This is a genomic window from Sorangium sp. So ce327 (assembly GCF_051530205.1).
GTDB lineage: Bacteria > Myxococcota_A > Polyangia > Polyangiales > Polyangiaceae > Sorangium > Sorangium cellulosum_B.
The window spans coordinates 2,362,847-2,420,517 of sequence record NZ_CP150330.1 but is presented as its reverse complement, the minus strand read 5'-3'; the positions used below and the strand labels follow the sequence as shown (position 1 = coordinate 2,420,517).

Below are 57,671 nucleotides of genomic sequence, written 5' to 3'. Positions count from 1 at the left end.
ATGCGCGCTAATCGCGCGCGTGAAAATCCTCCTTTGTTCTCCAGCGTTCCGGATCCTGCTCGCCGCCCTGTTCGCTCTGTCGAGCGTGGCGTGCGGCGGCGGGCTGCGGGTGACCCGGATCAACTCCGCCCAGAAGAAGCCGAACAACGTCTGGGTGTTCTTCAGCGTCGATGCCGGCGAGGACGAGCCGGTGGGCGGCCTCACGGCCGAGGACTTCGAGATCTACGAGGACGGCGAGATCGTCTCGAAGTTCGAGAGCAAGCAGACCATCCAGAACCCCGAGGTCGCGGCGGTCATGTACACGATGCTGCTCGTCGACATGAGCGGCAGCATCACCGAGTCGGGTCAGGCCGACGCCCTCGTCGACGCCGCGCAGTCGTTCAGCGACCGGGTGGGCAAGAGCCAGAAGGTCGGCGTCTATGCGTTCGACGGCGAGGTAAAAATCCACTCGGTGGTGCCGTTCACCGAGGCGCAGGGCTCGGTCGAGGGCGGGCTCGAGGGGCTCCGGAGCTACAAGCCGAAGGACACGTCGACGAACCTCCACGGCGGCGTGGTGGAGGGCATCCGGGAGCTCAAGAAGCAGCTCGACAAGGACCGGCGCCCCCTCAAGTTCGGCACGCTCGTCGTCTTCTCGGACGGCACCGATCGCGCGAACCGCGTGAGCCGCGAGGACATGCTGAACGAGCTCAAGAAGGAAGACTACGAGAACTACCAGATCTTCGTCGTCGGCGTCGGCGCCGAGATCGAGAAGGCGCGCCTCGACGAGATCGGGCGCGACGGGACCGAGCTCGCGGCGGACCAGGCGAAGGTCAAGGAGTCGTTCGACAAGATCGCGGCGAAGATCGAGGCGCACATGAAGCGCTTCTACCTGCTCTCGTACTGCACGCCGGCGCGCGCGGGGGAGCACGAGGTGGAGATCAAGGCGATCCGGAAGGATCCGTCGGCCTCGGGGTCGCTCGCGTGGAAGTTCAACGCCGACGGGTTCGGGCCGCCGCCGGAGTGCGATCCCAACACCCCGCCGTCGTTCGAGCTGAAGGCGACCGTGCCCGCGGACGACGACAGCGGCGGCGGCGCGGGCGGGAAGGCGAGCTTCAAGGCGAACGCCAACGTGAAGGTCGAGGCGAAGTGAGGCGCGCCGCGGCCGCGCGAGGCGGCCGCGACGCCGTCCCAGCGGCTCGCCGCGCCCCGCGGCGGGCCTGATCCAGCCAGGATCGAGCCTCCTCTCTCCCGTCGACGTTCACGCGTCGGCGTTCACGCCTCGACGTTCATCCTCCTCTGCTCGGCGCCGGCGCTCGCTGCGGCGTGGCGCGCGCTGCCATCAGGACCCGCCAGGCGGTGGCGCCGAGGAGGACAGCGCCGCCCACCGTCGACCAGATCCCGGGGCGCTCCCCGACGAGGAGGAGCGCCCAGACCGGGTTGAGCACCGGCTCCAGGAGCACCAGCAGCGAGGCCTCGACGGCCGGCGTGTGGCGCATGCCGCGGCTGAACAGGGCGGTCGCCACGCCGATCTGCACCGCGCCGAGGAACACGAGGAGCCCGAGGTCGACGAGCCCCGGGCGGGCCGCGCCGCCCAGGCCCATCGGCAGCGCGCCGAGCCACGCGAGGACGTTGCCCCAGACGAGCACCGCGGGGTTGTCGTCCGGAGCGGCGCGGAACCTCATGATGCACAGCGCGAACGCGAGCCCGGAGAGGAGCGCCAGGGCGTTGCCGAGGAGCTGCCCCGCGGAGAGCTGATCCAGAAAGAAGAGCGCGAGTCCCAGGATGAAGATGGGGGCCGCGATCCTCTCGCAGCGCGAGGGCCGCTCGCCCAGCAGCCAGGGGCTGAGCAAGAGGACGTACACGGGCGAGGTCGACTGAAGGAAGATCGCGTTCGCCGCCGTCGTCAGCTTGGTGGCCTGCACGAACAGCACCATGACGGCGGCGTAGATCGCCGCGACGCCGAGCGTGCGCCACGAGGGGAGGCGGCGCGCGCCCGGCATGGCCAGGCCCAGCGCGAGCGCCGCGATGAACGCGCGGGCCGAGGCGACCTGCCACCCGTCGAGGGAGATCAGCTTGATGGCCGCCCCTCCGGTGGACCAGAGGACCGCGGCGGCGAGGATCATCAGTCGAGAGCGGAGCATGGGAGACGAGGGCGGCGAGCCTAGCCGAACGGTCGACGAGGCGCGCAGGGGCAGATTACGCTGCTCCGCGATGCCACCCCGCCGCCCCGAGCGCGCCGACCGCGACATCGATCCTCGCCCCCGCCGCTCGGCAGAACGCGCCTCGCCCGGGTCGCCGACGTCGCGCGGCGCACGCCGCCGCGGGCGGCTCCTCTCGCTCGCCGTGGCGGCGCTCGTCTCGGCGGCCCGGCCCGCGCCGATCGCCGCGCAGCCGAGCCCCGCCGAGCCGGCGAGCGAGGATGTCGCCGCGGCCCACGGGCGCTGGAGAGCGGCCGTGGAGAGAGACGATCTGGCCGAGGGCGCCGCCCTCGCCGACAGGTACTTCGCGCTGCTGGAGGGCACCTCCGGGGTCGATAGCGAGCTCGCGCATTTCTACCTCGGCTACGGCGACTACGCGCGCGCCGAGGCGCTGCTGGTGCGGGGGCTGACGCGCGAGCAGCCCTCCTTCAACGACGAAGGGATGCTCTATGCCCGGCTCGGCAACGTCTACCTGGACCTCGGGGACCTCCAGAGCGCCGAGGAGCTCCTGAAGCGAGCCCAGCCGCTCCTCCAGGGCTGGGGTGAGTTCTATGCCGTCGATTCGCTCGCGCGGCTGTACCTGGAGCGGCGCGCGCTGCGCTCCTTCGCGGAGGCGCTCGACAGGATGCGCGTGATCCTCAGGGAGGCCACCGGCGGCTCGGGGTGGGCCTACGCGATCCCGGATCTGCGCGCGGCGCAGCTCTCCTTGCGGCGCGGGCAGGTCGAGGAGGCCGAGCGGCGCCTCCTCGACCTGCGCCCGCGGCTCGATCCCGCGCTCCCGGCGCAGAGCGCGGTGCGCGCCGATCTGCTGGAGGAGCTCGGCGTGCTCTTCACCCGCAAAGGCGATCCCGGGGCGGAGGCGCTGCTCCTCCAGGCGCTTGTGATCCGCGAGCGGCTCTTCGCGCCGGATCACCCGGCCATCGTCCGCGCGCTGGGGCACCTCGCGAACCTGCACGTCGCGCAGGGCCGGACCGCCGTCGCCGTGCGGACGCGCGAGCGGGCCGCCGGCCTCCAGGACCGGAGCGCCCGGGCCAACCTGGCGAGGGGCTCCGAGCGGCAGAAGCGCCTGTACATGGGCCTCGTCCAGCGCGACACCGACGCGACCCTCTCGCTGCACCTCCAGGGTGCCCCGCGCGACCAGGCCGCGGCGCGGCTCGCCCTGCGGTCGATCCTCCGGCGCAAGGGGCTCGCGCTCGACGCCATCGCCGAGAGCTTCGCGTCGCTGCGGCGGAGCCTCGACGCCGAGGGCCGGGCGCTCCTCGGCGCCCTCACGCAGCTCGACGCGAAGCTGTCCACCGCGATCACGCGCGGCCCGATCGACCTCCCCGCCGAGGAGCACCAGCGCGAGGTGGAGCAGCTCGAGGCCGAGCGCCAGCGGCTCGAGTTCCAGCTCGCCGCGCGGACGCGCGCCGCGCGCCCGGCGGACGCGAAGGAGCCGCCGATCACCGTCGAGGGCGTGCAGGCGGCGATCCCGGACGGGGCGGCGCTCGTCGAGATCGTCCAGTACCGGCCCCACGACCCGTTCGGGCCGCCGGTGCGGCCCACGTGGGGCAAGCCTCGCTACGCGGCGTATGTCGTCGGGCGGCGCGGGGACGTCACGGGGGTGGATCTCGGCGACGCCGCCGCCATCGACGCGGCGGCCGCGGAGCTCTCGCGGGACCTCTCGAACCCGGAGCGAGACCCCCGGGAGCGCGCGCGCCGCCTCGACGCGCTCGTGATGCAGCCGATCCGGGGCGCCCTGGGCCCCGCGCGCTGGCTGCTCCTCAGCCCGGACGGCGCGCTGAACCTCGTGCCGTTCGCCGCGCTCGTCGACGAGGAGGGCGGCTATCTCATCGAGCGCGCCTCGTTCACCTACCTGACCAGCGGGCGAGATCTGCTGCGCGCCGCGGGCGCCGCGGCGCCGCAGGCCGGAGCGCCGCGTGGAGGCGTGCTGGTCATCGCCGATCCCGCGTTCGGCAGCCCGTCGGAGCTCGCGCCGGACGACGACGCCACGCGCGGGCTGCGCTCCGCCGAGCTGGCCGGGGCGCGCTTCCCGCCCCTGCCGGGCACGGAGCGCGAGGCGGAGGCGGTGCGGAGCGCGCTGGCCAGCGCGACGGTCCTGACAGGCCCGTCAGCCACCGAGGAGGCCCTCAAGCGGGCGCAGCGGCCGCGCGTGCTGCACATCGCGACGCACGGCTTCTTCCTCCCGGACCAGGGCTCCCCGGCCGATCCGCCGGGCACCCGCGGCGCCGCGATCGAGGGCCCCGCCTTTCGCGAGAACCCGCTCCTGCGCTCGGGCCTGGCGCTGGCCGGCGCGAACGCGCGGCGGAGCAGCTCGGACGAGGACGACGGCATCCTGACGGCGCTCGAGATCTCCTCGCTGGACCTCCACGGGACCCAGCTCGTTGTGCTCTCGGCCTGCGAGACCGGCCTCGGCGAGGTGCCGCGCGGCGACGGGGTCTACGGGCTCCGCCGCGCGCTGCTCCTCGCCGGGGCGGAGACGCAGGTGATGAGCCTGTGGAAGGTCGGCGACATGGCGACGCGGGATCTCATGACGTCGTACTACGCGGCGCTCGCGCGCGGCGGAGGGCGCAGCGAGGCGCTGCGGTCGGCGCAGCTCGAGATCCGGCGTGAGCGCCCGCACCCGCACGCGTGGGCCGGCTTCATCACCTCCGGCGAGGGCGCCGCGCTCGACGGCAGGCAGGTCGCGCCGGCCTTCGCGCGCGTGGCCACGAGCCCGCGCGGGTGCGCCTGCGCGGCCGGCGAGGAGGGCCCGGGCGCTCCGCCCGCGCTCGCCGCGCTCGCCGCGGCGCTCGTCCTGGCCGCGCGGAAGCGCTGGCCCCGCAGGCCCGGGAATTGGTAGACGTCGACGCCGGAGCCCACGCATCGCGGGCTCGTGGAGGTCTGCATGCGTCGATCGGCGATCGTTCTGGTGCTCCCCGTCCTGACCTGGATGCTCTCTGCCTGCGGAGGCGCGCAGGCGCCCGAGCAGCCCGCCGCCAAGGAAGGCGAGGCCGAGGTCTGCCCCACGGGCGATCCCAGCGTGCAGCCGTGCCCGGAGGGCTGCGTGTGGGACGAGAAGGTCCAGAAGTGCAACAAGGACCGCGGCATCATCGTGCACTACAACCCGGGCACGACGGCCCCCAAGCCGTGAAGTGATCACCCCCCGTCGAGCCACGCCGCCATCTCCGGCAGGAGGCCTCGCAGGAGGCCGATGACGCGCGGGCTCGACCGCGCACGTCCCCGCCGGAGAGCGCTGCGGAGCAAGCGCCCCTTGGCGCGCCCTTCGCCACGTTCGAACCGCTCTCTCGACCCGTGAACGAGGCGTCGCGACGCGAGCGGCCCCGCCGAGCCGCCCCGCGCTCTTGCGCGGATCTGTGAAACCACGCTCGCCGACCCTCCGTAGTAGCTGTTCGAACGTCACGACGCGAAGGAGGGAATCGCATGAAAGACGGCCGCATTTTCGCGGAGCCGAGGAGCCTCGGCCACGCCACGTGGGCGAAGAAGATCGTGGTGGGCGACTTCACGGGGGACGGGAAGCCCGATTTCGCCGTGCTCCACTGGGAGACCGGCGGCCGGTGCGAGGTCGAGGGGACCAAGTACCTCAAGGGCTATCTTGTCCGACCCTTTCTCAACAACACCCCTCCAGCCGGTGGAGACGCGGTGTTCGCCGCGATGCCGAAGATCGAATTCATCAACGACGACTACCGCCTCTACAACCTCTATTTCAGCGACATCGCCGTAGGCGACGTCGACGGCGACGGCCGCGACGACATCCTGGTGGTGAGCGCCCACGCCGACCGCATCGACGTCTATCTGAGCAACGGCGACGGCACCTTCCAGCCCCGCATGGAGGTCCGGCCCAAAGGCGTGAACGACGCCTCGTACATCACGCTCGGGAACTTCAGCGGCAGCGGCCACCTCGACATGGCCGTCCTGCACGTGTCGCTGGTGTTCCCCGGCAACAGGTTCGACCTCAAGCTCAGCTTCCTTTTCGGAAATGGCGACGGCACCTTCCAGGATCCGGTGACGATCGACGAGGGCTCGTTCAGCAACGGCGACGCCGACGACGGCGGCGGCTATTACAAGGGCCCTTCCTTCCAGGTGCTGACCTTGAAGCAGAACGTCCTCGTCGGCGCCGACCGGCGCGACGTCGTCTCCCTCAACGGCGTCCTGCGCTGGTGGGACGGGACTGCCGTCCAGAGCGACGGAAAGAGAGCCTTCCAGGAGATCAGCGCTCCTCTCGGCACCGCCAGGACCACCCATGGCCTCCTGGGCCCGGATCGCTCGGTGCTGGCGTCCTCCGGAGGGCGCGTCCTGCGCGGTTCGCAGTACCTGCCCGCCGATTTTCCCGTGGGCTTCGACGCCGACACCGAGAACCTCGACAAGGCGTGGATCGGCTACGGGGGCGGGCCCGTCACCAAGGTCTTCTCGGGCGCCCATTTCCTGATGGACGATCTCGACGGGGACGGGTTCGTCGACATCCTGGTCTTCTCCGACAAGCTCGACGCGAGCGCCGGTGACCACCCCATCGACGATTACTCGCCGGATCACCTGGGCAATCGCATTCTGGCGATCTTCGGCGACTCGCACGCGCGGGGGCCGCTCCAGCTCGACATGCCGCGGTTCGATCCCGACCGCATCAAGCTGCTCGAGAATGCCCCGTTCTTCGGCGGCGGACACCGCGCCTGGCACGCGGCGCTGGGCGACTTCGACGGCGACGGCTTTCGCGATCTGCTCACGCTCACCAACGCCGGCATCCTGCTCCACCAGAACCTCGGCAAGCGGCCGCTCCAGAGCCTGCCGCCGCGGGTCCTGCAACCTACCGTGGAGCCGCCTCACGCGGCCGGCAACGAGGCCTGGTACGGTGACACGGTCCGGATCCCGTTCGAGACCTTCGACTCCAGGAAGGTGATCGCCGCGATCTTCCGGCCGCGCGGCCGCCCGACCGAGGGCTCCGGCGTGCTCATGTACCATGTCGAGGCCGACCAGGGTCTGGTGCTGATCCCGCCGGAGGAGCGGCTGGCCCCGGGCGACTATGATCTCAGCGTGTTCAACGGAGCGGTGGAGTCGTCCAACGCGGTTCCGATCAAGCTGCTGCTGCGCACGCTGAGCTTCGAGTCGGTCGCCCGGCGCCCGGTCGAGAAGAGGGCGTCCCACGCCGTCGTGCGGGCCAAGGGCTTCTTCGGCTCGCCGGGCGACTTCCGAAAGTGCCAGTTCTCCTGCGCTCCCCAGGGGAGGCCCGGGCCCGAGACTTCCCTGGAGGTGCTGCGCTTCATCGACGCCGGCACCGCCGAGCTGCGCCTGCCATTGAACCTGCCGCCCGGGCCCTACGATCTGATCGCGACCAACGGGGCCCGCGGAAAGGCCACGACGTTCCTCGACCTGCCGGCGTACTCGCCCATCCTCCAGCGGGTCTCGTGGGTGAACCAGGACGGCGGGAGCGCCGCTGGAAGGAAGGAACCCGGGAAGCCCCAGACCGGCGCCACGATGCGACCGGGCGCTTACCTGGAGATCCTGGCCTCCCATCTCTACGCGCCGGACACCACGCGATGGGAGCTGCTCGACTCGGCCGGAACCGTGGTGAAGTCCGGCGCGGGGAGGACCATTGACCTGCCCATCGCCAATGACAACCTCAAGGGCACCTTCGTGGTCCAGGCGTTGCCCGACCTCCCGACAGGCACCTTTGAGGTGCGCCTCGTCACGGCGCTGGGCCTGCGCTCGGACCTCTCCGGGCCGATCCAGACCGCGGCCAAGGTCGAGCCGCCGAAGCCACCCGACGACAAGAGCACGACGTTCTACATCGGGGTCGAGAGCATCACCGAGGCGACCCCTTGCCATATCGACGAGGTGAAGGCGGAGACGTACGACAACGACGTCGCGGACCCTGCGAACTGGGGCGCCCTGCAGAAGCTGAAGAACACCTACGTGAACCCCGGAGACTTCGTGTTCACGAAGGTCGACCCGTACATCCCCGACCTTTGCACGAAGCGCCACTGGATGTTCGAGCTCACCGACGACGACGGGATGGACTACTCGGGCGAGGTCGCCGCGATTTCGAAGGAGCGGGCCACGTTCGACCTCCAGACTCGCTACAAGCTCGACAGGGGAGGTGTCATCCACAAGCTCGAAAAGACAACGACGAGCCCCTGAACTGGGCGCAGGGCGCCTTAGGCGACCCGGAGCCCCGAGCGTGGGGGTTCGGGGCGCAGGGCGCCATAGGCGACCCGGAGCCCCGAGCGTGGGGGTTCGGGGCGCAGGGCGCCATAGGCGACCCGGAGCCCCGAGCGTTGAAAACCACCGTCCTCCGCCGCAAGGGACTCGGAGACGCCGCGTAGCGCATCGCAACAACATCCCGGGCCAGACCAACGCCCGGAGGGCGACGTCTGCCGGCAGCTCACCGATGCGCCCCTTGTCTCACCCTGCGCCGCCCGGGGCCGGCTCTCTCGACCCACGAACGAGGCGTCACGACGCTCGCGGGCCCGCCGCTTCGGTTTGCCGCGCCACACTTCCTCGCGATGCGATCCGGCTTCCTTTACCTGCGCGCTCAAGCCGCCTTGACGGAAGCGACCCTTTGATCTCTTCTTCTGCCGTGTCAGCGAGATCTTCCACGAGAATGCATGTATGCAAGAACCGATGACCCGTGGCTCTCTGATACTCAATGCAGCAGCCTACTCGGACGTGCTGTGTGACGAGGCTGGGGTCCGCCGGGTTCGTCAGGCGCTCTCTCAGGAGCTCAGGAGGGCGCTGGCCACCATGTCCAGCACGGCGTGGTACCCTCGCGCCTACTACGTCGAGGTGCTGCGCGGCATCGTCCAGGTCCACAACGAGCCATCGCAGAGCTACCTGGACGTCGTGATGTGCGGCCGGACGGTCTTCGAGAACGAAGCGAACACCTTGATGAAGCTGCTTCTCAGGGTGATGAGCGCTCGGCTCTTCCTCCGGAAGTTTCCCGACTTCTGGGCGCAGGATATGGTCGGCGGGACGCTGCGGGTGGATTGCTCGCAGATCGAGCGGAACAAGGTGACGCTGCTCTTTACCGGGGTCGCAGGGTTCGAGCACCTCGGACCGCTGTGCGTCGGTTTCGCCGGCCGTGCGCTGGAGCAGGTGACCGGCAAGCAGGTCGACGCGACCCAGACGGGCTGGTCGTTCGACGAGCCAGATGCGGATGAGGTCACGTTGCGCCTCTCGTGGTGAGCGCGCCGATGCGCCGGTGTGAGCGCGAGCGGTGACTGCCAGGCTGAGGATGCGGCAACATCCCTGAGACACAGGGCGGGCCGGTTCGGGTAAGATGCTCGGCCATGTGGATGATCCGGGCTGGGCGTGGCGGCGAGAACGTGGACGAGTTCCTTAAGGACGGCGTGGCCGCCTTCGCTGACGATCGGGACCTGGGCCAGATCCCCGCAGAGGTGACCAAGGACGACCTTCGCGGCCGCTTCGCGAAGGTCTACCCGGACGAGAAGGAGGGCAGCCGAGAGTCCTGGGCGAGCCAGATCCTGCGCTTCATCTCCGAGATCAAGGTCGGCGACGACGTAGTCACCGGCGACCGCGACCGGCGCCGATACGTCCTCGGGAAGGTGAAGTCTGACTACCAGTGGAACTCGAACAACGCGGCCGAGCGGCACTACCGCCGCGTCGACTGGACGCACGAGGTCGCGCGGGACGCGCTGTCGACGGCGTCCAAGAACACGCTTGGGTCCGTGCTCACGGTGTTCAAGGTCAACGCCGATGCGGCGAAGGACCTGCTCGAACGCGCGGTGCCGCTCGGCAAGCTCGAACCGCCGCCGATCGCGAAGCCCACGCCCTCGGAGAACGAGACCGAGGACGAGGCCCTTGAGATGCTCTCGGCGGAGACGTTCGAGAAGGCCGACCAGTTCATCGAAGACCAGATCGATAAACTCGACTGGAAGGAGATGCAGGAGCTGGTGGCGGGCATCCTGCGAGCGATGGGCTACCGCACGACCGTCTCGGAGCCCGGGCCCGATCGAGGCGTCGACGTCTTCGCATCCCGTGATGGTCTCGGTCTGGAGGAGCCGAGGATCTTCGTCGAGGTCAAGCACCGCACACAGGCGATCGGCTCGAAGGAGATCCGGGCGTTCGTGGGCGGCCGGAAGGCCGGAGATAAGTGCCTCTACGTGAGCACGGGCGGCTTCTCGAAGGACGCGATGTACGAGGCCGAGCGTGCTTCGGTCGCCGTCACGCTCATCAATCTCCCGAAGCTGCGGCAGATCCTCGTCGACTTCTACGAGAAGCTCGACCCGCAAACGCGTGCCCTCGTCCCGCTCAAGCAGCTCTACTGGCCGATCGTCAACGTCGGGTGACGTGGCCCGCCCAGGCCGCCCCCTCGCTCCGCTGACCCACTTCGTCCTGGGGGGGCTCCGCTTAGCGCGAATCTGATGCGGCGCGCAGTCGGTGCGGTCCTTCTCGTCGCCACAAGCAAGACGTTCAGCTGAGAGCACCGGCCCTCGGGCCCTCCGCGCTCTTCACCGAACGCGGCGAGCTCCTGCAGGCGGCCGGATCGACGCCGGACACGAAGAGCGACATCACGACGTCGAGCCGGAGCTCCGGGCCGTCCGCGTGGACCGCGACGGCGGCGAGCGCCGCAGGGGGGCCCCCTGTCGCACGGGCATGACACCCGGCGTCGCGCCTGCGTGACAGCGTCACGACGTTGTTCCACGTTGCCCACGTCGCTCGCTCCTGACGGGCTGAAATCCGGGCGATCCGCGCCGTGCGCGCACAGGTACGGCCAATGCACTGCTCGAAATGCGCAGGAGACCTCACCAGAAATGGAGGCGAGTATGTCGAACGTTAGGCGCATTCCGGGTGTTTTCGTCGCAGCTACGCTGCTCGCGGCAGGCTGCGCGGTCGAGGCGGGCGATACGGGGCAGGTCTCGGGGGAGGCGTCCGCGAGCCAGGCCTCGCACGGTTTCGGGCGGGAAACGCCCCAGGAGAGCGCCGGCGACCCGCCCGCTCGGGCCGTCGAGAGGATCGAGGGCAAGGTGCTGAATCGATTCGTGGTGCCGCGTGTCGGGACGGTATCGCTGATCGACGAGGATCCGAGCAGCGCTGCGCCCCGGATCGGCGTCCTGGTCGTCTCTTCGCCCGAGGACGACAAGCTCATGCCGCTCGTCCACGAAGACGGGACCGAGATCACGCCGCTCGAGTACCTGCTGAGCGCCGACGCCTCGGCCGACGTCGCGCCGCGGCTCTTCGAACAGCACGTCTCGATCGCCGGCGGGACACGGATGCTCTCCGTCGTCTACGACGCGGGTCCGGAGGTGACCGCCGGGAGCTGCGCAGCGGCGTCGTGGCAGAGCTACTTCGACAATGAGGCGCTCTCGTTCGGCGGCGTGGACGATCCCGAGCACCTCCCGAGCATGACCACGTCGTTGCCGAGCTGGACGGCGAGCGGCTACCTGGGCAAATACTCGCGCATCGTCGCCGGGGCGTGCTTCGTCAGCCAGGGCGACGGCAACGACGACCTGACGGTGAAGATGGAAAGGCGCGTCGGCGGAAGCTGGCAGACCGTGAGTGGAACGCAGGTCACGCTCAATACGACGATCAACGGCGGCAAGGATCGCTATCTTTATTTGAGCGGCTCGTCTTGTTATGACCACGAACGCCGCATCACCGTCGCGGGGCGCCCCCCGGGTGGCATCTACCCGCCGGACAAGTTCCACCTCTCGGGCGCGTGGGGAGGGCAGGCGAACGGCTGCTGGATCGAGTCGGGCGGCTGACGCGCGCCCGCCCCTGCGCCTCCCGCGCGAAGAACCGCCGCGCGCCCCCCTCCAGAACGCGCCCCCGTGGAGCACAGAACGCTATTTCATTGGATGGGTGGTTGCCATTCCGGAATTCGATCACGCTCGGCGCTTCCACTCGCGAGGATGTCGGCGGCCGTGAATCACTCCAACAACCACGATGGCGGCGGGCAGGATCCGGTAGAAGACCGCGTACGGGAAACGCTCGACGAGTACGCGCCGGAGGTCTCGGTACAGCGGCGGGTACGAGAGCGGTGCGCTCCAAATGCGTTGGATGGCGTCATCCAGCTCTCGCCGGAAGACGGCGCCGAGCCCAGACCGCTGCTCCTCGTACCAGCGGAAGGTCTCGAGGGCTTCGGCGCGAGCTTCGGCGAGGAAGACAACGCGGCTCACGGCTCGTCGGTGGTCATCTCGGCACGGACGTCCTCCCAGGGGACACCGATGGGGCCTTCGAGATCGAGGCGATCGAGTCGGCGGTCAAGCTCATCGCGGAGCTCGGAGCTCAGAGACAGGTCCTCCGAAGAAAGGCTTCGCCAGAGGTCATCGATCAGAGCCAGCTTCTCGTCTGCGGTGAGCTTGGAGAGGTCGAGCGCGGGCTTGCCCATGGGCGTATCCTGCACCAGAGGGGCCGGCAACGCCAGCGCACGGGAGCCTGCGGTTCATGCCGCATCAACCATCCGCCGGGCGATGGATTCCCAGCTCCGTGACGGACGAGGGGCTCCCTTAGCTCGCCCAGAGCACCGAGAGATCGAGCTCGACGGCGTCGAATGGCTCGACGCGAACGCGGGCGGCGTCGCGGTGGACCACCGCAGGTCCAAAGCGGCGATCCGCGCCGAGCACGTACACCTCCAGCGTCCGCTGGATCGGGTCGACCAGCCACGCGTGCCGCACACCCTCGCGCGCGTAGATCGGCATCTTCTCGTCGCGGTCGACGTCCTCGGTCGAGGCGCTCAGGACCTCGCAGATCCAGTCCGGGGCGAGCGCGAAGTACGCCGTCTCGGGCAGCTCGGGCATGCGCTCGCGGCGCCAGCCGGCGATGTCCGGCACGAGCGCGTCGATCTCACCAGGCGCGTGCGGGTCGGCGAAGTGCAGCTCGGGCTCTACCAGGATGCGCCAGCCGCCAGGGCCCCCGCGCCCGCGCCCGAACGCGCCGACGAGCTCGGTCGCCAGCTCTGTCTCTGCCTGTGCATGCCGCGGCGCCGGCCGGGGCATGACGTGGAGCACGCCCCGGATGAGCTCTGCGACCTTGTTCGGCGGGACGGCCTCGAGGTCGGCGTACGTCGCGCGGCGCGGCTTCTCGGCGGGCTGACCCATGACGGAAGCCTGCCCGTGAGCGGGCGGCGGGGCAAGGCGTCCAGGTGCGCCCGTCGCTCACCCTCGCCGCGGCCGCAGCGCCCTGATCAGCGCATCGATCCCGCGGGAGCGCCACCTGTAAGCCGTGCTGACCGGCGCGTCTTGCTGCTCGGCCACGTCCTCGATCGACATCTCGAAGATGTCGTGGGCAATGATCACGTCGCCCTCGTGCACGGGTAGCTGGTGCAGCGCCTCGAGGAGGGCAAGACGCCGCTCCTCGCGCTCGATGGCCTGATCAGGCGTCGGTGCCTCGTGCTCGGCGTGGGGCGGGGTCGCGACGATCTCCTCGCGTTGCACCCGGGCACTTTCGAGGTGATGGCGGACGCGATGATAGGCCAGCGCCCGTATCCAGACACGAAGCGCTTCTGCGGGCTGTACGTCCGGGTCGGGGCGGAAGCGGCCCTCTTCGCTGGCCTCCCACGCGGCGAGGAGCACGTCTTGCGCGAGGTCTTTGACATCCTCGCGTGTCGCCCGGCGACCTCGGAGGTAGCGCGCGACGAGGGCGCTGACGACGCCAGCTTGCGCGACAAGCTCGGCAGACGTGAGGCGCCTTGGTGCAAAGCGCCGGTTGTGAACGACGATTGCGAGAAGGAAAACGACGAGCTGAGCGAGGGTAAACGCTACTGCGTCCGTCGCCATGCCGCTACCCCCTGAACAGGAACGATCGTGACGTACAGCGCGATCAGCATCGACTGCGCGAGATCCCAAGCAGTGAAGACGCCGAAGCGGTAGGGGCCCGCGAGCATCGACATCTCGGTGATGATGATCAGGCCTGTCGCGACGTGGTGAACCTTCGCCCGCTCCCTCCCGGCGAACCACAGCAGCAGACAGCCGACGGACGTGCAAAGCGCCGCGAGCTGCAAGGCGAGGTAGGCCTTGCCGAGGAGCTCACCTCGGAAGGTGGGGTATCCGGCAGCGAGGCCCGCGACCGCCACGACGTACACCGCGAGCACACCCCACGGGCGCCGCCGGCCGAAGATCCACACCGCGAGCGCCGCCACCCCGGCCATCCAGCCGACGAACAAGGCGCTCTCGACGTGCCCGGCGACGCGAACCCAACCCGTGAATGGGGCTCCCCCGAGCTCGGCCCGCACTGGCTGCAAGACGTAGAGCCGAATGACCCGGCGCACGACGTCGGAGACAACCCCGTATCCGAGGAGCCATGTGATGGGGCGGTGCTCGGGGCGATACCGCGCGACGACCAAGGCCAGGGCCGCCGACAAGACGGCGAGCCCGTACAGCGAGGGGATCACCCCACCGACGGTACGCGGGGCTTCGTTTCGGGCCAAAAACCGCGCTCCTCCGGTGCAGGAGCACGGGAGGTGTCCGGGGCGAGCTCGCGCCTCCTACGGCTTCCGGTGGCGCCGGCGCGGCCGCTGGAGGGCTCGGGGGAGCACGGCGGTCCCGAGGCCGATGAAGACGAGGAAGTGCTGGAAGAAGCGGGCGAGGTTCAGCGGGTCGGGCGGCTCGATCGGCATGACCGGGAGGCTACCAGCGCCGGCCCGTGGACGTCGTCCGGTTTCTTGGCCCGGCGGGGCGATCTGTGGCGCGCGCGTGCGCGCGAGGAGCCCGTGCAGGGTCAAGAGGAAAGGCGCGCCCGAGCGACGACCTTCGCTGCGCGAGCGCCTCGAGGTCGCTGCAGGACGAGCAGCGCGTGGGAGGCTACCAGGGCTTCCGGCCGGTGGATGTCGATTTCGTGAGAGAAGATCCGTGGCATCCGTAAGTAGCATCGGCGCGTCACGCGGCGAGGCGGAGTGCTCGCGCCCTGGCAGACGCTGCGTGCCAGCAGGAGATTCCAGCTCCGGCGGACGCTCACCGCCAGACCGCAGCCGGGGAGGCTTCCGATTTTTTCTGTAACTCCGGGGCGGGTCCGGCCACATGGGGCTCGTGGCATCGCTCTCGGAGGTCTGGATGGCGGCCCCGGCGCTCGCGGTCCAGGAGGGGGAGGATCCGGTGAGCACGCCGGTGGAGGGGGCGGAGCCCGCCGCGCGGAGGCGCGCGCTCGAGGCGCTGTACGCGGCGCACGCGCGGGCCATCCACCGCTTCCTCTGCGATCTGCTCGGGGACACGGCGGCGGCGGCCGACGCGACGCAGGAGACGTTCGTGCGGGCCATGCGCCGGCTGCACACGCTGGAGACGCCAGAGCGGCCCGCGCCGTGGCTGTTCGGCATCGCCCGGCACGTGTCGCTGGAGCACCGGAGGGCGCGGCGGCGGCGGCGGCAGGTGCTCGACGACGGGCCGCTCGACGCCTGGGAGGAGCGCCCGGCCGCGTGCGCGGCGCGGGCGCCGGGGGCGCCGCGCACGCCGGAGGACGAGCTGATGGGGCGCGAGGCGCTCACGGTGCTGGCCGGGGCGCTGGATCAGCTCGGCGAGGACCGGCGCGCGGCGCTCTTGCTCCGGCTGGATCACGGCCTCAGCTACGAGGAGATCGCGCGGCTCATGGAGTGGAGCCTGCCCAAGGTGAAGGTGGAGATCCACCGCGCGCGGCAGGAGCTGCGCGCGGAGCTCGTGCGGTACGACGGAGGTGGGCGATGAGCGGGTGCCGTCCCGAGGCGGTGGAGGCCTACGCGCTCGGCGAGCTTTCGGCGGCGGAGGCGGCCGAGGTGGAGGCGCACCTCGCCGGCTGCAGCGCGTGCGCCGAGGAGCTCGCGTGGGTGCGCCGCGAGCAGGCGCTGTTCGCGGCCCGCGCGGCGGAGATCCCGGAGCCGCCGCCCTTCGAATCCGTCCTGATGCGCATGCTCGACGAGGGGCGCGAGGCCCGCGCCGAGGAGGCCGCGCCCGCGCGCGCGGCCGCGCCGGCGGTCGACCACGCAGCAGCCCCGGCGCCAGCGCGCCGGCGCGCGGCGGGGCCCTCGGGGAGGCGGGACAGCCGAGCGCACGCCATGGGCGCGCCGAGCCCCCTGAAGAGGTGGCTCCCGCGCGCCGCGGCCGCCGTCGCGCTGGCGCTCGGGGCCGCGCTGCTCGGGCTGCCGCGCGACGCCGCGACGCCGCTCGCGCCGGAGTCGCGCGCGGCCGCGCCGAGCATCGCCCCGAGCGCGCCGCCTGCCCCGCCGGAGATCGTCTTCGAGGAAGAGCACGGCGCGGCCTGCGGGGAGGTCTGCGATGACACGCCCGGGGGGCACGACGTCGATCCGTCCGAGCGCCCGCGCGGTGACAGCCCGAGCGCCGGGCAGGCCTGCGACGACGAAATGGCGTGCGCTGATATGTCGTGTGTAACTCCCGAGCCGTAGCGGCCACAGGGGGAGTGAGGCCCGACGAAACGGCGACGCCACCATGGCGACGCGAATGCCGCGCGCCGCGGGCCGAGGAGGAACAGACCATGCGCCCTTCGACCCGCTCCCCGCTCGCCTGCCCTCTCCGCGCTGCCGCCACAGCCCTCGCCCTCGTGCTCACCGCCGCGTGCAGCAATGCGCCGGACGGCACGGCCCCGATCGAGGAGGTCGCGCCGCCGGCCGCCGCGCCCCGCGCCGCGGCCCAGAAGCCCGCGACTGCAAATGCGGCGGCCCAGAAGCCCGCGACGGCAAATGCGGCGGAGGTGCCCGCGATCCACGGGCCCGGGGGGGCCTGCAATCCCGAGCCGGGCGGCGACTGCGGCTCGTGCGACGGGGCCGGAGATCACGGGCCGGAGCACAGGATCGGCGAGGAGGTCGAGCAGGTCGACATCCGCAATGCGCCGACCCGCGGCCCGGCCAATGCGCCGGTGACGCTGGTGGTCTTCTCCGATTTCCAGTGCCCGTTCTCCAGCAAGTTCGCGGGCGTGCTCGACCAGGTCGAGCACGAGTACCCCGGCAAGCTCCGCCTCACCTTCAAGCACCGTCCCCTGCCCATCCACAAGCAGGCGCGCGTCGCGGCGCGGGCGTCCCTGGCGGCGCACGCGCAGGGCAGGTTCTGGGAGTACCAGGCGGCGCTGTTCGACAAGGCGCAGGGCGCGCTCGACGAGGCGGGCCTGGAGGAGCGCGCGGCGGATCTCGGGCTGGACGTGGCGCGGTTCGCGCGGGACATGGAGTCCCCCGCGCTGGAGGCCCAGGTGGCCGCCGACTTCGAGGAGGGCGACCGGCTCGCGATCAGAGGCACTCCGACGCTGTTCGTGAATGGCCGCCGCGTCATGGGGGCGCAGCCCATCGGCGTGCTGCGCGCCGCCATCGACCGCGCCCTGGCGGGGAAGTAACTTTTCAGGACCAGTCGCTGGAAGCTGCCGAATGCTTGCAACGAGGCCACAGCGGCGCGCGTGAGCAGCGAGCCGGAGACCAAGCGTTCAAAGATGCACTCCGTCTAATTCGGCCCTGCGATGCCGAACAGAAAGCTCTCGCCATTCTCTGCCGCGACAAAGTTCGCCTCCGGCACGCGCGCTCTCCGCAGCGCCATCATCAGCTCCCCCGCGGGCTGGAACCTACCCTCGTCGGAGAGATCGAATGTCCCCCAGTGGATGCCGACCGAGCGCTCCGCGCGGAGCGCCTGGTGGGCGCGCACGGCGTCGGCCGGATCCAGGTGGACGTTCTGCATGAACCAGCGCGGCCGGTAGGCGCCGATCGGAAGGAGCGCGACCGTGGGGGCGCCGAGTCTTCGCCTGATCTCGGCGAAGTGCGGGGCGAACGCGGTGTCGCCCGCGAAGAACACCGACCCGGACGGGCCCTTCAGCACGAAGCCGCCCCAGAGCACGACATTTCGGTCGCCGAGGCCACGCTGCGACCCGTGGCGCGCCGGCGTCATGGTCACGGTCACGCCGCTCTCGCCCACGGGCGCCGATTGCCACCAGTCGAGGTCCTCGCCGCCGCCGACGTCGTGCGCTGCGAGCATGGCCGCAGAGCCGAGGCCGGCGAAGACGGGCATGCCGAACCGCTCCTCGAGCGCGTCCAACGTCGCGACGTCGCAATGGTCGTAGTGCGAGTGGCTGAGCACCACGGCGTCGATCCTCGGAAGATCGTCGAAGCGGACCCCAGGGGCGGCCTGGCGCGATTGGCCGACGAACGAGGCGGGGCCGACGCGCTCCGACCAGACCGGATCGGTGAGGACCGAGATGCCGTCCATCTGCACGAGGACCGTCGCATGGTTGACGAAGGTGACACGGATGCCCTCGTCGACCCGGGCGGGCGGCTGGGTGGGCACGACCGGGGGCGCCTCACACCAGCGAACCTCCTCGCTCGAGGACATCCAGCGGAAGACGTCCCCCACGCCTGGCTGCGACACCCTGGGATCGTTGTGGAACTCGTGACCGTCGAAATGCCCCGTTCGCGGACCGCTATAGCCCGGCGCCCCGAAGCAGCCGGTGAGCGCCGCGGTGACGCAAAGCGCGACGGTTGAAGCAAGCCGGCACATCCCCATGGCGTCAGCGACCTCCTCGACACTCGTGTTCGCGACGGATCATCCTGCGCTCCTTCATGAGCAGCCGCGCTCGGTTCGCCTCCAGGAGCGCGGATCGCCTCGGCAACAGGCAGTTTTCACTCGATGCCCGCCATGGCCGCGCTCTCGCGCCACAGCCGATCCTGTGCTTCCCGGTCTCGCGCCAGCTCGAGCGACCTGGGCGCGATCCGCTGGATGGGCGGATTGTGCAAAGCGCTAGATCACCCCCTCGTCGAGCCACGCCGCCATCTCCGGCAGCAGGCCCCGCAGGAGGCCGATGACGCGCGGGCTCGACGCGCGCACCTCCCCGACGAGCCGCCGGCGCTCCGCCTCGATCTTGCCGAGCTGCGCGCGGCGCAGCGCCGCCCACAGGCGCGCGCCGGCGGCGATGCTGTCGTCGCCGTGCTCCTCGGCCACGCGCCGGGCCTCCACCGCGTCCTCGAGGGCCTCCCCCACCCGCTCCAGCTCCCAGTGAATCTCGGCGCGCCGGAGCAGCGTCAGCGCGTGGTATCGGTCCCCCCGCGCCCGCTGGAGCTGCTCGGCCTGATCTGCGCTCTCCAGCGCGGCGGCGGGCCGGCCCGCCCGCGTGAGCGCCGCCGCCAGGAGCGAGAGCGCCGCCGCGCGGAGCGCGGGGTCGCCGTCCTGCGCCGCGAGCTCCGCGGTCCGCCGCGCGACCTCCGCCGCCTCGGCGGCGCGCCCCTCGCGCATCAGGAAGGCCGAGAGGTTCTGCAGGAGCAGCCGGAGCTGGCCCCGCATCCCCTGCTGCTCGGCCTCGGCGACGAGCCTGCGCAGCCGGTCGATCGCCACGCCGGTCCGCCCGAGCTCGGCCTCGAGCACCGCGAGATCGCCGCCGATGTGGACCCTGTGCCACGCCGAGGCCAGCGGCGCCGCGATGGCGAGCGCGCGCTGGAGATCGCGCTCCAGCAGCTCGTGATCGCGGCGGTTCTGCGCGTAGTTCAGCTCGCACCGGAGCACGCGGGCCGCGAGCTCGGCCGCGGGTCCCGCGCCCGCCGCGAGCTCCACCGCCTCGCCCGCGAGCTCCATCGCGCGATCCCCGGCGGCCACCCCGGCGAGCGCCATCCGCGCCTCGCAGCGGAGCGCGGCCTCGCCGAGCGCGTCCGCGTCGGCGAGCAGCCCCGGATCGTCGGCCCCCGCCTCGCTGAGCCCGCGCGCCACCTCGAGCCGGTGGATGCGCCGGCGCACGTCGAGCGGCCCGCCGCGCGCCACGACGGCGTGCTCCGAGAGGCGCGCGAGCCGCCGGCTCGCCTCCTCGAGCTTCCGCCCCTGGATGAGCGCCCGGACCGCGTCGATCTCGAGGCCGGCGCGCGCCTCGGGATCCGCCGCGAGCGCGGCCAGCCGATCCGCGAACGCCGCCGCCTCCTCGAAGAGCCCCGCGGCGGCCGCCTCGGCCATCGCGCGGCCGAGCCAGCGGCGCGCCTCGGCCACCGCGCCGAGCCGCTCGTAGCCCGCGCCGAGCAGCCCCGCGTCCACGCGCCCCTGCGCGCCCTCCGCGAGCGCGTCGAGCAGCGCCCGGTGCAGCCGCTGGAACCACGGCCGCCGCTGCGTCAGGTGGAGCGCCGCCTGCCGCAGCATCTCCTGCGGGAAGCTGTACTCCTGCGCGTCGCCGGAGGCCGTCAGGACGCCCGACCCGCCGAGCGCCTCGAGCGCCGCCTCGGCGCGCTCGTCGTCCCCCACGACGCGCAGGAGCACGTCGACGCCGAGCCCGCCGCCGCAGAGCGCCACCGCGGCGAGGGTCCGCAGGGCGCTGCGCTCGGCGGCGCTGTCGTCGGCGAACGAGGCCACCCGGGCCTCGAGCAGATCGGCCACGCCGGGGACCTCTCCCCGCAGGGCCCGGTCGTCGGCGGCGCAGAGGGTCCCGTCGCGGAGCGCCAGGGCGCCGCTCTCGTGCCACGCCATGATCGCGTGCACGATGTAGAAGGGCACGCCTCCGGACGTCGCGACCACGGCCCGCTCCAGCGCGGGCGCGAGCGGGGCGAACGGGGCAACGAGCGCCGCGGCCCCGCCCTGCGTGGCCTCTGGATGCAGGCCGCGGCCCACCGCCTGCGCGAGCTCGGCGGCGGCCTCAGGGTCGAGCGGCGCGAGGCCGAGGTAGGTCACCCCGGGACACACCCGCGCCCGCACCTCGCCCAGCAGGGCGCGCAGGGGCGCCGGCCGGCTCGGCTCGCTGCGCGCGGCCGCCACCACGAGCAGCCGGCCCTGCGCCTCCGCGGCGGCGCGCCGCAGGAGCAGCTTGATCAGCTCCAGCGTCGCCGCGTCGGCCCACTGCAGATCGTCGACGAGGAGCAGCAGCGGCTCGCGGGCGCTCGCGCGCAGCAGCGCGTCCTCGATGGACTCGACCGTGTGCGCGACCTCGTCCGCGGAGGGGAGCAGCGCCGGAGACAGCGCCCGCTCCAGCGCCGCGGGGAGCGCGCGGAGCTCGGGGAGGTCGCTCTCGCCGAGCTCCTCGGCGGCGCGGCGCAGCGGGTAGAACGGGCTCCGTCGCTCGGGCAGGCACCGGAGCCGGACGACGTGGCGCAGATCCCATCCGGTGCGCTCGACCGCGGCGTCGAGGAGCCGGCTGCGCCCGATCCCCTGGTGGCCGCCCACCACGATCCCGCGCACGCGGCCCTCCTGCGCGGCCTGCGCAGCGCGCGCGATCGCGTCGAGCTCGGCTCGCCGCCCGAGGAGCGGTGGCCGGCCGTCAGGAGGCGGCCGCGCGGGGCGGTCCTCGGGCGGCGGCCGCGCGGGGCGATCCTCCGGCGAGGGCCGCGCGGAGCGGTCGGACCCGCGAAGTGGCGGCCGCGACCCTTCCTTGCTCCCTGGCGGGGCATGCTCGGGATCGAGCGCGGCGAGGATGCGATCGAGCTCGCGCGCGACCTGATCGGCGTGCCGGGGACGGCTCTGAGGATCCAGAGCGACCAGCGTCGCTGTAAGGCCAGAGAGGAGGCCGGTCGCCGTCGTCGGATCGGGCACGAGCGCCTCGAGCGGGGGAGCCGGTCGCCGCGGCACGAGGAGCCAGTGCGCGGGCTCCCCGCTGCGCTGCTCGAGCTCGGCGGGGAGGCTGCCGGTCCTCAGGCGGAAGATCAGGACGCCGAGCGCGTAGAGATCGCTGGCGGGCGTGGCGGACTGGCCGACGGCACACTCTGGAGCGATGTAGCCGGGTGTGCCCGCGAGCACGGAGCCCAGCTCCCGGACGGGGCCGGCGACCGCGGGCACGCTCAACGTCATGGTCGCGCCCGCAGGCTCCTCGGCCAGCACCGTGCCGGAGTATCCGTCGACCGCCACGGTGGGCGGCGGCCCGGCGGGGGCGGCGAGCCCCCGATCGACCCAGCTCCGCGCGTTTCCCCCGGAGATCCCGAAATCGATCAGCTTGTAGACGCCCGACCCGCGGACGACGTTGGCGGGCTTGACGTCCCGATGGACGAGCCCGGCGGCGTGCACCGCGGAGAGCGCCCAGGCGACGGCGGACGCCGCTTCGAGGACGGCGCGCTCGGGGAGGCGGCCTGCCTCGCGAGAGAGCGCATCGAGGCTCGTGCCGGCCACATACTCCATCACCAGGCCGACAACGCCGAGGGCGTCGTCGCGCTGGAACGAATAGAACCGCACGACGTTCGGGTGCTCGACCCGGCAGAGCGCCTGCGCCTCGTCGAGAATCGTGTCTCGCCACGCGGCCGTCGCGTCGGGGGAGCCCGCGAGCTGCTCGGGTACGAAGAAGAGCTTGATGGCGACGTCGCGGAGCTTCCTGCCTTCGTAGATCTCCTCGGCGAGCCAGACCGGCGCGAACCCGCCGCTGCCGAGCTGCCGGACGAGCCGGAAGGGACCGAGGCGGGCGCCCTGCCCGAGCGGGGTTCCGGTGGGATTCGGCGACGAGCTGGGCATCCGCCGCCGAGCATATCCTAGCCACCGCGGCGCTCCCGCAGGAACCGGTCGTACATGCTCTCCCTCGTCCGCTCGTGCGCGGGCGCCGTCAGGGCACGATCTCGCGGACGCTGCCCTTCTTGTACAGGAGCCCGTCGGAGCCCACCCCGTCGCTCCGGAAATAGACGCTGATGTTGGGCTTGCCGGTCTCCGAGCCCTCCCGGGACGGCTCCCGCGTGAGCTTCATTGCGGGATCGATGCCCGGCCGACAGGGCTCGCCTCCCACACCGAAGTCGGTCCCCTTGTCGACGTGCTCGTGGATCTTCACCCAGGTGCCTCCGCTCGCGCCGTCGGTCTCGTCGATCCAGAGCTCCTGCTTCACATCGCCGTTCGGCAGGTCGTAGACGAGCTGCTTGTACCCGATCCATACCTGCTCCGGCATGCCGCCTTCCCAGTACGTCTTGCCGAGGATGGCCGAGGAGGCGGGGTGATTCGTCTCCTTCTCGAAATCGATCTTGCCGTCGTAGCGCATGCGGGCGGCGATCCCGCGCGTGTCGCATTTGTTGACGTCCTCGTCGCCGATCGTGCCGTGGTTGGTGCGCGTCATGGCGACGAGGCCGCCATAAGGTGTCCCGTCGTCGGCGGCCCGCAGGAAATACATCGTCACCTCGACGTCGCCCCACGGGTCGGCGAGCGCAGGGTCGTGCACGTACATCCGTGGGACGCGGCCGCTGATCTTGAGAATGCCCTGGCCGTCGGTGTCATAGGACGCATCGCCGTGGTCGGCGTCGAACCAGGCGTCGGCCGGATCGATCCCCGAAAACGTGCGCGCGACGCCGTTGTCCCAGGTCGAGAACCACGCTTTGCCCGAAGGCAGCGTGGGCCGCAGCATCGCTATCCCGAACCTGTCGAGCTGCCCCTCCTCCCCTCCCCCGGCGCCGACCGAGCTGGACGCCTCTGCGCTGCTGGAGGCGGACGACACCTCCGCGCCGCCGCCGGGGCCGTTGCCACCGAGGCCGTTGCCACCGAGGCCGTTGCCGCCAGGGCCGTTGCCGCCGAGACCGTTGCCGCCCACCCCACCGCCGCCGGATTGGCTTCCTGACGCAGGGACGTGTTCGTCCGCGCAACCGACGCTGCTCAAGCCGACGGCAGCCGACGTGACGGACATCGCGACCGTGAAGAAGACCCGCACGCCCTCCTGCATAACATGCTCTCAGCGCATCCGCGAGGCCATTGACGGCGAGATCCCGGCTGCAACGTACCTGCCAGGTACTTACGGAGACAGCTCGGTTTTAGTTCGAGGATTGCACCTTTCATCGTGCTTCAAGCGGCGGCATTGCGGTGGTCGTGCTCGGAGGGTGATCCGTGAGGTTGCCGCCTGCACGTGACGTTGGCTGCAGCGCTCCCTGTCTGCTACCTCCCGCAACACCATGGGTCAGCCGGACCTGTTCGCGAAGCGGACGTTTGCCGAAGAGACAGAGCGGGTCACGGCCGGTGCGGTAATGTGGCGGGATCCACCCGAGATCAGGCTGGAGAAGGTGCAGGCCGACGGGCTGCTCGTGATTCACCGCCCCGGCATCCTTGCGCATCTGCCGGCTCCGTGGCCGGCCGCTCAGATGTACGAAGAGATCGTGGTGGAGCTGAAGCTCGCGGGGGACCATCTGGACATGAGCGCGGTGGAGCGGGCCCTGCTTCGCCGGCAGGCCAGGCAGGTGCAACGGGTCGAGGAGAGCGCGCCGTCCTGGCCGGGCGAGACGCCGCTCTGGTTGGCGGCGCCGCACGTTCCGGAGTGGCTGAGGCAGGCGCGCCATCCGGTTCGCTTCGCTCCTGGCTGCTACGCGGTGGAGCCGCTGGGGCGTTGCTTCGTGTGGGTGGCGGCGAACGAGCTCCCGCTGCGCGACGAGCTGGTGCCGTTCCTTGTCGCCCGTTCGGGGCAGCCGCTCGACGAGTTCGCCCGCTGGGTGGCGCCGCGCCGGCCGCTTGAATGGGTGCTGTCCATGCTACAGTACCTGCCCATGTCGACGACGGCCCGTGAGGAGCTCCTGTGGCGGTTCGCCAGGACCGGCGATCCCGAGATCGACGCGCGCCAGGACCGCATCCTGGAAGTCCTGCTCACGGCCAATCCCAAGATGAAGCAGCGTCTGGTCGACGAAGGCCGCCTCGAGGGTCGCCTCGAGGGTCGCCTCGACGAGGCGCGCGCGGCCCTGCGCCGCGTGCTCGCGCACCGGCAGCTCGCGCTCACCCCGGAGGATGCGGCGCGCATCGAGGCGTGCACCGACCTCGCGACCTTGGAGAGGTGGCTCGGTCAGGCGCTCGCGGCGTCCAGCGCAGAGCAGGCCCTGCGCTGAGCGCCGCCGCGGGCGCTCCTCAGCACCGGAACGGCCGCGGCAGCATCAGCGGCCCTTCCGGAAAGGGCCCGCGCACCATCAGCCGCACCGCCCCCGCGCCGCCCACGGCGTCGTCCCCGTCCACGAAGACGTGCGGCTCCGCCGTCCCCACCATGCCGAGCGCATCCGGGCACGCGAAGAGCTCCACGCGCCGCACCGGCGCCGGCAGCCGGCGGAGGATCTCGTCGAGCGGCGGCAGCTCCTGGGCCACGACATCGTAAAGGCACAGGACGTCGCCGGCGATCTCCAGGGAGACGATGGCATCGAGATCCTCGGCATAGAACAGCGGCCGATCCAGCTCGTTGACCACGAACACCGCGGCCGGACCGGTGACCCCCAGCCTCGGCGAGGCAGGCGCGCGGCGCGACGCGAGCCGCTGGAAGATCGCGCGATCCTCCTCGTCGGCGAGCCGGAAAGGCCGCATCGGCCGCCGATCCAGCCGCGGCCCGGCCCCGGCGACCACCTTGTGCTCGTCGACGACCCGGAAGCCGAACGGCTCGTAGAGCTCCGGCTGCGCCGTGCAGAGCAGCGCCGCCGGATACCGCTCGTCACAGAACGCGAGCGCAGCCCGCATGGCGGACGCATAGTGCCCCCGCCGGCGGTGCGCCGGGGGCGTGCAGACCGCGTGGATGCAGCCCACGTCCGTCGGCCTCCCGTCCAGCACCATGGCGAGGCACAGCACGCTGACCTGGCTCACGGGCGCGCCCTCGGCCGAGGCGACGAACGGCGTGGTCACGTCCTCCCAGGCGGCGCCGAGCGCGCGCGCCCGATCGATGACCTGCGCCAGGCCGGGGAACACCGTGTCCATGAGCGCCATGAGCTGCGAGCGGAGGCCAGGCTCTGACCAGGATCTGCGCGATGTCGTCATTCCCTGCCCCGTCTATCCATCTCCACATATCACATCCCTGCGCGATGGACGCGCCGCCCACACGCCAGAGCACGAACAGGCCGACGCGCCCTGGAAGATGCAGAGAGTTCGCTCCACGGAGACACGGAGAACCACGGCTTCAAGAGCGCAGAAGACCAGCGCTCCGGCCTCCACTCCTCTCCGCGCCTGCCGTGTCTCTGCGGCTCGATGGCCCACGCTCCGGCTCAAGGCCCCGGTTCCAGCAGGATTGCGCCTCTGGAGCGCCCGCCCCAGGACATCGTCAACTGCACCGCTCTGCGGAGCGGTGCGCCAAGGGGAGAACCATGAAGAATACGCTCGGCGCGCTGATCCTCGGCGCGCTCTCGCTGTCCGCCGTGCTGTCCAGCAGCGATGTGGCGCAAGCCCAGGACAGGGGTCGTCCGCCGCGCGGCTCCTACCTCCAGACGTGCAGGAACGTCCGGACGGAGCGAGGCACGCTGTTCGCCCGCTGCGAGGATCGGAGGGGCAACTTCCACGATACACGGATGGTGGACTGGAGGAGGTGCAGAGGAGACATCGAGAACGACAACGGCCGGCTCCGCTGCTCCGGTCGCCGCTGACGCGCGCCGCGGCCGCGCAGGGCGCCCTCCGCGAGGTGGGCTCCCTCAGCGACGAGGAAGCGGGGCCCCCGCCGGGCTCCCCCCTTCCTCGACGGCCACGAGGTACGGCGGGTACCAGACCAGGTCCCGGCGTCCGCTCGTGGATGCGCCTTCGGCGCTACCCCTTCCGCTCCTTCCACGGATCGTCCTGATACAGGTAGTTCGGCTTCAGGATCTTGTTCTCCATGTTGGTGTGGAACACCGCCATGGTCGACGCCGACATCGGCGGGACGATCCACGTCCAGTCCGCATACACCGGGCGCTCGCACTGCCGCTCCTGCTGCTCGAACTTCTTGAAGTACTCCGAGAGCGTGTGGTGGTCCATCATCCGCACCTTGGCCTGCCGGAACGAGTGCAGCACCGCGACGTTCAGCTCGACCAGCGCGGCGTCCTGCCACAGCGTGTCGCTGCGCGTCCGGTCCAGCCCGAGGCGATCCGCGATGAGCGGCAGCTGGTCGTACCGCGTCACGTCGCTCAGGTTGCGCGCGCCGATCTCGGTGCCCATGTAAAAGCCGTTGAACGGCGCCGCCGTGTACTGGATCCCGCCGAGATCGAGGGCCAGGTTGGAGACCGCCGGCAGCGCGTGCCACTTCAGCCCGAGCTCGGCGAACCACGCATACCTCGGGTGCTCGATCGGCACCTCGAGCACCTTCTCCCGCGGCAGCTCGAACCACTTCGGCCGGCCGTCGCCGATCTGGATGATCAGCGGCAGCAGATCGAAGCGCGTCCGCTCCCCGCCCGGCCAGCCCAGCGCGAGCGCCTGGTCCGTCAGCTCCACGTTGCCCGGATCGCCGAGGACGCCGCCCTCCGGGAGCCGGTAGCCCGCATAGCGCACCAGCTGGCCGTTCCAGATGCGGATCCGCGGCTCACCCGGCCTGAACACCGTCATGGTCGCCCGGACGTCGCCCCCGTTGGTCGCCAGATCGAGGTGCTCCACCAGCGCCTGGAAGATCTCCTCCTCCGTCTTCAGGTGGCGAAGGTCGCGCACGTGGAGCGTCGACCAGAAGAAGCGCCCGATGCAGCGCGAGCTGTTGCGCCACGCGAGCCGGGCGCCATAGGCGAGCTCGTCGGGCAGGTGCGTGTACGTCCCGTGCTTCTCCAGGCTCGCCCGCACCTCCTGCCAGCGCTCGTCCGCCGCCGAGGGCACCCCGAGCTCCGCGTAGCACTGGCGCAGGAACGCCTCGGCCTCGGTCGGCACCGCCTCGGGCGCGGTGGGGGTCACGTGAAACGACCCGTGCTCGACCGGACACACGCCGCCAGCCGCCGGCGCCGCCCGCGCCGCGCCGGCGCGCCGGAGCGGCGTCGGGCGGACCTCGCCGGCGGTGTCGACGTTCGAGCTGAACAGCTCCCGCTGGATGGCGTCCGGCGGCCAGCCCACCGCGCGCAGGTGCTCCTGCGCGTCGCGCATGAAGGCATCGGGACCACACACGAGCGCCCGCGATCCCGGCCGGTAAGGATACAGCTCGGCCACCTGCTCCCTGGACAGCCGCCCCTCCGCCTTCGTCGCGCGCAAGCGGAACGCGACGCCGGGCGTACGGCCGGCGATCGCGCGCAGATCCTCCTCGAAATAGGCGAAATCCGCGGCGCGCGACGCCGACCAGTCGAGGAGGAAGGCCCGCGCGTCGGGGCGGCCGGCCCTGCCGTCGAGCGCCCGCAGCATCGCCATCGCGGGCGTGACGCCGATGCCGCCCGCGAGGAACACCACCCGCTCCACGGGCGGCGCCGGAAGGACGAAGCTGCCCTTCGGCGCCGACGCGCGCAGCAGCGAGGCCGCGGCGCGCTCGCACAGCCACCGCGAGAACACCCCGAGCTCCTCGCGCTTCACCGTGATCTCGTAGTCGCCGCCGGGGCGCGCCGGCGCCGAGAGCGTGTACGCGCGCGCCACCCAGCGCCGATCGAGGTAGCCCTGCACGAGCACGTGCTGCCCGGGCACCGACGCCGCCGGCGCGCCGCCGACCGGCGAGAGCGTGATCTGGAAGATCCCGGGGGAGAGCTCCCGCGCGGCCTTCACCTCGGCCTGCTGGAGGCTCGATCCGCCGAACATCTCGGCGACCGCCGGGGCGCAGCCGCCGCAGATCTGGCCCGCCCGCGTCCGCTCCGACAGCTCGGCGGGCGTCGCGCACCCGGCCTCGATGAGGCTCGTGATCTGCCCGCGCTTGACCCCGGCGCAGTTGCACACGATCTCGTTCGGCTCGAACAGCGCCGCGGGTTGATCGATCTTCAGCTCGCCGAGCTCCCGGAACGTCGTGAGCTGCCAGCCGGGCAGCGGGCCGCGCGCCATGAGCAGCCGCATCGCCGAGGGGAGGTCGTTCCATTCCCCCTCGACGTGCAGCCCCGTGAGCTGCCCGCTCGACAGGAGCAGCGCGCGGCGCTTGTCGCGATCCCCGCACGGCACCCACCGGAGGCTCTCCGTGGGCGCGTCGAGCCACCGCGCCGAGACGCCGCTCCCGTCGAGCGCGCGCGAGAGCGACAGGACGCGGCCGGCGCCGTCCACGATCTTCGAGATCGCGGCCTCCTTGCCCGCCAGCGCGCCCATCGCGGCGCCGCTCTCGACGACCCCCTCGCGCCGGGAGAGCAGCCCCTGCCCGGGCAGCAGATGGACGTTGACGAAATCGAGCGCGTGCCGCTCGGCCCAGGCGTCGACGCTCGCGGGCGGCAGCTCGAGCCAGGCCTCGTCGGACCCGCGGACGTCCGCGGGGATCCCCTCCCTGGCCAGGCTCGCCCAGCCCTCGATCAGCGCCTCGGCCGCCGCCTTCCGCAGGCCCGCCTGGACGAGCGCCGCCACGGCGTGATCGGCCGGCGTGTCCACGTACCGGAGCTCGAACGAGTCCTCGCGCAGCAGCTGCTGGACCAGGTTGTCGAGCCGCCCCCGCAGCCCGGCGGTGAACTCCTCGAAGTCGACGGTCCCGTCCCCGGTCGTGTCCGCGGCCAGGAGCAGCGCCTTCGCCTCGTCGGCCCCCATCCCGAGGCCGGTGAGGTACGGCAGGAGCTCATCCTCGCTGAGCTTGCGGTTGTGGTCGCGATCGATCTCCTCGAACCGGCGCCAGGCGAAGCGCTCGCTCGTCAGGCCGGCGCGGAGGCCGCGCGAGAGCGCGGCCGCCACCTCGGCGCCGGAGCACGCGGCGGGGCCGCAGACGACGGGCGCCGGCGCGCCGGGCTGCTCGAGCGCGCGGATCGCCCTGCGGGCCACGTCCGCGGGCGCCACCCAGGGCAACGCGCCGCCGCCCAGCGGCAGCGGCAGCGTGCGACGGAGCCGGATGTCCTCGCGCCACAGGTTGAGCGCGCTCAGCAGCGGTCCGTGCCAGACCGTGGTCACCGACTGGCCGGAGGCGCGCACGGACGCCTCAGCGTCGCGGATCTGCTGCCCCACCCGGCTCGAGGGAGGGAAGTAGGGCGCCACCCAGAGGAGGTGCGACGCGCCCACCTCCCTCGCCGACGCGAGGAAGGTCCGCGCGGCCACGAGCGGATAGGCGAGATCCGCGGTGCCCATCACGAGCGCGATGGCCGGCTTTGCGGGCTCGATCGGCAGCGACTGGAGGAAGGAGGAGAGGTCGTTTCTGGGCTCGGAACAGACGATCTTGAGGAAGCTCATGGTGCTCGACAGGGGCAGCCGCGGAGGAGCGCAACCGCCGTCGCGGCCGCCAGGCGGGCAACGATGGCTGATGGCTGATGGCTGATGGCTGCGCGCAGGCGCGGAGCGCTCCGCGCCAGGATACGGCGCATCACCCGGCTGGCCGAAACCCGAAAACGCCCGCGCGCTCCAGCACACACCACCGCACCGAGGTCACCAAGGTGTGTGCGGCGTCGGGGGATCCCTTGTTTTGCCTGGAGGAGATCCGTCTGCGCGTAACAATCTGCCTCATGGGGCACTTTGGTGCGCCGGCCTGCGCTGTCACCGCGTCCGGACACGACGCTGACGGGTCCGCCGCTCGACGTTCCCGCCGCTGGTAGCCGCGTGGCGCCACCGAGACCTCACCCGCTCGCCCCAGACCGGCGGGCGAGCGCGCTCCGCTGTATTCGCCGGAAATCCGACATGAAGGGAGACCAGGCGAACGAGCATGCAGGCGCCGATCGCGCGCTCGAGCTCCGCGCTGCGTGCGCTCGTACATCCTGTGGCTGTGTACGACTGCGGACCGGACATACGGGCACGATCCTTGAATTCGCTCGCTCAGCGCAGCCATGAAGACCCTTACTTCGGATCAACCCCTGGCGATGAGGAGCAAGCAGACGCGGTCATTGGCTGCGTCCCGTCCCGCGGCGTCCACCGCGCGTCATCCCGTCCTGCAGGGCGTGACGATGACGCCGGCGAACGTCTCCGAGGCGCTGATCGCGCTGGAGACGGTCGCCGCGCGGCTGCGCGAGAGGAACGACCCGCGGGCCGTTTTCCCCGACGTCTACGCCGTGATCACGCGCCGCGTGAAAGAGGCGATCGATGGCTCGGACAGCCGGTTCCTCGAGCCGGCGTGGATCTCGCGCCTGGCGGGGATCTTCTGCGAGTACTACCTGACGGCCCTCGCGGCGTCGCTGGACGGGCGGTCGACGGGCGTCGAGGCGTGGGACGTCGCGTTCCAGTGCGCCAGCGCGGGCGGGGCGGCGGCGGCGGTGCACGGGCTGCTCGGCATCAACGCGCACATCAACTACGACCTGGCCCTCGGGCTCTACCGGAACATCGTCCAGCACGGCGCGGCGCAGGACGCCCGGCTTCTCGACCGCTACCGTCACGACCACGACCTTGTGAATGAAATTCTCGCGGCGGCGATGCCGGAGATCTTCGCGATCCTGCGCGTTCGTTATGGCTGCCCGCTCGCCCGGATCGCGACCTTCAGCGGGGACGTGGAGCGCGCCGTCTCGAGCGTCGTGATGTACCTGCTGAAGTGCTGGCGCGACCGGGTCTGGACCGACCTGCTCTCCATGCTCGCGACGCTCGGGCACACCGGCGAGACGGGCAAGCGCGCGGTGCTCGCCCGGATGAACCAGCGTTCGGGGAAGATCGCCCGCACGTTCGCGGCGGGCCACGGGGCGCTCCGCGTCGGGGCCCCGCTCGCCCGCGGCGCCGCCCTCACGCTGGCTCTGGCTGCCTGACGCGGGCCATCCCCGCGAGCTGACCGCAGGCGCCGCCCACGTCGCGCCCCCGCGGCCGTCGCACAAGCGTCGTCACGCCGTGGCCGGACAGCCGCGCCACGAAGGCGTCGAGCCGCGCGGGCGACGGCGGGCGCAGCGCCGGATCCGGGCCGGGGTTGCAGGGGATGACGTTCACCCTGCACCGGAGCCCGGCGACGTAGGCCGCGAGCAGATCCGCGTCCTCCGGGGCGTCGTTGACTTGATCGAAGAGCACGTACTCGAAGAGCACGCGCCGCCCCTGCGGCAACGCCCGCGCGATCGCCTCCTTCAGCGCCGCCATCGAGAAGCGCGCGTTCACGGGCATGATCGCCTGCCTGCGGGCGTCGTCCGGGGCGTTGAGGCTGACGGCGAGCTCCGCCCGCGCCTCGCGGAAGAACGGCTCGATCTTGTCCGCCACCCCGACGGTGCTGACGGTGACGTGCGACGGCGCGAACCGGAAGGCCCGCGGGTCGGTGAGCAGCCGGATGGCCTTCAGCACCTCGCCGAGGTTATCGAACGGCTCGCCCATCCCCATGAAGACGAGGTTCCTGAGGGGCGCGCCGCCGCGCTCGGCCGCGAGCGCCCGGGCGATCCGGACCTGATCGACGATCTCGCCGGCGGCGAGCTGGCGCTCGAGCCCGAGGCGCCCCGTCTCGCAGAACGAGCAGGCCCGGGCGCAGCCGACCTGGCTCGAGACGCAGAGCGTGGTGCGGGCGGGCCCGGGGATGAGCACCGACTCGATGAGCGCGCCGTCGTGCGCGCGCAGGACGAGCCGGAGCGTGTCGTCCGGCGCCGGCGCCCGCTCGGCGATCTCGAGCGACGGCGCCGGATCGAGCGCGAGCAGCGCCTCGTGCGCCCAGGCCCCCACGCCCAGGGCGGCGAGCGCGCGCGCGTCCCAGGCCGGCGCAGGCGCCGGCGCGCCCGGCTCGGCGCCGAAGGCGTGGCGCACCACCTTGCCGGCGACCGAGCGCGCCGCCGACGCCGTGCCGCCGGCCCGGCGGAGCAGCTCAGCGAGCGAGGCCGCGTCGTGGTCGGCGAGCCGCGCGCGCCAGCGTGGGACACGCGCGCTCTTCCGGATCAGCGGGCGCCCTGCGACCTGCGCCGGCGGGTCGCCGGCGCGCAGGGGCGACGCCATCTCTTCGGGGATCTCCGGAACGCGCATGCGCACCCGCTAGCACGCCGGGCGCGGCGCCGCGCGGCCCAGCGACGCCGCGCGCAGCGAGCCGAGCCGGCCGCCTCGCCCGGACGGCCTCCGGATGGACCGCTCGCCGGGCGCTCCGGCCGGCCGAGCCCCGGCGCCCACACGTCCGCCGGATGGACGCTCGCCGGGCGCTCCGGCCGAGCCCCGGCGCCCGCTGCCTCCTCCACCCAGGTCATCGCGAGCTTGTCAATCGCATGTCGATCGCCACGCGAAAGACAAGCGAGAACTCGCCCGGCGCCCCGCATCCGACACGAAACCTGCGCGCCGTCTGGGGCCATCAGGTGGCCAATCTGTGGACAAGCATGTGGACTGTCAAACCGGGCTCGGGAACGTGATTTTTGGGTTGCAGATTGGTTCCGAAGGAGGGAGTTTAGCGCCCGGAAGTTGGGAGGCGCGCCGGGTCACGGAGCGCCAGAAATCGCAGAAAAATCAGTTGCATCGGTGTGGGCGGCGCGTCCATGCCCGGGCTGGCTTCGGCTGGCGCCGGGGCTTGGAGGGGCTGCCGCCCCGCGATCGGCGCAGGACGGGCAGCTCCGCGGAGTTGCCAGGGTCCCACGGGGTTTCCACAACCTGGGAACAACCTGTGGATTATTTGTCCCTCCTGCGCGTGGCGTGTTCCAGGATCGGGTGAGCGGGGTTCCCGTTCCCAAGCTTTTCTGGCGCTCTCGGACACACCGGTGGGCTACGTTGCGCGCCGATGTCCGCACGCAACGGCCCTGTTTCCTGCGCGCCGCGCGCGTCCCTCGCGATCGCGGGGGGCCTCGCCGGGTGGCTCGCTGCGGGCGCCGCGGCCGCGCAGGCTCCGCCGCGGAACGCGCAGGCGGAGGCGGCCCTGAAGGAGGCGATGGGGACCGACTACCTCGAGACGCGGTTCGCCGACGCGGAGCGCAAGCTCCGGGCCGCGCTGGACGCCTGCGGCGAGTCGGGCTGCTCGCCCGCGGTCAAGGCGAGGCTGCTGGTCGCGCTGGGCACCGTGCTCGCTCAGAGCAGAAAGGGGCTGGAGGACGCGCGGGGCGCCTTCGCGGACGCGCTCCGCGTCGATCCCTCGGCGAATCTGGACCCGGATCTGACGACCGCGGAGGTCTCCTCCGCGTTCGAGCAGGCGCGCGCGGCCACCGGCGCCGGGGCGACCGGGGCGCCCGCGGCGGCCGGGACGGGCGGAGCGCCCGCGGCGGCCGGAGCGGCGGAAGCGCAGCTCCAGATCGCGCCGATGCCCGAGCAGCGCGTCCGCACGCCCGTCCCGCTGTATGGCGAGGTCTCCGCCGAGCTGCTGCCCAGCGTGAAGCAGGTGACCGTCTGGTACCTGGCGCCCGGGGAGCGCGAGGTCCGATCTCTCGTCATGAAGAAGCTGCGCGGCCAGGGGTTCGGCATCAACGTGCCCTGCGCCGCGGTGGGAAGGACGGGGAAGCTCCTCTATCACGTCGCGGCCGTCGACGAGGACGGCGCGATCCTCGCGAGCGCGGGCACGCGCGACGCCCCGCTGGTCACGCAGATCAGGGAGAGCATCACCTCGGCGCCGCCCCGCTGGCCCGGCCACGCTCCGCCGGCGGAATGCGCGGCCCCGGAGCAGGAGCGCCCGCGGCAGTGCCTCGACGACCGGCAGTGCGACAGCGGGCTCGCCTGTGTCGGCGGCGCGTGCGTCACGCGAGCCGCAGCGGAGGCTGCGCCGGATGTCCGGAGGAGCTGGGTGGCCCTCACCTTCTCACCCGACGTCGCGCTGCTCTCCGGCCGGGACGTGTGCACCGTCGCGTCGCAGCGCAGCGACCATTTCGTGTGCCTGCGCGGCGATGGGACCCGGTACGACGGCACGCCGACGCCGGACGTCGCGAACGACGTGAACCTCGGCTTCGCGCTCGCGACGTTGCGGGTGACGATCGCCTACGATCGGCTGGTCCTCGACAACCTCACGGTCGGCGGCCGCGTCGGCTTCGCGGCCGGCGGCACGACGGAGGGCGGCGCCTCGTTCCTGCCGCTGCACCTCGAGGCGCGCGCGCAGTACTTCCTGGGCGCGCGGCCCTTCGAGCAGCTCGGCGCGCGCCCGTTCGTGCTCGCCGCGGCCGGGGTCGCGCAGGTCGACACCGAGGTCGACGTGGAGGTCCTCGAGGACGCGACCGCTTGCGGGGCCGACCCGGACACCACGAGCCCTTGCACGAGGCCGGGAGCGAGCGGCAGAGTCGAGGCTCGGCGACAGACGCTCACCGCGACCCGGCAAGCGGGCCAGGGGTTCGCGTCGGTCGGCGCGGGCGTTGCCTATGCGCCGATCGAGGCCCTCTCGCTGAACCTCGCGCTCCGCGCGAGCCTCACCTTTCCTGCCGTGACCACCGTCCTCTCCCCGGAGGTCGGTCTTTCCCTGGGGTTCTGAATGGCTGACACCTCGGATATGCGCCGCGGGGCGACTCCCCCGGGCGCGCTGCGCAACCCGAAGATCGACGCGGCGATCGAGCGCGCCGTGCAGCTCGGCGATCCGGCCGAGCTGCTCGCGCTGCTCGATCGCAGCTCCGGGCTGCCCGCCCGGCGCGGCGGGGTGCGCGCCCCCGGCCCCGACCTCGGGCCGAACGCCCCCTTGCCGCGCGTGAACCTGGATCTCGCGCGGGCGGTCGGCGCGGCGATCGCGGACCGCGGCGCGCCGGCCGAGCGGCTCGTGCGGGCGCTCTGCGCGACCACCGAGGAGTACGCGCTCATCGTGGCGGCGCAGGCGCTCGCGTCGCTCGCGGTGCAGGGCGCGGCGCCGGCGGGCGGAGCTGGGCAGGCGCCGCGCGCGGGCGGCGCGCGCCGCGGGAAGGGCGGGCTCGATCCGCTCGAGGCGCTCGAGGAGCTCGCCGAGGACCCGCGGCGCGTCGTGCGCGACGGGGTGGTGGCGGCGCTCCGCGCGGTCATCGCGGCGCGCGGCGACGCGGTGGTCGGCGAGCTCTCGTCCTGGACCGACGGCTACCTGCAGGCGTACGTCGCGCTCGAGGCGCTCGCCGAGCGCACGCTGCTCGCCAGGCTCTCGGCGGGCGCGGTGGTGGTCGAGCGCCTCGAGGAGGCGTTCGTGCTGTCGGATCGCTCCCCGCGCGCGGACGAGCGGCTGCAGGGCCTGCGCGTCCTCCGGCAGGGGATGCCCGCGCAGATCGCGGCCCTCGCCGGCCGCTTCCCCGAGGTCGTGCGCTGGCTCGAGGAGAAGACCCGGGCGGAGCGCCCCGAGTCGCGCGACGTCGTGGCGGACGCGATCGCCGCGCTCCGGAAGACGTCGTTCTCGGATGCGGAGGTCGACCGCCTGTCGGCGGCGCTCGGCGCGACCGCCCCGATACCGCGCTACGCGGCGCGCATCGTCCAGGGGACGCGCAAGCGGAGCAAGGGGCGGCGGTAGGGGACGGTCGGGCCTGGGCCGCCGGCGCGACGAGCGCCGAAACGCAGGAGATCACGCGGCCTGCTGCGACCCCTCCGGCGCTCCGGCGCCGCCCTGCTGCTCCCTGGCGGCCCCGGTGAACAGGAACTGCAACGCCCCCGGGGCGCGCCGGCGCCACGCGTCCTCGGAGTGGGTCCCGTCCTCGTCCAGGCAGAACAGCAGGTTGTCCTCCCTGTAGCCCTGCTGGCGAAGTTGCTCCACCAGCCGCGCGGCGTCGCGCAGCACCGAGCCCCCGTCCTCCTGAGCGCCGGCGTCGACGTACAGCCTCGAGCTCGCGGGGACGGCCAGAGACGCGAGGACGTCGAAGATCTTGCGCTCGGCGAACCAGAGCGATGGCGACATGCAGAGCGCGGCCCCGAACACCTCGGGGCAACGCCGATGAGCGTAGAGCGCCGCGAGGCCCCCCATGGATGAGCCGCCGATCGCCGTGCTCTCCGGGTCGCGCCTCACCGCGAAGCGCTCCTGTACGGCCGGCACGATCTCGGAGGTGAGCCAGCCCAGAACATCGTCGAGCTTCCCTTCGCTTCCGTCGCCCGGGAACGGCGACAGCTCCGTCAACCGCTCGGGCCCGCCGTGATCGAGCCCCACCAGGACCGGCGCTTCGAGACCTCGATTGGCGAGATCGTGGACGGCCTCGTGAAGGTGCCACCCTCCGCTGTAGGAGGGGTCGTCGTGAAAGACGTTCTGCCCATCGAACAGGAAGAGCACAGGCGATGGCCGCCCCTCACGCGCCCCCTCGTCGGGCAGGTAGACACGCACGTTGCGCTCCCCGTGGAAGCCGGGAATTCGGTATGGACCGAGAAGATAGATGACATGTGTTTTCGCGGAGGTCTGCTGTTCCACCGTCCCGGTCTGAAGCAATCACCGGGCCGCCACTCGGCCGCTGCTCTCCTGCTGCAGAGCGCGGCGCGGCCCGGGCCATCTCGGCTCCCGGGTCGCGCCGCTCCGCCATGGCAGAACGCCTCACGCGTGGCAGGCTGCTGCGAGCAGGCGGCCGCCGCCGCGGGTGCCTGGCCTAATTGCAGCTCGCCTCGGAGCTGCCGCCGAACACCGTGGTCCAGTAGGACCCGTACGTCCCGCCTCCGGTCGCCCGCCCGATGCCGATGACCTTGAAGGCGGAGCCGAGCATGTTCTTGTTGTGGCCGTCCGAGTTCTTCCACTGGGTGAACGTCGCCTGCGCTGCCGAGTAGCCAGCGGCGATGTTCTCGGCCATGGCGGTGCCCCCGCAGCCGAGCTCGTAACAGGCGTTGCACATGCGGGTCCAGGGCGACCGGCCGTCGAGGCTCGTGTGCGAGAAATAGTTCTGATCGCGCATGTCCTCGCTGTGCCCCTGTGCAGCGCGGTTCATCGAGGTGCAGGCCGAGAGCGCCCCGAGGCCGTTCTGCGCGCGATACTGGTTGATGATGGTGAGGAACGCCTGCTCCTCGGTGTCGAGCGGAGTCGTGCTGGGCCCGGCGCCGCTGCACATCTGGCATGCGCCGCAGTCGCTCGAGCAGCTCGAGCAGTCTTCGCCCGCGCCGCAAACCCCATTGCCGCAGACCTCACCGCCCGTCGAGCCGCCCGCGCCTCCGGTGCTGCTCGTCGAGCCGCCCGCGCCTCCGGTGCTGCTCGTCGAGCCGCCCGCGCCTCCCTCGCCGCCCGCGCCGCCCGTGCCGCTCGTCGAGCCGCTCGCGCCGCTGCCCGGCGTCGCGGGGCCGCACGCCGCCTGCACGTAGAGCCGCTTCGCGGTCCTCCTGCACGGATCACCGGAGAAGGTCGCGTTGCTCGCCCGCACGGTGCAGCTCGCCTTTCCGAGGCACGCGCGCTCCACGACGGCCTTCGACGTCGGCGCGTTGCACGTGGTAGCCGAGTAGCCGCCGCAGACGCCGCGCGGCCTGCCATAGCTCGCGAACTGGATCGCCGTGATGACCTCGCCGGCAGGACAGGAGAGCTCCACATCCGAGCCCTCCGACGCGGTATCGCAGACCGCCCCCGCGAGCGGCGAGGACTGGTCCTCCGACAGCTCCGCCGACGGCTCCTCGCCGACCTCGGTCGAGGCGAGGCAGCCGACGGCAGAACAGCCAGCGATGAAGGCGAGGACAAGCGTCCTGTGCAAAGCGCTCATATGCATGCTCCTTGGTTCTCTGGGCCCGTCCGAGCTCGGCCCGCCCCTGCGTCGCGGCTCGCGCCAGCACGTACGCCGGGGCACACGACACCTCGACGGGCCACCCCAGTACAGCGTTGTTCAGGGGGCGGAGTAGCGCACAGCGCGATCCCACGCAGCGCAGCGCCTCCCTTCGATTCGCTCACGACACGGTGTCACCTGACCGCTGGCATGTCCAGATACGAAACACCCTGACAGGCATGATTTGCCGCCGGATCACTGGATCTTTTCAAGGCCCATGAAACCGAGCTTCCCGGAGCTCGACGACACAGGATTTCTTCACGCGAAGACGGTGTGAGACATGGAGCCATCAGGACACAACATCTCCCCTGGTCCGAAGGGTGGGTGTCCGTGTCCGACGACAGACCGCGATCAGAAGCCCGTGGGCGCGACGACACCCTGCGAGCCTCCGCCTCCGCCCGCCGTGGATCGCGCGTCGATGCGCGCCGCGGCGAGCCACAGGCCGCATGTCAGCAGCAGGTCAATCGAACGCCCATGAAATTCCGCGCGACTCCCCCGCTCCTCGCCACACCGCCACGCCGCTCGCCCGCTCACGTCCGCGGCAGAGCTCGTCCCTGCGTCACGCGCGGGGTGGCGGTGGATGTGGCCTCTTGCCGCACGCGCGCGCCATCTCCTCCGCGCTGCATGCCGGCTGCCGCGCTCGTGGAAAGGTGGAAAGGCGGCCTGACGGCCTGACGCCCCGATGACCGGGCGGCGACCCCGCAGCACGGCCGCTCGACTGCGAACCGCGAGGCCGCACCCGCGGCGGCTCCTGTGCTATGACCGCCGACCATGCGCCTCAAGGACCGCGTTGTCTTCATCACAGGAGCTTCCCGCGGGATCGGACGGGCCGTCGCCCTCGCCTGCGCGCGAGAAGGCGCCGATATCGTCGTCGCCGCGAAGACGGAGGTCGCCGAGAACCCGCGCCTCCCGGGCACGATCCACGACGTCGCCCGCGAGATCGAGCAGCTCGGCCGCCGCGCGCTGCCCATCAAGCTCGATGTCCGCGACGACGAGGCCTGCAGGGGCGCCGTCGCCACGGCCGTCGAGCGCCTCGGGCGCATCGACGCGCTCATCAACAACGCGGGCGCGCTCTGGTGGGCCGACGTCGTGGACACACCCATGAAGAAGTTCGACCTCATCATGGGCATCAACGTGCGCGCGTCGTTCGCCCTCTCGCAGGCCGTCCTCCCCCAGATGATCGCGCAGAAATACGGCCACATCATCATGATGTCGCCCCCCGTCGACGCCGAGGCCTGCGCCCACCACGGGGCCTATGCGGTCTCCAAATTCGGCATGACGATGATCGCCGACGCCATCGCCGGCGAGTACGCGGAGCACAACGTCACGGCCCACGCCCTCTGGCCCGCGACCGCGATCGAGAGCTTTGCCACGATCAACTTCGGCCTGGGCGGCCCGGAGCTCTGGCGCAAGGCGGATATCCTCGCCGACGCGACGCTCGCGCTGCTCTCGCGCGAGCCGTCGGCGCGGCGGGGCAAGGCGTGGATCGACGAGGCCCTGCTCCGCGAGGAGGGCGTCACCGACTTCTCGAAGTACCAGTGCGTGCCCGGCGTGGAGCCGCCGCACTTCCCCTTCACCGCGATCCCCAAGGCGACCAGCACGAAATCATGAGGCGCGACCCGTGACCCGCGAGGACGACAAGAAGACGCGCCCCGCCGCCGGCGGCGGCATCGATCCCGGGCCAGAGCTCGCCGCGGTCTTCGACGACCTGGAGACGCTGCTCAAGAACGGCGACGTGATCGAGGCGCTCACGGCGCGCGGGATCAACGCGAGCCTCGCGCTGCTCGCCGCCGACGCGCTCCGCGCCTACCTTGCGGGCCGCAAGGCCGACGCGGCGGAGGACTTCGCGACCGTCGCGGAGGAGATCCGCGGCCGGCTCGCCGCGAGCGCCGAGGCGCAGGGGCCGGACGACGGATCGCCAGGGGAGCCGTCACGCTCGAACGGGAGGGGCTGAATGGGCACGAGCTTCGAAGCAGAGCAGACACCGAGGCCAGGCGAGGGCGCGCGGCCGGCGCCGCCCTGGGAGCCGGCCGCGGCCCTCTCCGGCGCCGACTACTCGGCCGTCGAGCTGGCGCAGGGCGACGACCGCGTGTTCCTCCTCGAGCAGCGCGAGCTGCCCGAGCGCGAGCGCTACCTCACCGTGACCGACTCCGCCGGCGTCGCCGAGGCCATCCGGACCATGGTGGTCCGCGGCGCCCCGGCCATCGGCATCGCCGCCGCGTACGGGATGGCGCTCGCCGCGCGCGCCGCCCGCGACGAGGGCGCCTCCAGCTACGTCGCCGCCATGCGGGCGGCGGGGGAGCACCTCGCCTCGGCCCGGCCCACCGCCGTGAACCTCGGGTGGGCGGTGCGGCGCGCGATCGCCGCGGCCCTGCAGAACGCCGGGCGCCGCGGCGAGGAGCGCGCGCGGGAGCTCGCCGAGCTCGCCCGCGAGATCCACCGGGAAGACGTCGCCGCCTGCCACCAGATGGGCCGCGCGGGCGCCGCGCGCCTACCGGAGTCGGGCACGGTCCTCACCCACTGCAACGCGGGCGCGCTCGCGACCGGCGGCTACGGCACGGCGCTCGGCGTGATCCGCGCCGCCATCGAGGAGGGCAAGGCGCTCCGCGTGCTCGCGTGCGAGACCCGCCCGTACCTCCAGGGCGCCCGCCTCACCGCCTGGGAGCTCCAGCGGGACGGCATCCCCGTCGAGGTGATCTCCGACTCGATGGCCGCGTGGTTCATGCAGAAGGGCGAGATCGGCGCCGTCGTCGTCGGGGCCGACCGCATCGCGCGGAACGGCGACGTCGCGAACAAGATCGGGACCTACGGCCTCGCCTGCCTCGCGCGCCACCACGGCATCCCGTTCTACGTGGCCGCCCCGTGGAGCACGATCGACCTCGCCACCGACAGCGGCGCGTCGATCCCGATCGAGGAGCGGAGCCGCGACGAGCTCGCCGTCGTCGGCGGCCGCCGCGTCGTCCCGCCCGGCGTGCCCGTCCGGCACCCGGCCTTCGACGTCACCCCCGCGGAGCTCGTCACGGCCGTCTTCACCGAGCGCGGCAAGCTGACGACGCGCGAGATCAGCCGCTCTGTGCCGCCTGCGCCGCCGGCAGGTTAGCGCCGGCCGCGCGAGGGCCGCGGCGCCCAGCCGCGCGAGGGCCGCGGCGCCGGCGCGCGCCCTCCCCCTCGCGCTCCCCCGCCGCATGGGCTAAGGACACCCCTGATGGCGCAGTTCTCGCCCAAACCTGAATGGCTCAAGGTCCGCGCTCCCGGGGGTGACACGTACCACCACCTCAAGGAGACGTTCCGCAAGCTCGATCTCCACACGGTCTGCGAGGAGGCGCGCTGCCCGAACGTCGGCGAGTGCTGGCGCGAGGGGACCGCGACGGTGATGCTCCTCGGCGACGTGTGCACGCGCGGCTGCCGCTTCTGCGCGGTCACGACGGGCGATCCGCGGGGCGCTGTCGACGTGCGCGAGCCGGAGCACGTGGCCCGCGCCATCGCCCGGCTCTCGCTCCAGTACGTCGTGATGACGATGGTCAACCGCGACGACCTGCTCGACGGCGGCGCCGAGCACGTCGCCCGCACGGTGAGCCGCCTGCACGCGCTCCGGCCCGACCTGCTCATCGAGACGCTGGTCGGCGACTTCCAGGGCCACATGAGCGCCGTCGACATGGTGGTCGACGCCGGGCCCGACGTCTTCGCCCACAACGTGGAGGTCGTCCGCCGCATCACGCGCGTCATCCGCGACGTCCGGTCGAGCTACGACCAGTCGCTCGCCGTGCTCCGGCGCGCGAAGGAGCGCCAGCGGCGCCTCGCCGCCGACGCCGCGGAGGCCGGCGCGCCCGCGCCGCGGCGGCTCACCAAGAGCTCGATCATGGTCGGCATCGGCGAGACCGACGACGAGGTCCTGGAGGCGCTCCGCGACCTGCGCGAGGCCGGGGTCGACATCGTGACGATCGGCCAGTACCTCCGCCCCTCCTCGAAGCACGCGCCCGTGCAGCGCTTCGTCGAGCCCGAGACCTTCGCCGCGTTCGAGCGCGCGGCGCTCGAGATGGGCTTCCTCTACGCCGCCAGCGCGCCGCTCGTTCGGTCGAGCTACAAGGCGGCCGAGGTCTTCGTCCGCAGCCTGATGGACCGAGGCGGCGCGGCGCTGCCCGCCGGCGCCTCCCCGGGCGGCGCCCCGGCCGTCGAGGCGCTCCTCGAGGAGCGCCTCGCCGTGGCGCGCCGCGAGGCCGCCCGCCTCACCGCAGAGCTCGATCCGGACGAGCCCCGCCCGCCCGTCGCCCCGGCGACGGCGTCGGCGAGCCCCGCGCAGCTCGTCCCGGCGGCCTCCCTCGTCCGCCGCTAGAGCGGCGCTCACCCGCTTCGGATACGGGCCCATCTCGACGTTTTCGGTGCTCAGCGCACTGGAGTGCGCTTGCGCGGCGAAAACGCCGATCTGGGCCCGTCTCCTGTGCGGGTGAGCACCGCTCTGGGATGGGCTCGGCAGATTGGATGGCAGACTGAACGCATTCACCACGGGGACCGCAGCCCTCGGGCTGGCAGGCGCAAGCGCCTTGACGCTCCCTGGCGTTTGGCCGAGCGTGTTGGACGGCAGGAGGGTCCAACACCACGATGTCCGCTCCCATCAACAGGCGCCCCGGCGGCATCGCTCCAGGGGCCCCGCGCCTCGGCTCGGAGGCGCCCCGCGTGCGCGTGGCGTCGATCCTGGCCCAGGCCGCGAGGGCCTACAGCGCGCGCCCTCCCATCGAAGACATCACGATGCCCACCGGCTTCGATCCCGCCGCGGTGGCGCTCTTCGAGACGATCATCGAGGCCGCGTTCCTCGTCGCGAACGCCGACGGCCACTTCGACGACGAGGAGCGCGGGCGCTTCCAGGCGATCGTCTCCGGCGCCTGCCAGAACCTCGTCCACGAGAAGCAGATCGAGGCGCTCGTCGCCGATCTCGGCGAGATGCTGGCCGAGGACGGGCTGGAGAAGCGCATCAGCATGGTCGCCCGCACGATCGCGCGGACCGAGCATCAGCGCGAGGTGCTCCGCGTGGCGGCCTCCATGGCGCACGCCTCCGGCGGCGTGAGCGCGCAGGAGCACGGCGTGCTCGAGCAGCTCGCGCGCGGCTTCAAGCTCGACGTGGCCGCCGTCGACGAGGCCCTCGCGCAGGCAGCCGAGCCCGTGAACGTCTAGCGTGGACATCAGCGCCGCCGCGTACGGCGGGAGACGCGCATCAGGGCGCGCGCGGGTTCGAGCTCGCCGCGGCGAGTCAAACCCCGCGCGATCGCTGCGACGAGTCAACGTCACGTCAACGTCACGCGTACAGCGAATGAGCGTACGCCGCGTCTGGGCACTGGTCTCGGGCAGCGCCTTTGGTTAGTGTCCCGCGAACCGATGAGCACCGCGACGTACTCCACCGACCGCCCGCCGAACGTCTCCGGGGCAAGCCTCGAGCCGCAGGCTGCCGTCGCGCGGCACCCGCTCGATACGTGTGCCGACGACGTGATCAAGGTCCTGCGCGACGACGGCTCGCTCGACCCCGCGCACGATCCGAAGCTCGAGCCATCGGAGGTGATCGCCCTCTACAAGGCCATGATGCGCACGCGCCTGCTCGACGAGCGGCTCGTGGCGCTGCAGCGCCAGGGGCGCATCGGGTTCCACATCGGCTCGCTGGGTGAGGAGGCGACGGTCCTCGGCAGCGTGTCCGCGACGCGGCCCCAGGACTGGGTGTTCCCCTGCTACCGCGAGTTCGGGGCGGCGCTCTGGCGAGGGCTGCCGCTCCAGCGGTACATCGACAACATGTTCGGCAACGCGAACGACACGGTGAAGGGGCGGCAGATGCCGGACCACTACACCTACCGCGAGGGCCACTTCGGCTCGGTGAGCTCGCCCATCGGCACGCAGATCACCCAGGCTGTCGGCTTCGCGTGGGCCGCGAAGCTGAAGCGCGACGAGCTCGTCACGCTGGCCTACTTCGGCGACGGGGCGACGAGCTCGTCGGATTTCCACAGCGGCCTGAACTTCGCTGGCGTGTTCAAGGTGCCGGTCATCTTCCTCTGCCGGAACAACGGCTGGGCGATCAGCGTGCCGACCGAGCGCCAGACGTCGAGCAACACGTTCGCGAGCAAGGGCGTCGCCTACGGCGTCCCCGGGGTGCGGGTCGACGGCAACGACGTGTTCGCCGTCGTGAAGGTGATGCGCGACGCGATCGCGCGCGCCTCGCGCGGCGAGGGCGCGACGCTCATCGAGGCGATGACGTACCGCCTGTCGGGCCATTCGACGAGCGACGACCCGAAGGCGTACCGCCCCGACGCGTGGCTCGACCCGTGGCGCCGGCTCGACCCGATCGCGCGGCTCCGGCGGCACGTCGAGCGCACCCAGGGCTGGACGGAGGCGCAGGATCGCGAGATCGAGGCGGCGGTCGACGCGGAGGTCAAGGCGTGCATCGCGGTCTCGGAGAAGGTCGCGCCGCCGCCGCTCGACTCGATGTTCGAGGACGTCTATGCGGAGCCGCCCTGGCACCTCGTGGAGCAGCGGGAGCAGCTCAAGGCGGGCCCGAGGCCCAAGGGCCACGGCGGCCACTAGGCTGCGCGGACGGCGGCGTCGGCGTGGCGGCTCGCCGGACGGCGGCGCGGCGGGGGTGGCGCCGCTGCCCGCGATCGGCGGGGAGCCTCGGGGGGCCGGGGCGCCGGTGAGGTTGTACCCCCACCTGTTGGCCGAGAGACGGAGACGAAGAGCATGCCTCAGATGAACATGGTCCAGGCGATCAACGACGCGCTACGCCACGAGATGCGGCGGGACGCGCGGGTCGTCGTGCTCGGCGAGGATGTCGGCAAGGTCGGCGGCGTGTTCCGCGTGACCCAGGGCCTGTTCGACGAGTTCGGGGACGACCGGGTGATCGACACGCCGCTCTCGGAGAACGGGATCGTGGGGACGGCCATCGGGATGGCGCTCTACGGGCTCGTGCCGATCCCGGAGATCCAGTTCGCCGATTTCATCTATCCCGCGTACGACCAGATCGTGTCCGAGCTGGCGAAGTACCGCTACCGCTCGGGGGGCGAGTACCCGTCCAAGCTGGTCATCCGGACGCCGTTCGGCGGCGGCATCCGCGGCGGGCACTACCACTCGCAGTCGCCCGAGGCGCAGTTCATCCACGTGGCGGGCCTGAAGGTCGTGTGCCCGTCGAACCCGGCCGACGCGAAGGGGCTCTTGCTCTCGTCGATCCGGGATCCGGATCCGGTGCTGTTCTTCGAGCCGAAGCGCATCTACCGCGCCGCGAAGGGCGACGTCCCCGAGGGCGAGTACACGGTCCCGCTCGGCCAGGCGAAGGTGGTCCGGCCGGGCTGGCACGTGACGCTCGTTGTCTGGGGCGCGATGCTCTACGAGGCGCTCGACGCGGCGAACCAGGCGGCCGCCCAGGGCGTCGAGTGCGAGGTGATCGACCTGCGCACGCTGTGGCCGCTCGACATCGACACGGTGATCGAGTCGGTGAAGCGGACGGGCCGGTTCATCGTCGTGCACGAGGCGCCGAAGACCTGCGGCCTCGGGGGCGAGCTCGTCGCGCTGGTCAACGAGAAGGCGTTCCTCCACCTGGAGGCGCCCCCGGTCCGGGTCACGGGCTTCGACACCCCGTTCCCGTACACCCTCGAGAACGAGTATCTCCCCCTGTCCCATCGTATCCTTCCGGCGATCCTGGAGACGGCGAGGTACTGACGCATGGGCAAGTACGAGTTCAGGCTTCCGGACATCGGCGAGGGCGTCACCGAGGGCGAGATCGTGACCTGGCTGGTGTCGCCGGGCGACATGGTCGCCGAGGACCAGCCGATGGTCGAGGTGATGACCGACAAGGCGACGGTGACGATCACGTCGCCGCGCACGGGCCGGATCGTGGAGACGCGGGGCAAGGTGGGCGGGGTCGTCCCTGTCCACTCGGTGCTCGTCGTGTTCGACCTCGACGACCGGCCTGAGGCGGCGGCGCCGCCCGCGTCGGGGGCGGGGGTGCGACAGGCGGCCGCGAAGGCTGGGGCTGCGGAGCCGCCCGTGGCGGCGGCCGCGAAGTCCGGGGCCGCGGAGCCCGCGGCGACGGCGGTCGGCGACATCCGGGAGGACCTCCCGGGGATGAACCTGGTGGCGCCGGCGCGGTCGGCGTGGGCGAACGGCAGCATCGGCGCGGGGTCGCGCGCGGCGGCCTACTTCAACGAGAAGCCGCTCGCGACGCCCGCGACGCGCAAGCTGGCGCGCGACCTCGGGGTCGACCTGCGGCGCGTGCCGCCGACCGGCCCGGCGGGCCGCGTGACGAAGGACGACGTGCGGGCGCTCGAGGCGCCCGAGGACGCGGCCCCGGCGCTGCCCGAGGCGGCGCCCAGGCGGGCGGCTCCGGCGCTGCCCGAGGCGGCGCCGAGGCCGGCGGCGGCGGGGCTCGGCCAGCTGGACGAGGAGCCGGGGCACGGGGCGGCCCGGCCCGAGGGGGAGCGCGGCCGGGGGTTGCCGTCGGGGCCGGGCGACGAGCGCGTCCCGCTGCGGGGCGTGCGCAAGCGGATCTTCGAGGCGATGTCGCGGTCGAAGCACACGGCGGCGCACTTCACCTTCGTCGAGGAGTGCGACGTCTCCGCGCTGAAGGAGCGCCGCGCGCGCCTGCGGCCGCTGGCCGAGAAGGCGGGCGTGAAGCTGACCTTCCTGCCCTTCTTCGTGAAGGCCGTCGTGGCGGCGCTGAAGAAGCACCCGATGCTGAACAGCGCGTTCGACGAGGCGGCGCAGGAGATCGTCGTCAAGAAGAGCTATCATATCGGCATCGCGTCCGCGACCGAGGCCGGGCTCATCGTGCCTGTCGTGCGCGACGCGGATCGGCGGAGCGTGCTGGAGATCGCGCAGGAGATCGCGCGGCTCGGCGAGGACACGAAGTCGGGGCGGGTGAAGCCGGAGGACCTCGGCGGCTCGACGTTCACGATCACGTCGCTCGGCCAGCAAGGGGGGCTGTTCGCGACGCCGATACTGAACTTCCCGGAGGTCGCGATCCTCGGGATCCACCAGATGAAGCAGAAGCCGGTGGTGCGCGACGGGCAGATCGTGATCGGCGAGGTGATGCTGGTGTCGCTGTCGTTCGACCACCGGATCATCGATGGGCACGTGGGGGCGGCGTTCGCGTACGAGATCATCGGGTACCTGGAGGATCCGGATCGGCTGTTCCTGGAGATGAGCTGAGCCGCTGCTGTGCGCGGCAGCGGCCGCGCGCAGCAGCGATGCGCCCACGGCTTGTCGCGCGGGGCCGGAACCGGCAACATCGCGCGCCGTGATCGCGATTCCCAAGACGCTCGAGGACGCGCTGCGCGACCGGTTCGTCGTGCCCTTCGTCGGCGCCGGCGTGTCCATGGCCGCGCTGGACCGGAACGGGAAGCGGATGTTCCCCAGCTGGGGAGACCTGCTCCTTGGAGCAGCCGCGCGCCTCCGCGAGGACGGCAAGCGGCCCGAGGCCAACGTCGTGGAAGGGCTGCTGGAGAAGCGGGCGCCCGACTACTTCGAGGCGGCCCGGTACGCGCGCGAGGGCATGGGGGCGGGCTGGTACCGCTACCTCCGCCAGGTGCTGGATCCGCCGGGCAATCGCATCGACACCGGATCTCTGTCGCTCGCGCGCGCCGTCTGGCAGCTGCCGAGCAGGCTGGTGATCACGACCAACTATGACCAGATCCTCCGTTACGCCCTCGACGATCCCAACGATCTCGTGCAGATCAGCGTCGACGCGACGGCGGAGCTGTCCGCCATGCTGCGCGACGAGATCGATCGCCCGACCGTCTGGCACCTGCACGGCTTCATCCAGCAGCCGCAGCGGCTGATCCTGACGCCGGACGGCTACCGCGAGCTGTACCCGAGCCAGGAGGACGAGGTGCGCTACCGCGGCGCGCTCCAGGCGCTGCGCCACCTGCTTGCAGCGCGCACCTTCCTGTTCGTCGGCTTCAGCCTCGACGACGCGATGTTCGGCAACCAGATCGCGTGGGTCCACGAGGCCTTCGGCGGCGCCGCGGGGCCGCACTACATGCTCGTTCGAGCGCGCGAGCTGCGCGACACCCAGCGGCGCCTGAAGGACCTGAGCTGCATCGAGTTCCTGACGTTCGAGGAGTTCGGTGATCCCCTGGTGGCGCTCGTCCACGCCCTCGGTTCCGCCGGGAACCGGGAGCCCGCCACGCCGCCGCCGGTCATGGCGGGCGCCCCCCGGCCCACCGCGCGCCTCGAGGTGGCGTCCGCCCCGTCCCCCGCCCCCGCTGGGCCCCTCGCATTCCTCGCCGACGAGGTCGAGGTGATGGTCCCTCCCGTCACCCGGGTCGCACACCGCGGGCTCCTCCCTGAGGCGGCGCCCGCCCCGCCCGCCGCCGCCGCGACGCCTCGCAGTTTCGAGACGACCGCCGGGGACGGCGGCATGGACATGGCGCTCGTGAGGCAGAGCTATCGGCTCGTCCAACAGTATCAGCGCCGCGTCTTCGATCGGCTGGCAGAGCTGTCCGACGCGCTCGCGGGCATCGGGCTCGCGTTCGAGCGCTGGGATCCGTCCCTGTTCTCGCGTCACCCGAAATCGACCACCGAGTTCTTTCGCCGCAAGTACTGGGCCTGGGATTTCCTGCCTGCGTATCGCCTCCAGCTCGTCTGGCAGTCATCGGCGAGCACCTCGCGGAGCGTGGTCGTCGACGTGGTGTCGGACACGGGCTTCACGCGCAGCGGGGGTGATGAGCCGGATCCGACGCGCTTCGGCGGCGCGCGCGCGGCGGGCTCCGAGCTGCAGATCAGCCTGATGCGCTCCTCCGCTCGGAACCTGCCGTGGAACCAGATCTGGTCGTCCTTGAGCGAACAGGAGGACACCATCTACGACGGAAACGATCACGAGATCGACGCCGGCGGGCGCCCGTGCACCTACCGCTACCTCCGTGTCGATCTCGGCGCTGCGCTGGACAAGGAGGCGTTCAGCGAGCGCGTCATCGCCCCTGTCAGCGCCTGGCTCAATCGCTGACCGAGATCCTCGGACGAGCGCGCCCCGCGCGAGCGCGAGGCGGCAGGAGGCTGAGTCGATATGTTGTTCGGGGATCGGCAGGACTTCGCCATCGAAGCGGACGTGGAGCCCAACCTGAAGCCCCCGAGCGCAGTGTGGGGGCGCATGTGCGTCTGGTGCCGCGGGGTGGCACTCGGAGACCTCGGGGAGTCGCACTGTGCGCTGTACCCGGCTTATCGCTCCTTTCGCTGGTTGCCCACCAACCTCGACCGCCTGTGGTCCGAGAAGCTGGCCGGGTTGGACGACATCGCTGCCTGGAACTTCCTCGACGGGTTATTGTACAGCCATCATGGAGACGTCGAAGTGCCCGATACCCGAACGGAGGAGGAGCGCCGCCGGGACTGGACGTTCTGGAGCGCCCACGATTTCCTGACCAACTGGGGCGAGCAGTTCAACGGATGCAAAGCATTCATCCTCTGTCCGCCCGGCGGCTCGGTTCGCATCCTCTCTCGCGAGCTACCCGAGCACATGGGCCGCGGCGTGGAGGTGTCGCGGGCCGGGCTCGTTGCGGCCGCCGAGGGGTTCGCACGCTGGTTCGAGCAACAGGCGCGGCGTCTGGAAGGCGGTCGGGTCTAACGCATGCGCATGCCAGAAAGGTAGCGCCGGCCCGCGACAGTCGCGCCGCGTCTCCGCGGGGTATCCTGGCGCTCAACCCGGCGCGACAGCGGCCGGAGATGACGTGGGCCGGGACGCCGCAGGCCACTACTACAGGCCACTACGAACTAGAGCGACAAACGGGTTGAAACCACAAGAAAAAGCAGGAATTTTTCACAGGGAGACGGGGAGGCGGGGAGCGAGAGACGGCGAGGAGGGAGAAATTCATTTCTTCTTCCTCCCCGCCTCCCCGCCTCCCTGTGAAAATTCTCCGGGTTTCAACGTGATCGGTGCTCTAGAGGATATGCGGCGCGCCGTTGGGCGAAGTGCCGGACACCGCCGCGCCCGGCGCTCCCCCGGGCGGTGCGGCACCGGGCGATGAGGGCGCCGTCAGGCCGGGGGTGCCAGCGTCCTGGGGCGCCGCGGCGGCGTCGCATCGATGATGCCGTGCGACCACCGCGGCCCTTGTAGAGCGACGGCGCGATCGTGTCGGCATCCCGCTCGTTCCAGCGGAAAGAGGCGATCGCCCGGCGTGTCTGATCGTAGGCGTGCACGAGCAGCGCGATGCTCAGCAGATCGCAGGCGGCTGCAGGCACGGCGGCCAGGCGCGTCGCCGCCGTCGCCGCCCCACGCACCGAGCCGTGCATTTTCTTAAACGGAACCGGAAATCCCGCCGCAATTCTGGATATGAGCACCCTCCTTTCGCCCGTCGACGACACCTCCCGCAACGCGACATGGAATTCCGTTCACGCTGCCGCACTGGACGTCCTCCCCAGTGCGCTCCGGCTCCTGGGTGTCGCCGAGCCCGATATCGACGACCTGTCCCAGGAGATCTTGCTCGCAGCGTACGAGAGCCTGGATCGGTTCGATCCCGCCTACCCCGCCTCCACCGCGTCGCCGCTGGACGAGGCCGACTCCGCCGGTGATCCGCCGCAGCGGGATGGCAGGCGCCAGCAAGGCAGCGCGGAGGCCCGGTGGGTGTTCGGGATCGCCTGGCGGAAGGTCAGCCGCTACATGGACCGCGCTTACCGCCGCCGCGAGGTGCCGACGGGCTTGCACCCCGCGCCCCACGTCCAGGCCGTCGATCCCGCGCCGAGCAGCGAGCAGCGCGTCGCGGACCGAGAGCGGCTGGAGCTCGCGATCGCGGTGCTCGGCACAATCGCCCCGGAGAGGCGGATCCTTCTCGTCCTGCACGAGGCGTTCGATGTGCCGATCGTGGAAATCGCGCGCGAGCTCGGCATCAACTACAACACCGCCTGCAACCGGCTGCGCCTCGCCCGCGAGGATTACCGCGCCGCCGTCGCGCGGCTGCGCCCGGAGCAGCGACAGGCGCTGCGCGCGGGCTGGCTCCTGTTCCCGCTGGCGTCCAGCTCCCTCACACGCGAGGACGGCACGGGCGCCTCGACGCCGCCGGGCGCCCCGCCGGCGCCGTCTCAGACGGCTCTGCCCGTGCTGCCTCCTTCTTTGCCTGCACCGCCGGCCACCCCGCCGCTTGCTCCACCCGTACCGCCTGCGTCCCTGCCGCCTGCGCCTCCTCCGCCTGTGCCTCCGGCGCCGCTGCCGGGGACGCCGGCGGCCCCGAGCCTGCGGCGGACGCTCGCCCGTGTCGGCCTCGCCCTCGGCTCGGCCGCGGCGGGCATCGCCGGCACGATCGCGGTGCAGCTCGCCATCGCGTCACCGCCGGCCCAGTGGGCTCGCCGTTTCGGGGCGCTGCTGCCCGAGCTGCCGCCCGTGAGCACCGCCTGCCATGCAGCGACCCCGCCGCTGCAGGCGCTGGAGCCGGGGCCCGTCGCTCCCGCGCCCGAGGCGCCCCACCGCCCGTGCCCTGCTGCTCCGCGGGCGGCGCCACGGGCCAGCGAGCGCGATGACACGTTCGCGGAGGAGCTGCGGCTGCTCACCGCGGCGCGAGAGCGCCTCACCGCCGGTGACCCCGCCGGGGCGCTCCGGCAGATCGCCGTGCACGAGCAGCGGTTCCCCGGGGGCCAGCTGAAGAACGTGCGGGAGCGGCTCCGCACGATCGCCCGGGCGCGCCTCTCTCCTCCGGAGCAGCGTGCGCCGGGAGGAGCGCCGTCGCGATGAGCAGCGCCTGGGCCAGACACGGGCTCGGCGCGCGCCAGGCCCGGCGCGCTATCGGATCGATCCTGGGCGCAGGGCGCCCGGCGCGCGCCGCCGTGGCGGCGGCCACGGCCGCCAGGGTCCTGCTCCGCCAGGGTCCTGCTGTGCGTCGCGGCGGCGCGCGCCGCGCCGGATCTGCCGCGGGCCGCGATGCGGCTGGAGGTGTCGCGGGGCCCCGGCGCCGAAGCCTGCCCCGACGAGGCGCTCCTGCGCGCCGAGGTGACGCGCGGGCTCGGCGCCGATCCGTTCCAGGACGACGCGCCGCGGGTGCTCACGGTCACCATCGCGCAGGCGGGGCCGGAGCTCACGGCCTCGATGGCCCTGCGCGAGAGCGAGAACGCGGACGAGACAACCTGGGCCGAGGGGTTCAGCACCCGGCGCGGCTGCGAGGCGCTGCTCTCCGGCGCAGCCCTCGCGATCGTGGCGCAGATCCTGAACGCGCCGGAGCGGGCGTCACCGCCCTCCGAGCCCTCGCCGGGGCCCGAGCCCTCAGCACCGCCTTCACCGCCGCTTGCGCGAGCGCGCCGGGCCGCGCCCGAGCCAGTGCGCCGGGCCGAACATCCGAAGGCGCCAACACCGCCGGAGGCGGCCCCATCCCCGTCGGAGCCGCTGCGGCTCGAAGCGGGGCTCGGCGCGACCCTGGGCCTCGGGACCACCCCGGGACTCGCGGCCGGGATGACGCTGTCGTTTGGCGTTCGCCGGCCCGCCTGGTCGATCGCGGTGGAGGGGCGAGGGTTCGTCTCCCTGGGAGAGGAGGTGAAAGACATGATCATCAGCACGAGAGCCCTCACGGCGGCGGGTGTGGGCTGTCTGCGCGGCAGCTATCTGTTCGGCTGCGGGGTCGCGACCGTCGGCTTCGTCCGGTTCGTACCCCGGCATCCGTGGGACATGACGGTACGCGACGACGCTCTGTTCAGCGTTGGAGCGCGGCTCGGCAGCGCCTGGGCCCTGTCGGACAGGTGGAGCGCGCATGGATACGCCGAGGCCAACGCGATCGTTGCGGAGGCGGTGATCCGGCGCCGTAGCCAGCGGCGCGAGACAGCTGGATCCATCACATGGTCCTCACCTCCGGTCGGCGCGGCGCTCGGACTCGGTGTCACGGCGACGTACTGAACGATTTCGTGGAGGCCCCGGCTCTCCTCGCCATCGAGATAAGAATTTTCAGAAGGAACCCTCAATGCTCAGTGCAATCGACTGTCTCGTGAAAGCTTCCCGTTGTGAGCGCGGGCCATCTCTACGTATCTTGTCCGGCATGCGAACCCCCTTCCTCCTGCTCGTGGGCTCTCTCTTCTTGCCTGGCTGTCCCGGAGATCCGACCGTAATCGGTCCCTGTCAGCCGCAGGAGTACGGCAATCCAGGTTGCCCGTGGCCCGAGGAAGGCGGCGGCGGGGCTGGCGGCGAAGGTGGGGGCGGCGGGGCCGGCGGCAGCGGCGGGACAGGCGGCGGCGACGAGACGGCCTGCGCCGGCGATTGCGTCCCGCCGGCGCCGCTCGGCTGGTTCGGCCCGGCGCTGCTCTGGTTCGGCCCGCGGGACCAGGTACCCGCCTGCCCCGCCGCCGCGCCGAACGTCGGCTACGAGGGGTTCGCCGACCTGGCGCCCGCGCCGCTCGCCTGCGGGGCCTGCCTGTGCGATCCGCCGGACGCGGCCACAGCCTCGTGCCAGCTCCCGCTGGGCTGGTCGGCGCACGCTTCGGCGTGTTCCGGCGACCCCGGCAGCGTCGCGACCGCCTTCGCGGCGCCTGACGGCTGGGACGGCGCCTGCGACGCCGCGACCGCGATCCCCGCGGGCCAGGACTGCGGCGGGCAGCCGTGTGTGAAGTCGATCTCGATCGACGCGCCCGCCGTGCTGGTCACCGCCACCGCCGCCTGCACGCCGAGGGTCGACGAGCCCCCGCCGCCGGCGCTCCTCGATCCCTGGCTGACCCGGGCGCTCGCTTGCGTGCCCGGCGCCTACACCGAGTGCCTGGGCGACCGGAGCACCTGCATGCCGTCGCCGGAGCAGCCCGGAGTCCCGCCGCCCGGCGGCTTCCTGACATGCATCTTCCACGAGGGCGATGTGACGTGCGAAGAGCCCTACCTGGACAGGCATGTCTTCTACGGCGGCGCCGATGACACGCGCGGCTGCTCCGAGTGCGGCTGCGGGGAGCCGGAGGGCGCGTCGTGCACCATCATGGCCTCGGTCTACAGCGACGGGGCGTGCACGCAGACGCTCGTTTCGGCCGTCGTGAGCTCGACGACCCCGTTCTGCGGGGTCACCCCGCCAGGCGTCGCCCTCGGCAGCAAGTCGGCGAAGGTCGTCGACGTCGATCCCGGCGGCTGTGCCCCGAGCGGCGGCGAGCCGATCGGCGAATTGCTGCCGGCCGAGCCGTCGACCTTCTGCTGCCAGGCATAGGGTCCGCGAGAAGGACAGGCGCTCACCGCCTCACGCCTGGCAGCAGTTCACCTGCTCCGAGCTCTCCGCGGTCCTCGCTGCGGAGGGCCGCGAATGGCGCGAGTCACTTCCCCCCAGCAGCGACCCCAGTCTGACCATCACCCCTCAAATGGTTGGAATAACGCCAACCAAGAAGGACCCCTGCTACTACTAGATCACATTACCCTGGAGACCCATTTCACCACACCAACCACCTCCCAGGCGATCATTGTCGCCCGCGACATTCAACAGATGGGAACCTCACCGACGCCGACAACCTGGATTAGACTGGGATCCATCGCGCTCGCCGCGCTCGCGGCGGGATACATTCTGGGGAGAATCTCGGCAGATAGCGACAACCGACCTCCCCCGCACCAGGACGTCGCCAGCAAGGACGATCCCGAGCTTCGGTCGACTCTGAGCGCTACTCAGAAACGCTTGGCCAGCTGTGAAAGACCCTCCAGCGTCGCGATCACCATCTTCAGACCAGAGAGGAAAAGCCCCACACCAACGAAGACAAGCCCACTCCTTCACCGGAGCCAGAGCTTCCGAAGCAATGCATCATCTCATCGGCGGCGACGCAGGCACACACACTGTCCGCCAACTGCACGAACTTCAGGAGACATTTCGACGCATACAAGGCAATACTCGGCAGCAGCACAATTGACTGCGAATCCGTCTTGAGCATTCGAGACCTGGCCCGGAACCAGCACTCGATCTGCGCCGCCATCGCAAAAACCTTCGAGGATGGGTCACACTCAGATCTCATGAGCGATATTCGGGGCATCGACGCAATGGAGAATTCCTATATGCTCAGAAACGAATACGGCGACATCGACATCAATGATCTTGTAAAAAACCCGGAGTGCATAGCCCGCATTCAGGCCGAATGAATCGAACACATTTCACGCCGCCGTTCAACTTGCGGGAGGCATCGGCCCGCCGTTCGAGCAGGCCAGGGCAGCCATTCCTGCGCGCGCTATCAGGGCTTGCAGTGTTCTCCCTCGCCGCTCTGGCATCAGCGCAAGAGCCACGGCCCCCAGAGAAATTCCATTGGGGCGGCCTCTACCTCAACGGTGTCGTTCAGACGAAGCTCCCCCATCTGGCGAGGCTCGGAGCCACCTATGGCGGCGGAACGGCTCCGGGGGCCGTCCATACGGTCATGGTGAGCTTCGGGCAGACCGGGAGTCCTACCCAGGAGCTCAACATCGGGTATTTCATAGGCGTTGGAGTGGGCAAGGAGAACATGTCGACGATCGAAGACAAGCAACTGGGGATCCATGCCACGTTCGAAGCCGGACCGTTCCGGGCGAGCGCGACCACGAGCCTGCAACTCTACAAATTGATTGGAGCCGTTCTTCCCATGTTCACCACGACCTTGAGGCCGCAGGGGACCCTTGTCCGGACCGCGCACGTCGATCTCTTCCTCGGCGGGGACGTGTATTCGCTCAACCTTGACTTCCAGATCGGCATCACGTGCGGATTACGATTCCGGGACATAAGAATCTTCGATCGAAGCATGGATGGGCTCCTGTCGATATCGGAGATGAATGCTTGGACCAGCGTTCCAACGCATGGAACCATCTGGGCGGCCGACGTCGAGTCGCGCCTCGGGATTGTGGTCGACCTGGAGTCCGACAAGGAAGAAAAACGCGATCGAGTTCGCGAGTATGGGCAGCTCTGATCGGTCGCCGCAGGGACGCCGCTCGCCTCGTTGCTCTCGCTCAGGCTGATTGCGATGCAGGTGAGAACCGGTTCACCAGCGCGTCCCACCGGCGCCGCTCGGCTGGGCGAGCGCGCCGGAGATAGCCGGCAGCGCTGAAAAATTCCTCCCATGCACGATCGAACAGGCGCGCGCGAAAACCGCGAAACCGACCCGCCCTCCGTCGCGTAGCACCGTCAAACGACGCGCCGCGCGCCATCGCTGGTGGAGGCGGGCGCCATGCGGGCCCGCGGTCACTCCGATTTCAGGGGTGTGCCGGAGGACCGATCGCGCCACGCGGCTCGCCGCGGCGGAGGCGATCCAGGTCGCGTCATCTCAATCACCGCTTCTGGAGGATGCTTATGAAGATTCGGAATCGCGCGCTGTCGGCTCTGCCCCTCGTCCTCACCCTCGCCGCCGCTTGCGGCGACGGCGAAGGCGGCGATACCACCGGCGCCGGTGGCATGGGCGGGGGAGGCGCGAGCGGGCCCGGCGGCGGGGACGCGGCCACGAGCTTCGACGTGACCCTCGAGAACGTGACGCCCGCGCGGGATTACCGGGTGGCCAGCGTGTTCAACACGCCCGTGGGCGAGAGCATGCCCGGGCCGCTCTTCCCCGAGAAGAGCTTCGAATTCCGCGTCGGCGCCCTGCCGGGCGACAGGCTGTCGTTCACGACCATGTTCGGGCAGTCGAACGATCTGTTCTATGCGCCCGATGGCGCCGGGATCGCGCTCTACGACGAGTCGGGCAAGCCGGTGAGCGGGGACGTGACCGACCAGGTCATGCTGTGGGACGCGGGCACCGAGGCCAACGAGGAGCCGGGCGCGGGGCCGAACCAGGCGCCCCGGCAGAGCGGCGCGAACACGGGCGCTGCGGACCCGGACAACACAGTGCGGCTGGTCCAGGATGACTATACCTACCCGGCGGTCGAGGAGGTCATCCAGGTGACGGTGACGCCGGAGCCGGGCAATGAGTTCACGATCCGGATCACCAACATGTCGGAGATGGGGACGCTGATGCCCGAGGGCGGGGAGCCGGCCGCCGTGCCGCTGTCGCCGGGGCTCTTCGTTGTGCACACGATGGACAACCCGCTGTTCACGGTCGGACAGGCGTACCCCGACAACGGGCTGGAGGCGCAGGCCGAGGACGGGAACCCGATGATGCTGCACGAGGGGGCCATTCCCCGAGCGGGGTTGACCTCGCCTGTGGCGCCGGGCGTCGCGGTGGTGCACGGGTCCGGAGCGCCCCTGTTCAGGACGGGCGAGGCGGACCGGGGCAAGGGCCTCGAAATGCTGGCCGAGGACGGGAATCCGACCACGCTCGCGGGGTCGCTGGAGGCCGAGGCCGGGGCCGAGAGCGGGATCTCGTCGGTGCTGGTCTACAACACGCCCGTCGACGCCTCGACGCCGGGGCCGCTGCTGCCCGGCGCGAAGTTCAGCTTCACGGTGACCGCGCGGCCCGGCGAGCGGCTGAGCTTCGCGTCGATGCTGGGGCAATCGAACGATCTGTTCTTCGGGCCGAGCGATGCGGGGATCGCGCTGTTCGACGCGAGCGGCGAGCCGGTGAGCGGCGATGTCTCCGACCAGGTCACGATCTGGGACGCGGGCACCGAGGCCAACCAGTGGCCC

The 57,671-nt window shown here is 71.6% G+C and carries 47 protein-coding genes (1 of these 47 cut by a window edge); 31 read left to right on the top strand and 16 right to left on the bottom strand.

Features of this window, described 5'->3' with window-relative positions; all coding sequences use genetic code 11:
- The first annotated feature begins 19 nt into the window (after positions 1 to 19).
- Complete coding sequence (locus WME95_RS09125) at positions 20 to 1,129, top strand: VWA domain-containing protein (protein ID WP_437551015.1); 1,110 nt, start codon at positions 20 to 22, stop codon at positions 1,127 to 1,129.
- A 136-nt stretch (positions 1,130 to 1,265) separates the two neighbouring features.
- Here WME95_RS09125 and WME95_RS09120 read toward each other — a convergent pair whose 3' ends face one another.
- A complete protein-coding gene (locus tag WME95_RS09120; protein WP_437908030.1) occupies positions 1,266 to 2,120 on the bottom strand; it encodes a DMT family transporter in 855 nt (284 codons plus the stop codon).
- A gap of 70 nt (positions 2,121 to 2,190) precedes the next feature.
- Here WME95_RS09120 and WME95_RS09115 point away from each other — a divergent pair, with 70 nt between their 5' ends.
- The 5 genes from WME95_RS09115 (at position 2,191) to WME95_RS09095 (ending at position 10,477) form a co-directional block, all read left to right on the top strand.
- Complete coding sequence (locus tag WME95_RS09115) at positions 2,191 to 5,019, top strand: CHAT domain-containing protein (protein WP_437908029.1); 2,829 nt, start codon at positions 2,191 to 2,193, stop codon at positions 5,017 to 5,019.
- Positions 5,020 to 5,064: 45 nt separating this feature from the next.
- Positions 5,065 to 5,310: a hypothetical protein gene (locus tag WME95_RS09110; RefSeq protein ID WP_437908028.1), complete on the top strand. Its 246-nt coding sequence runs from the start codon at positions 5,065 to 5,067 to the stop codon at positions 5,308 to 5,310.
- A 290-nt stretch (positions 5,311 to 5,600) separates the two neighbouring features.
- Positions 5,601 to 8,309, top strand: a complete 2,709-nt coding sequence (locus WME95_RS09105) for an FG-GAP-like repeat-containing protein (protein ID WP_437908027.1) — start codon at positions 5,601 to 5,603, stop codon at positions 8,307 to 8,309.
- Positions 8,310 to 8,912: 603 nt separating this feature from the next.
- Positions 8,913 to 9,353, top strand: a complete 441-nt coding sequence (locus tag WME95_RS09100) for a hypothetical protein (protein WP_437908026.1) — start codon at positions 8,913 to 8,915, stop codon at positions 9,351 to 9,353.
- A gap of 104 nt (positions 9,354 to 9,457) precedes the next feature.
- Positions 9,458 to 10,477: a restriction endonuclease gene (locus WME95_RS09095; RefSeq protein WP_437908025.1), complete on the top strand. Its 1,020-nt coding sequence runs from the start codon at positions 9,458 to 9,460 to the stop codon at positions 10,475 to 10,477.
- Between the two features lie 124 nt (positions 10,478 to 10,601).
- On the opposite strand, the gene WME95_RS09090 is transcribed toward WME95_RS09095, so the two are convergent.
- Positions 10,602 to 10,820 carry a hypothetical protein gene (locus WME95_RS09090; RefSeq protein ID WP_437908024.1) on the bottom strand — a complete coding sequence of 73 codons (219 nt, stop codon included), beginning with the start codon at positions 10,818 to 10,820 and terminating at the stop codon, positions 10,602 to 10,604.
- 134 nt (positions 10,821 to 10,954) lie between these two features.
- On the opposite strand from WME95_RS09090, the gene WME95_RS09085 reads away from it, so the two are divergent.
- On the top strand, positions 10,955 to 11,893 hold the full coding sequence (locus tag WME95_RS09085) for a hypothetical protein (protein ID WP_437908023.1): 939 nt from the start codon (positions 10,955 to 10,957) through the stop codon (positions 11,891 to 11,893).
- Between the two features lie 120 nt (positions 11,894 to 12,013).
- Here the strand turns inward: WME95_RS09085 and WME95_RS09080 are convergent, their stop codons facing one another.
- The 6 genes from WME95_RS09080 to WME95_RS09055 all read right to left on the bottom strand — a co-directional run bounded on the left by WME95_RS09080 (position 12,014) and on the right by WME95_RS09055 (position 14,745).
- Positions 12,014 to 12,307, bottom strand: coding sequence for a type II toxin-antitoxin system RelE/ParE family toxin (locus WME95_RS09080; RefSeq protein ID WP_437908022.1), 294 nt, complete (start codon positions 12,305 to 12,307; stop codon positions 12,014 to 12,016).
- Positions 12,304 to 12,519, bottom strand: coding sequence for an addiction module protein (locus WME95_RS09075; RefSeq protein WP_437908021.1), 216 nt, complete (start codon positions 12,517 to 12,519; stop codon positions 12,304 to 12,306). Before WME95_RS09075 ends, WME95_RS09080 begins: the two co-directional genes overlap by 4 nt.
- 118 nt (positions 12,520 to 12,637) lie before the next feature.
- Complete coding sequence (locus WME95_RS09070; RefSeq protein WP_437908020.1) at positions 12,638 to 13,228, bottom strand: Uma2 family endonuclease; 591 nt, start codon at positions 13,226 to 13,228, stop codon at positions 12,638 to 12,640.
- Between the two features lie 57 nt (positions 13,229 to 13,285).
- The gene (locus WME95_RS09065) at positions 13,286 to 13,906 is read right to left on the bottom strand and encodes an RNA polymerase sigma factor (RefSeq protein ID WP_437908019.1); all 621 of its coding nucleotides are present in this window, start codon (positions 13,904 to 13,906) and stop codon (positions 13,286 to 13,288) included.
- The gene (locus WME95_RS09060; RefSeq protein WP_437908018.1) at positions 13,888 to 14,556 is read right to left on the bottom strand and encodes a hypothetical protein; all 669 of its coding nucleotides are present in this window, start codon (positions 14,554 to 14,556) and stop codon (positions 13,888 to 13,890) included. Before WME95_RS09060 ends, WME95_RS09065 begins: the two co-directional genes overlap by 19 nt.
- 57 nt (positions 14,557 to 14,613) lie before the next feature.
- Positions 14,614 to 14,745 (bottom strand): hypothetical protein, encoded by a 132-nt coding sequence (locus WME95_RS09055; RefSeq protein ID WP_437534149.1) that lies wholly within the window; start codon positions 14,743 to 14,745, stop codon positions 14,614 to 14,616.
- A 400-nt stretch (positions 14,746 to 15,145) separates the two neighbouring features.
- On the opposite strand from WME95_RS09055, the gene WME95_RS09050 reads away from it, so the two are divergent.
- From WME95_RS09050 to WME95_RS09040, 3 genes are all read left to right on the top strand, one after another.
- Positions 15,146 to 15,802 carry an RNA polymerase sigma factor gene (locus WME95_RS09050; protein WP_437908017.1) on the top strand — a complete coding sequence of 219 codons (657 nt, stop codon included), beginning with the start codon at positions 15,146 to 15,148 and terminating at the stop codon, positions 15,800 to 15,802.
- The gene (locus WME95_RS09045; protein WP_437908016.1) at positions 15,799 to 16,497 is read left to right on the top strand and encodes a zf-HC2 domain-containing protein; all 699 of its coding nucleotides are present in this window, start codon (positions 15,799 to 15,801) and stop codon (positions 16,495 to 16,497) included. The genes WME95_RS09050 and WME95_RS09045 overlap by 4 nt, the downstream gene beginning before the upstream one ends.
- Positions 16,498 to 16,586: 89 nt before the next feature.
- Positions 16,587 to 17,435 (top strand): DsbA family protein, encoded by an 849-nt coding sequence (locus WME95_RS09040; protein WP_437908015.1) that lies wholly within the window; start codon positions 16,587 to 16,589, stop codon positions 17,433 to 17,435.
- Between the two features lie 104 nt (positions 17,436 to 17,539).
- Here WME95_RS09040 and WME95_RS09035 read toward each other — a convergent pair whose 3' ends face one another.
- The 3 genes from WME95_RS09035 to WME95_RS09025 form a co-directional block, all read right to left on the bottom strand.
- The gene (locus WME95_RS09035) at positions 17,540 to 18,589 is read right to left on the bottom strand and encodes an MBL fold metallo-hydrolase (RefSeq protein WP_437908014.1); all 1,050 of its coding nucleotides are present in this window, start codon (positions 18,587 to 18,589) and stop codon (positions 17,540 to 17,542) included.
- 234 nt (positions 18,590 to 18,823) lie between these two features.
- Positions 18,824 to 22,486, bottom strand: coding sequence for a serine/threonine-protein kinase (locus WME95_RS09030; RefSeq protein WP_437908013.1), 3,663 nt, complete (start codon positions 22,484 to 22,486; stop codon positions 18,824 to 18,826).
- Between the two features lie 88 nt (positions 22,487 to 22,574).
- A complete protein-coding gene (locus tag WME95_RS09025) occupies positions 22,575 to 23,669 on the bottom strand; it encodes a hypothetical protein (protein WP_437908012.1) in 1,095 nt (364 codons plus the stop codon).
- Positions 23,670 to 23,895: 226 nt separating this feature from the next.
- Between WME95_RS09025 and WME95_RS09020 the strand changes: the two genes are divergently transcribed.
- Positions 23,896 to 24,813 carry a hypothetical protein gene (locus tag WME95_RS09020; RefSeq protein ID WP_437908011.1) on the top strand — a complete coding sequence of 306 codons (918 nt, stop codon included), beginning with the start codon at positions 23,896 to 23,898 and terminating at the stop codon, positions 24,811 to 24,813.
- Between the two features lie 19 nt (positions 24,814 to 24,832).
- Here the strand turns inward: WME95_RS09020 and WME95_RS09015 are convergent, their stop codons facing one another.
- Positions 24,833 to 25,669: a GNAT family N-acetyltransferase gene (locus WME95_RS09015; RefSeq protein WP_437908010.1), complete on the bottom strand. Its 837-nt coding sequence runs from the start codon at positions 25,667 to 25,669 to the stop codon at positions 24,833 to 24,835.
- A 374-nt stretch (positions 25,670 to 26,043) separates the two neighbouring features.
- Between WME95_RS09015 and WME95_RS09010 the strand changes: the two genes are divergently transcribed.
- Positions 26,044 to 26,319: a hypothetical protein gene (locus WME95_RS09010; protein ID WP_437908009.1), complete on the top strand. Its 276-nt coding sequence runs from the start codon at positions 26,044 to 26,046 to the stop codon at positions 26,317 to 26,319.
- Between the two features lie 157 nt (positions 26,320 to 26,476).
- On the opposite strand, the gene WME95_RS09005 is transcribed toward WME95_RS09010, so the two are convergent.
- The gene (locus WME95_RS09005; RefSeq protein ID WP_437908007.1) at positions 26,477 to 29,950 is read right to left on the bottom strand and encodes a nitric oxide synthase oxygenase; all 3,474 of its coding nucleotides are present in this window, start codon (positions 29,948 to 29,950) and stop codon (positions 26,477 to 26,479) included.
- Between the two features lie 644 nt (positions 29,951 to 30,594).
- On the opposite strand from WME95_RS09005, the gene WME95_RS09000 reads away from it, so the two are divergent.
- Positions 30,595 to 31,440, top strand: a complete 846-nt coding sequence (locus tag WME95_RS09000; RefSeq protein ID WP_437908006.1) for a DUF5995 family protein — start codon at positions 30,595 to 30,597, stop codon at positions 31,438 to 31,440.
- Here the strand turns inward: WME95_RS09000 and rlmN are convergent.
- Positions 31,418 to 32,620 carry a 23S rRNA (adenine(2503)-C(2))-methyltransferase RlmN gene (gene rlmN / locus WME95_RS08995; protein WP_437908005.1) on the bottom strand — a complete coding sequence of 401 codons (1,203 nt, stop codon included), beginning with the start codon at positions 32,618 to 32,620 and terminating at the stop codon, positions 31,418 to 31,420. The two genes, WME95_RS09000 and rlmN, sit on opposite strands and share 23 nt — an antisense overlap.
- A 736-nt stretch (positions 32,621 to 33,356) precedes the next feature.
- On the opposite strand from rlmN, the gene WME95_RS08990 reads away from it, so the two are divergent.
- Complete coding sequence (locus WME95_RS08990) at positions 33,357 to 35,021, top strand: hypothetical protein (RefSeq protein WP_437908004.1); 1,665 nt, start codon at positions 33,357 to 33,359, stop codon at positions 35,019 to 35,021.
- On the top strand, positions 35,022 to 36,008 hold the full coding sequence (locus WME95_RS08985; protein WP_437908003.1) for a hypothetical protein: 987 nt from the start codon (positions 35,022 to 35,024) through the stop codon (positions 36,006 to 36,008).
- A gap of 51 nt (positions 36,009 to 36,059) precedes the next feature.
- Here WME95_RS08985 and WME95_RS08980 read toward each other — a convergent pair whose 3' ends face one another.
- Both WME95_RS08980 and WME95_RS08975 read right to left on the bottom strand, forming a co-directional pair.
- Positions 36,060 to 36,890: an alpha/beta hydrolase gene (locus WME95_RS08980; protein ID WP_437908002.1), complete on the bottom strand. Its 831-nt coding sequence runs from the start codon at positions 36,888 to 36,890 to the stop codon at positions 36,060 to 36,062.
- Between the two features lie 172 nt (positions 36,891 to 37,062).
- Entirely contained in the window at positions 37,063 to 38,151 is a 1,089-nt protein-coding gene (locus tag WME95_RS08975) for a CAP domain-containing protein (protein WP_437908001.1), read from the bottom strand.
- An 831-nt stretch (positions 38,152 to 38,982) separates the two neighbouring features.
- Between WME95_RS08975 and WME95_RS08970 the strand changes: the two genes are divergently transcribed.
- The 16 genes from WME95_RS08970 to WME95_RS08895 all read left to right on the top strand — a co-directional run.
- The gene (locus WME95_RS08970; RefSeq protein WP_437550966.1) at positions 38,983 to 39,822 is read left to right on the top strand and encodes an SDR family oxidoreductase; all 840 of its coding nucleotides are present in this window, start codon (positions 38,983 to 38,985) and stop codon (positions 39,820 to 39,822) included.
- 10 nt (positions 39,823 to 39,832) lie between these two features.
- On the top strand, positions 39,833 to 40,165 hold the full coding sequence (locus WME95_RS08965) for a hypothetical protein (RefSeq protein ID WP_437550964.1): 333 nt from the start codon (positions 39,833 to 39,835) through the stop codon (positions 40,163 to 40,165).
- A complete protein-coding gene (gene mtnA, locus WME95_RS08960; RefSeq protein WP_437908000.1) occupies positions 40,166 to 41,311 on the top strand; it encodes an S-methyl-5-thioribose-1-phosphate isomerase in 1,146 nt (381 codons plus the stop codon).
- A 105-nt stretch (positions 41,312 to 41,416) separates the two neighbouring features.
- On the top strand, positions 41,417 to 42,544 hold the full coding sequence (lipA, locus tag WME95_RS08955) for a lipoyl synthase (RefSeq protein ID WP_437907999.1): 1,128 nt from the start codon (positions 41,417 to 41,419) through the stop codon (positions 42,542 to 42,544).
- Between the two features lie 266 nt (positions 42,545 to 42,810).
- Entirely contained in the window at positions 42,811 to 43,380 is a 570-nt protein-coding gene (locus tag WME95_RS08950; RefSeq protein ID WP_437716497.1) for a tellurite resistance TerB family protein, read from the top strand.
- A 201-nt stretch (positions 43,381 to 43,581) separates the two neighbouring features.
- Positions 43,582 to 44,772: a thiamine pyrophosphate-dependent dehydrogenase E1 component subunit alpha gene (locus tag WME95_RS08945; protein ID WP_437907998.1), complete on the top strand. Its 1,191-nt coding sequence runs from the start codon at positions 43,582 to 43,584 to the stop codon at positions 44,770 to 44,772.
- A 153-nt stretch (positions 44,773 to 44,925) separates the two neighbouring features.
- The gene (locus tag WME95_RS08940) at positions 44,926 to 45,900 is read left to right on the top strand and encodes an alpha-ketoacid dehydrogenase subunit beta (RefSeq protein ID WP_012234205.1); all 975 of its coding nucleotides are present in this window, start codon (positions 44,926 to 44,928) and stop codon (positions 45,898 to 45,900) included.
- A 3-nt stretch (positions 45,901 to 45,903) separates the two neighbouring features.
- Complete coding sequence (locus WME95_RS08935) at positions 45,904 to 47,388, top strand: dihydrolipoamide acetyltransferase family protein (RefSeq protein WP_437907997.1); 1,485 nt, start codon at positions 45,904 to 45,906, stop codon at positions 47,386 to 47,388.
- Between the two features lie 88 nt (positions 47,389 to 47,476).
- Positions 47,477 to 49,183, top strand: coding sequence for an SIR2 family NAD-dependent protein deacylase (locus WME95_RS08930; RefSeq protein ID WP_437907996.1), 1,707 nt, complete (start codon positions 47,477 to 47,479; stop codon positions 49,181 to 49,183).
- A 60-nt stretch (positions 49,184 to 49,243) separates the two neighbouring features.
- Complete coding sequence (locus tag WME95_RS08925; RefSeq protein ID WP_437907995.1) at positions 49,244 to 49,798, top strand: hypothetical protein; 555 nt, start codon at positions 49,244 to 49,246, stop codon at positions 49,796 to 49,798.
- Positions 49,799 to 50,503: 705 nt separating this feature from the next.
- Entirely contained in the window at positions 50,504 to 51,895 is a 1,392-nt protein-coding gene (locus tag WME95_RS08920; RefSeq protein WP_437907994.1) for an RNA polymerase sigma factor, read from the top strand.
- Between the two features lie 198 nt (positions 51,896 to 52,093).
- Positions 52,094 to 53,044 carry a hypothetical protein gene (locus WME95_RS08915; protein WP_437907993.1) on the top strand — a complete coding sequence of 317 codons (951 nt, stop codon included), beginning with the start codon at positions 52,094 to 52,096 and terminating at the stop codon, positions 53,042 to 53,044.
- A gap of 139 nt (positions 53,045 to 53,183) precedes the next feature.
- On the top strand, positions 53,184 to 54,323 hold the full coding sequence (locus WME95_RS08910) for a hypothetical protein (protein WP_437907992.1): 1,140 nt from the start codon (positions 53,184 to 53,186) through the stop codon (positions 54,321 to 54,323).
- Positions 54,324 to 55,021: 698 nt separating this feature from the next.
- On the top strand, positions 55,022 to 55,234 hold the full coding sequence (locus tag WME95_RS08905; protein ID WP_437907991.1) for a hypothetical protein: 213 nt from the start codon (positions 55,022 to 55,024) through the stop codon (positions 55,232 to 55,234).
- The gene (locus tag WME95_RS08900; protein ID WP_437907990.1) at positions 55,231 to 56,025 is read left to right on the top strand and encodes a hypothetical protein; all 795 of its coding nucleotides are present in this window, start codon (positions 55,231 to 55,233) and stop codon (positions 56,023 to 56,025) included. Before WME95_RS08905 ends, WME95_RS08900 begins: the two co-directional genes overlap by 4 nt.
- 380 nt (positions 56,026 to 56,405) lie before the next feature.
- Positions 56,406 to 57,671, top strand: partial view of a spondin domain-containing protein gene (locus WME95_RS08895; protein WP_437907989.1) — the 5' portion only. It continues 147 nt past the right edge of the window; the window shows 1,266 of its 1,413 coding nt (coding positions 1-1,266); its start codon is at positions 56,406 to 56,408; its stop codon lies off the right edge, out of view.

Bases quoted from the DNA above. Each gene is read 5' to 3' on its own strand.
- WME95_RS08940 (WP_012234205.1), top strand. From the start codon at position 44,926: ATGCCTCAGATGAACATGGTCCAGGCGATCAACGACGCGCTACGCCAC.
- WME95_RS09005 (WP_437908007.1), bottom strand. From the start codon at position 29,950: ATGAGCTTCCTCAAGATCGTCTGTTCCGAGCCCAGAAACGACCTCTCC.
- rlmN (WP_437908005.1), bottom strand. From the start codon at position 32,620: ATGCGCGTTCCGGAGATCCCCGAAGAGATGGCGTCGCCCCTGCGCGCC.
- WME95_RS09095 (WP_437908025.1), top strand. From the start codon at position 9,458: ATGTGGATGATCCGGGCTGGGCGTGGCGGCGAGAACGTGGACGAGTTC.
- WME95_RS09105 (WP_437908027.1), top strand. From the start codon at position 5,601: ATGAAAGACGGCCGCATTTTCGCGGAGCCGAGGAGCCTCGGCCACGCC.
- lipA (WP_437907999.1), top strand. From the start codon at position 41,417: ATGGCGCAGTTCTCGCCCAAACCTGAATGGCTCAAGGTCCGCGCTCCC.
- WME95_RS09050 (WP_437908017.1), top strand. From the start codon at position 15,146: ATGGGGCTCGTGGCATCGCTCTCGGAGGTCTGGATGGCGGCCCCGGCG.
- WME95_RS09015 (WP_437908010.1), bottom strand. From the start codon at position 25,669: ATGGCGCTCATGGACACGGTGTTCCCCGGCCTGGCGCAGGTCATCGAT.
- WME95_RS08950 (WP_437716497.1), top strand. From the start codon at position 42,811: ATGTCCGCTCCCATCAACAGGCGCCCCGGCGGCATCGCTCCAGGGGCC.
- WME95_RS09035 (WP_437908014.1), bottom strand. From the start codon at position 18,589: ATGGGGATGTGCCGGCTTGCTTCAACCGTCGCGCTTTGCGTCACCGCG.
- WME95_RS08985 (WP_437908003.1), top strand. From the start codon at position 35,022: ATGGCTGACACCTCGGATATGCGCCGCGGGGCGACTCCCCCGGGCGCG.
- WME95_RS08990 (WP_437908004.1), top strand. From the start codon at position 33,357: ATGTCCGCACGCAACGGCCCTGTTTCCTGCGCGCCGCGCGCGTCCCTC.
- mtnA (WP_437908000.1), top strand. From the start codon at position 40,166: ATGGGCACGAGCTTCGAAGCAGAGCAGACACCGAGGCCAGGCGAGGGC.
- WME95_RS09085 (WP_437908023.1), top strand. From the start codon at position 10,955: ATGTCGAACGTTAGGCGCATTCCGGGTGTTTTCGTCGCAGCTACGCTG.
- WME95_RS08970 (WP_437550966.1), top strand. From the start codon at position 38,983: ATGCGCCTCAAGGACCGCGTTGTCTTCATCACAGGAGCTTCCCGCGGG.
- WME95_RS08920 (WP_437907994.1), top strand. From the start codon at position 50,504: ATGAGCACCCTCCTTTCGCCCGTCGACGACACCTCCCGCAACGCGACA.
- WME95_RS09030 (WP_437908013.1), bottom strand. From the start codon at position 22,486: ATGCCCAGCTCGTCGCCGAATCCCACCGGAACCCCGCTCGGGCAGGGC.
- WME95_RS09110 (WP_437908028.1), top strand. From the start codon at position 5,065: ATGCGTCGATCGGCGATCGTTCTGGTGCTCCCCGTCCTGACCTGGATG.
- WME95_RS09115 (WP_437908029.1), top strand. From the start codon at position 2,191: ATGCCACCCCGCCGCCCCGAGCGCGCCGACCGCGACATCGATCCTCGC.
- WME95_RS08925 (WP_437907995.1), top strand. From the start codon at position 49,244: ATGTTGTTCGGGGATCGGCAGGACTTCGCCATCGAAGCGGACGTGGAG.
- WME95_RS09025 (WP_437908012.1), bottom strand. From the start codon at position 23,669: ATGCAGGAGGGCGTGCGGGTCTTCTTCACGGTCGCGATGTCCGTCACG.
- WME95_RS09070 (WP_437908020.1), bottom strand. From the start codon at position 13,228: ATGGGTCAGCCCGCCGAGAAGCCGCGCCGCGCGACGTACGCCGACCTC.
- WME95_RS09040 (WP_437908015.1), top strand. From the start codon at position 16,587: ATGCGCCCTTCGACCCGCTCCCCGCTCGCCTGCCCTCTCCGCGCTGCC.
- WME95_RS08935 (WP_437907997.1), top strand. From the start codon at position 45,904: ATGGGCAAGTACGAGTTCAGGCTTCCGGACATCGGCGAGGGCGTCACC.
- WME95_RS08945 (WP_437907998.1), top strand. From the start codon at position 43,582: ATGAGCACCGCGACGTACTCCACCGACCGCCCGCCGAACGTCTCCGGG.
- WME95_RS09045 (WP_437908016.1), top strand. From the start codon at position 15,799: ATGAGCGGGTGCCGTCCCGAGGCGGTGGAGGCCTACGCGCTCGGCGAG.
- WME95_RS08900 (WP_437907990.1), top strand. From the start codon at position 55,231: ATGAATCGAACACATTTCACGCCGCCGTTCAACTTGCGGGAGGCATCG.
- WME95_RS09065 (WP_437908019.1), bottom strand. From the start codon at position 13,906: ATGGCGACGGACGCAGTAGCGTTTACCCTCGCTCAGCTCGTCGTTTTC.
- WME95_RS09100 (WP_437908026.1), top strand. From the start codon at position 8,913: ATGTCCAGCACGGCGTGGTACCCTCGCGCCTACTACGTCGAGGTGCTG.
- WME95_RS09010 (WP_437908009.1), top strand. From the start codon at position 26,044: ATGAAGAATACGCTCGGCGCGCTGATCCTCGGCGCGCTCTCGCTGTCC.
- WME95_RS09055 (WP_437534149.1), bottom strand. From the start codon at position 14,745: ATGCCGATCGAGCCGCCCGACCCGCTGAACCTCGCCCGCTTCTTCCAG.
- WME95_RS09075 (WP_437908021.1), bottom strand. From the start codon at position 12,519: ATGGGCAAGCCCGCGCTCGACCTCTCCAAGCTCACCGCAGACGAGAAG.
- WME95_RS08910 (WP_437907992.1), top strand. From the start codon at position 53,184: ATGCGAACCCCCTTCCTCCTGCTCGTGGGCTCTCTCTTCTTGCCTGGC.
- WME95_RS09020 (WP_437908011.1), top strand. From the start codon at position 23,896: ATGGGTCAGCCGGACCTGTTCGCGAAGCGGACGTTTGCCGAAGAGACA.
- WME95_RS09120 (WP_437908030.1), bottom strand. From the start codon at position 2,120: ATGCTCCGCTCTCGACTGATGATCCTCGCCGCCGCGGTCCTCTGGTCC.
- WME95_RS08975 (WP_437908001.1), bottom strand. From the start codon at position 38,151: ATGAGCGCTTTGCACAGGACGCTTGTCCTCGCCTTCATCGCTGGCTGT.